We start from the raw sequence: 53,638 nt of genomic DNA on the forward strand, positions 1-53,638 counted from the left end.
GAGTATAGGTGTTCGTTACGTATATCAATGTGAATCTTACTTATTATTTTTATACCATAATAAAAATTGTTTATACTGGTTAAATAAGTTTATGTTATGCGATCATAATAACTATTAATTGGATGTATACTTTTATATCGGGTAGATTTCATTTCGCAATTTCAATTAGACCGACGGTCGATATACTTTTAGAGGATTACCATGTACTACAAAACTTTAGCAAAATTAGCTGAACTAAAAATGAAGTTCGAAGATGATATTCGCGGTGTTACGGCTGTGGAATATGCAATTATCGCAGTTGTAATGTCGGCTTTAGTACTTGCGGCATTTCAAACTGATGCGCTTAAAAATGCTATCACTGGTGCATTAACTAAAGTGACAGGCAACCTAACTAAAGCTACTACAGGCAAATAATTAGCCACTAAGAATAATATATTAAGGGGCTTTTGCCCCTATTTTAGGCTTAATATGAACAGAATTATCATTCTCCTTCTTGTTGCTTTATCTATTTTCTCTACATTGATTTATATCAATTCCAACTATATTTCAGATAATGAAGAACCACAGGAAGTACAGCAGAAAGAAGAACCAAAAGTTAGTGTTTTAGTCACTCAGAAAGCGATTAAACGCTCTCAACCGTTGGCTCCTAAATTTTATGACAAGAAATTTGTTCATATATCTGACTTAGATGGTTACTACTATACGTTAGAAGATGACCTTATTGTTGAACCTGGTGCTCTATTTAAAGAAGACATCTCTGAAGGTACTTACTTAACACAAGATATGATCTCTAACCCTGGAGATAGAGATTATATGTACCTGTCACTGAATGACGGTGAATTACCTTATTTTTATGAAGTAACCGGTATTGGAGTAGTACAGACCGCAACCCTTACTCCGGGTGATAAAGTGAGCTTCGTTTCTACAACTTCTTCAAAATCAAACCTCGTTGAGAATGGCTATGGTGATATAGGGGATCTCGTTAGTCGAGTGATTATCAGTGGAGCGCGAGTTTTACAGGTAATAAAAGGGAGCGCTGAAGATACTGACTCTGAAGATGCCGAAGACAAAAAGTACAGTTTAGTTATTGCATTAAATATGCGCAGCGTTTTGAAGCTAGAAATGGCTCAAAAAATTGGTGACGTGAATATCATTCCATCGGAAATCGAGAATCGCTATTTATCTATCCGCAGTAGTGATCTTTTAGAAACTCAGTTTGGTGTTAGAGAATTACGTGGTAAGGAATAACATGACTTTAAGGAACAAAAATATAGCGTTGCTATTGAGCGGGATTCTTTCATGTCCATTACTCGCATCAGAATTAATGAACTTGGATCAGGGTGCCGCAAAAACCATTAATTTGAAGCGACAAATATCAACGGTATTTGTGGCGAATCAAGAAATAGCAGACTACAAAATCATCGATGACAATAAGGTTGTGGTTTATGGCGTTGGCCAGGGTACTACTTCAGTGATTGTTTATGATCGCGGTGGAAACGAAATCTACAATGCTGAATTGGTCGTTAACCAAAGCTTGCGACTATTGAAGCAAACGTTAATCGCTCGATTCCCTGATGAAAGCGTTGTGGTTTCCAATGTCGGTGATCAAGTGGTCTTAGACGGCATAGTTGGTAGCGAAGAGATTAAGCAAAAGATTCATCGATTGGTCGGTGAAATGTTGAAGAAAGAACGTCGACGTAAGACATATGAACTGAAAGATGTTGGCGGGGAGGTTTTAGACGAACTAGAGTACACGACAAAGTACAACTACGACCAAGTCATTAATAACTTGAAAGTTCTCACCACAGAACAGATCAATGTAAAGCTAACGGTTGCGGAAGTCTCAAGTTCTTTTCTTACTGAGCTAGGTGTTACCTATAGTGATAGTGGTGAGCCGGGCACCTTTGTTAATAAGCTACTTGATTTTACGGCTCAAGATATAGTTTCGGTTATCTCTGCAAGTGGTGATGACAAAATCGGTCGTGTATTGGCAGAGCCAAACCTATCTGTTATATCGGGTGAGCAGGCCAGTTTTCTTGCGGGTGGTGAGATCCCAATTGCGGTGCGAGACGAAGACGGTATTACTATTTCTTATAAAGAGTACGGCGTCAAATTAGCCATGGTTGCTAAGGTTACTGACACGGAAAATATCCGCTTAACCTTAATCCCTGAAGTCAGTTCTATTGATGAATCAAACAAAACCACAACAGGTTTAATTTCCGTACCCTCTTTGCGCACTCGAAGAGCTCAAACAACAGTTCACTTGAAAGACGGACAAAGCTTCGTCTTGGCAGGATTATTGACATCAGAAGAGCGTGAATCGTTAACCAAGATTCCAATTCTGGGGGACATCCCAATCTTAGGTGCGCTATTTAGCCACACTTCTACAAACCGCTCTAAAACAGAATTGATCATAGTTGCGACCGTCAATCTGGTTGATCCGGTCGAGCAAGAGCAGGTCAAATTGCCAAGCTTTAGACGTACAAGTGATCTTGAACGACTTCTGAGGATAGACCTTTCGGATCTTGATGAACCTGAGCTAAAAAACACGATAAACCAAGGAGGGTTCAACTAATGAGATGGATCGTTATTACTTTAATCGTTCTTATTACTACTGCTTGTACCCACGTTGATACTTCAAACTCTAGTGTGATTGAGCAATTAGAGGAGCGTTTTGAATTTGATATGACGAGTGGTGAAGATTCAATGACTCGCTCTGTAGCTTTTATACGAGACCTCAATGCTAGAGAGCCGAAAGCGACGTTTTACATTAAATATAAGCCTGATGCTAGTGAGTTTGTCGCTAAGCTACGAGATAGGTTTAAGTCGGAATCTATCGCGAAAGACAGGTACAAAGTTGAACTTGCCGATAATGACCAAGAGAAAAATATCTTGATCATAGGTCGATATGTCCGAATTAAAGGCAGTGATTGTGGAGTGATGGTGTTCTCGCAAAGAGAAGAATATCAATTTGGTTGTAGTGTTGAACATAACCGAAACATCAGCTTGGTTAACCCTATTAAGAAGGCTAAATAGTTATGGACTTGGATATCTTGTTTCGTAATTCGTCTTCAAAAGTGAAGTCATCAGTTGAGGCTACCGATCTCATTGTTTCAGATGATAGCGCCCTAACTGAATCGATCCATGATTTATACGCAATTGAAGGCTTTCCTAAACCACTTGAAGTGACTGACATTGATTTAGATGGTGTTTGGAATCAGTCAAGCATCAAGCTTAACCATGTCGTGCTTGATCTTCGTAGTGCCACAAATGTTATTGAGCAAGTGTCCGAGATCTCGATTCGTTTAGATGTAAATATATCTTTGCTTGTTCTATGCGACGTCGATTCTATAAAGCTGCGTAATCAAGTACATGCTTTAGGCGCTACTTATGTTTTGTGGGATCTAGAACTTGATGCGTTACTTGCGGCAATTAAAACGACGCAAGACGGCGAAAGTTCAGTAAAGAAAACACGCGTAGCCAAACGTATATTGGTTTTAGGGACTAAAGGCGGTATTGGTGTGTCTTGCATAAGTTCCGTCTTAGCGCACTCCTTAGCGGAGCAAGCGAACCTCAAGACACTGCTAGTAGATCATGATTCTGGAGCACTAAACAGTGACATTTATATAGGTGTAAAAGGTTTGAAAGCTAAGCACAACAGTATTGATTTAAATCAGATCGATATTGATAGTGCGATAGCCAAAACCTATGTACATGGCGTTAAAGAGAAGCTTGATTATTTGGTTCTAGAGAAGAATGTCGCTTGTCTTTCCGATCATGCGTCTACGCTGTACAACCTCTCAAACCAACTGATTGATCAATATAACTTTATTATCGATTCAGCGCCGTTGTCCTGCTACGAAGAGATGCACGACCAGGAGTTGTCAGATAAATATCACCGTATCTTTATTGTTTGCGAACCTTCGGTCTCTTCATTGCGTTCATATAACCTATTGAAGAAGAAGATCGGTAAATCTGAACACCAGATTATTTTTAACCTAAATAGGCCAGCGAAAGATTTCATGGTGACTCTTGCAAGTGCGAAAGAGAGGATCAAAGCCAAAGATAGCATTGATTTCATGTACGAGCCGTCACTCGAAAAAATAGTGGTTCAGCAGGGTATTAATGAGTTGCTTAAATCCAAGTCATCGACTGCCGTTCTGAGTATGGTTGCCACGCTAACAGGCAAAAAAATTAAAACTAAATCACGCTTCAGTTTGTTTAGAAAATGAATCAATTAAAAGAAATCTACATCCAGCTTAGGGATGAAATCTTCGATGCGTTAGACGCCGCGACACTTGTTGAAATCAGCAGTCAAGAGCTAGAGGAACAGCTTAAAGATTCGGTTAACATTCTGATCGATAAGAAGCAGTTACAAGTGAGTTCATTGAAACGCGTCGATTTAGTCAAAGCATTACTCGATGAGTTAAAAGGCTTAGGGCCACTGCAAGCCTTGGTCGATAACGATGATATATCGGATATCATGATCAATGGACCATCGGATATTTTCATTGAAATCAATGGCAAAGTTGAACAATCACCGATTCAATTTGTTAACGAGAAACAATTGAACACGATTGCTAAGCGAATCGCATCGAATGTAGGTCGTCGTATCGATGAGTCGAAGCCACTTTGTGATGCTCGTTTGATGGATGGCAGTCGTGTAAACATTGTGATACCACCACTTGCAATTGATGGTACGTCAATTTCTATTCGTAAGTTCAAAGAGCAAAAAATTAAGCTTGAGAACCTCGCAGAGTTTGGCGCTATGTCTGTTGAGATGGCTAAGCTTTTGTCCATTGCGAGCCACTGTAAATGCAACATATTGATCTCCGGTGGTACAGGTTCAGGTAAAACAACGCTACTCAATGCGCTGTCTGGATTTATTGGTGAAACGGAACGTATTGTTACCATTGAAGATGCCGCTGAGCTACAGCTTCAAAAGCCTCACATAGTTAGGCTTGAAACACGACAAGCTAGCGTTGAAGGGACGGGAGAAATTACCGCTCGAGACCTTGTGATCAACGCGCTTCGTATGCGTCCTGACCGAATCATTGTTGGTGAGTGTCGTGGTGGAGAAGCTTTTGAGATGCTTCAAGCGATGAACACGGGCCACGACGGGTCGATGTCCACATTACACGCCAACACACCGCGAGATGCGATTGCTCGTACTGAAAGTATGGTGATGATGGCTACCGCTAGTTTGCCCATATCTGCAATACGTAGAACCATTGTTAGCGCAGTTGACCTTATCGTTCAAGTAAAGCGTCTCCATGATGGTAGCCGTAAAGTGATGTACATTTCTGAGATCATTGGTATGGAAGGGGATAGCGTGGTGATGGAGGATATTTTTCGTTACGAAGCTACTTCAAATTTCAAAGATGGGAAAATGGAAGGCGAGTTCCGAACTCCGGGCTTATCCACTCGTTCTGTAATCTATGAACGCGCAAAATTCTTTGGATTAGAACAAGCGGTAAGGGAGATCTTTACATGACCTTAATACTGATTGCGTCATGGAGTGCTTTGTTACTCTACTTTCTTATCAATCGCTCTCGCCAAGACAAGAAATTGAGTAGTTTGATTGAAATGGAGGCTGAATTTGAAGGGGTAAAAGGGGTTCGGTCAGTTATCGACTCACAACTGTTTGAAGAAAGCTATAAGGCCAAGCTTAGGAAAAGTTACAAGAAGACAATCAAGGTCTTCCAGCCCAACATGTCTTTGAAACTGATTCTATTTGTTAGTGTATCTGCTTCAGCAGTTTATGCCATTAATGAGTTTTTCTTGCGTCAGGATTACCTAGTTTGCCTGATTATTGTTGAGCCTATTTTGTTCTTCGTTTTTTACAATAAGTTAAAGCAACGGCAGATGGACCGTTTTAAAACTAACTTTCCAGATGCTTTGAATATCTTGAGTGGAGCGATCTCTTCAGGTCAAAGTATCATTCATGCGTTCGAGTATGTAGGTAAGCAACTGGACAATGAAGTGGGCAAGGAGTTTAAGTTCATGGCTGAGCGTTTGCTCATTGGTGAAGACCCTGATGATGTTCTTGAACGTAGTAGCAATACATTCCCTTACTTAGAGTACTTTTTCTTTGCCTCCACGATAAGAATCAACCTAGCTCGAGGTGGTCAGCTCAAAGATGTGATCAACAAAATTAACCGCCTTATGTTCGATTCTAGAGCGGTTGAGAAAAAGAAAAATGCGCTGACCTCAGAAGCTCGTGCATCTGCCAAAATTATCGCTTGTTTACCCGTGATTTTTTTGATCATTTTGAAGTTTACAAGTCCTGAAAACTACAGCTTCGTGATGTTTGAAGAAGCGGGACAACCCATTTTTTATTACGTTCTAGTGAGTGAGTTGTTAGGCTTCTTTTGCATTTGGCTGATTTTGCGAGGTGTCAATTGATGGACTTTGAAACCGCCATTGTTTGGAGTGTCATATTTATTATCTCTATGGTTCTAGCAACGTATTGCTTGCGCTTCTGGGATAACACGAGAGCAAATATAGAAACTCGAAAAATAATTGGTTCAACACGCGAAGAAAAAAAACGAACGGATTTATTTAAGGCTATTTTGTCTCGGCTTAGTTTCAATAAGCATGAAACTAAACGGAAGTTAGTCGCAGCTGGTTTTTACAATGACTTCCTTGCTGATGCTTACTATTTATTGAAAATAATCCCTTTTAGTATCTGCCTAGTATTAATTGGTCTTGACTTCTTTAACGGTAAAACCGAAGTAATATTTTCTTTGCTGTATTTATTGGGGGCCTTATTAGCGTTTGTCATCGCGCCGGATTCCTATGTGTCTGCTCGAGGCAAAGCTAATATAAAGCATATCAGTTCAAGGTTACCTTTTTTACTCGACCTTATGAATGTGTGTGTTCATACCGGTATGACAATCGAGTCTAGTTTGGAGTATCTGGCAAAGGAGCTCCACTCGGTAGACAGTAATCTTTCCCATGTTGTCAGAGTCACGGTTGAACGCTCTCGCTTGGTCGGATTGGAAAAGGCATTAGAAGAATTTTACGAGCTTGTACCAACTAGCGAATCTCAAAGTTTTGTTATGACTATGGTGCAGAGCTTACAGTTTGGCTCATCTGTTGGACCTGTATTAGCAACGTTAGCGACTGATATTCGAGAGCTTAATATGATGGACCTAGAGGAACGGATTGGAAAGATGGGGGCAAAAATGTCTATTCCTTTGATTGCTTTTATCATGGTTCCGATTGTTGTTCTCATCGCAGCCCCAGGTATTTTAAGGATGTTAATGTGATAAGAAAATTTGTATTAGCCATTATTGTTCTGGTTTTACTTTCAGGTTGTACAACCGTTGACAGTCAGCTTGATACCAAAGAGCAATTGCTTATTGGATCGGGCGATTCACAAAAGCTCGTTGAGTTTTATAAGTCAAATATACAATCCGACCCTGTATATAAAGTCAAACTCGTTAATTTGTATTTGGACCTTAAAGATATTAAATCGGCAGAGTTATATAGAAACACATACAGCCCAAGCGATCTTGATGAACCGGATTATATTCTAACCAGTGCACGAATTTACTATCTGAAAAAGAACTTTGAGCGCGCATTAGAAGAGTTAGACAAGTATAGGGATGAAGGTGGAGCAGAATATGAGTACCAACTTTTAACCGGGAAAATATTAGCGCAACAAAAGCGATTTACCGAAGCTATTGAGCATTTTGAGGAAAGTCGCAAGCAAGGAGCCTCAGACAGAGAAGCCGGAAACAATATCGCCGTTGTAAAAATAATGCAGTCTGACTATTTGGGTGCGACGGACATTTTATATGACCTTTACCTGTCAAATCCAAACGACCAGAGAGTGAGTTCTAACTTGATTCTATCTTCGGTTAAATCTCAGCGACCGGATATCGCGTTGGAAGTTCTAAAACATTCGAATAGTGATGAGCAGGCTCACAAGCAGCTATCTGCATTAATGAGATCAATATCTAAAAGCAAAGGGAAGAAGGCCGTGACACAGTCAACGATAGAAATGGAACAACAGCTTATTGGTTCTCAAGTTAATTCAGGTGGCTTTGTCGCACCGACATCGCGAGTCAGTAAATTGGATACGACTGGGGAGTTTCAAGCTTCTAGACACAGTGTCGATGGCTCGGTGCTTGACCCAAGAAAACTTAAACCCGGTGCAAAACCTATTTATCGAGTACAAGTGTTAGCGACGTATACGGCGATTCCTTCGGATTTCTTGAATTACTTAAAAACAAATTATGGCTCTGTTTATTCGTATACACATGGATTGTGGAAGCGCTATTGCATTGGTGATTTTAATGACTTAGATGAAGCGAAAGCGTTCTTAAATAGTATTGATATTAAGGGAGCATTCGTTGTTGATTACACCAAGAAAAGGTATGTCCGACTATGAAATCGTTTAAACGAAAGCAAAAGGGGTCGTTGACGGTTGAAGTTGCCATGGGTATTCCGATCTTTCTGGCTATTGTCTTTGGGTGGGTTGAAATCTGTATTTTGACCTTCTCAATGAGCATGACTGATCACGCATTAACGACAGCGGTGATGCGAACAAAAAAAGCGGGCGACTCGAGCAGTAGTAACTCTATTAACTACGGCCAAATGATCAAAGATGAGTTGGACAAGGCGGGCGGATCTTTGTGGAGCAACGTAGTCAAAGAGGGGAGTGTGATCATCCATGTTAACTATTTTCGAGATTACGAAGGCTTTCTCAAATGCACGGATACTTATGCTTCTGCAGATAAGTGTCCAGATAAGAAAGATGAACCGGAAGATATGGCTTTAGCTGTTTACGCTTTGGAATACACCTACGATCCGATTGTCTCAATATGGTTCCCAGACATGCCTATCAAGCGGGAAATTATCACTATTCAAGAATATGAAAGATGCTCTTTCAAAATTGGTCAGGGAGCGGGTTGTGCAAGCTAAACAAAAAGGTGCATTTGCAGTTGAGTTGGCGATGGTATTGGTCTTTGCATCAGGCATTTTTGTCGTCGTAGTAAACCATATGTTGGCCATCAATAAAAAAGGACAACTCGACAGAGCTTCTTATTCATTGACCACGATCTTTGCTGAACGAAAACAATTGTTTAATGCCAATATGGATATCTGTGCGGGCGATTGTCAGAAAACAGAACACAACGCGTTTGTGATTGCTTCTGCTTCGATGAAACGAATGATTCCAAACTTTGATAAAACCAAATTTGGGATGCGTATCGACGAGATAAGACTAGAAGAAACGGCTTTATCTGGAGGGAAAGTGAATTACCGAAGGGTTCAAAAGACTCTGACTAAAGGGAGCATACACGGATGTGACTTTCCAGACATGAGTGATATCACCAAAGAAAAAGCGATAGAAATACTCCCTATCACATCACGAGGCCGCAGATTACCTATGTATCAGGTGTCTCTTTGTTATGAAATCCCAACTAATTTGATTGGGATCGCCAACGGAGAGGTTTTTCGGCTTGTAAGTACATCTTATTCATTTGCGAGGGTTTAAGGTGAAATCGATAAAGAAAAACCGAGGTGTCGCCGGTATTTTGTTCGTTGGTCTATTGCCTATGATGGTTATTTTCATGGCCTTTTCGATGCAGATGTCTCAACAAATGCTAGCACACACGAGGTTATTGGAAGCCGCAGAAGTCGCTAGCTTGGCTCTCATCGCGAGTCCTAAAGAGGACGAAGAAAAGAACGTAAAGTATGCACGCTATTTAGTCGATAGATACGTTGTTGATAACACAGATGATGTTGATGTTGCGGTGTATACAAGTAAGTGTGAGTACAAAGATGGCTGTGTTCAAGCCAGTGGTGAACTCGCTCCGTTTAGTGACTTTGTGGTGAGTGCGACTGCCAAATATACGTCTTGGATCGCGTACGAAGAGATGAACTTAAAGCCAGAGTTTTCGGTGAGCGGGCGAGCAGTTACGCGCAAGTATCTCCCTCAGCCTGTTGATGTCTACTTTATCGGTGACTTTAGTGGTTCTATGGGTAACCCATGGAAGAACGGAAAAATGAAGCTCGATGTCGTGAAAGAGACCATTAAACGAGTCGTCGATGACATTGAAGAGTTCAACACGGAAGAAAAAAGCAGAGTAGCTTTACTCGGGTACAACCCGCTTCATGTTAAAAAAACAGACAAGATTGTACGAGTTAACGCCTATGGTTATTACGGTTCATGGCGAAAGAAATACGCTTATGATTACGCTCGAAACTCTCCTGCGACAACGGTTAGGCGAATGTTTGACAAGCCCGTTGTGTATAACGAAATTCTCGAACCAAAGTGGGGGATGAGTCGATACGAGATTGAGCGAATCTATACTCAGAACGTTAAGTTTTCTAAGTATTACAAGTTTTATGATATCCCATTGACTGAAGACTATGACGATTTTCGGTCTCAATTAATGAGTACTCAATTACAAGCGGCAGGGGGAACGTCATCTTGGAATGGAATCATTGCTGCAGCGCAAGAGGCGAACAAAGCAACCAATCTAAACCCTGAGCAAGTGTTTATTGTTTTATCGGATGGTCAAGATGGTGATGATAGTTATTTACAAAAATTGGTGGATCAGGGGTTATGTAAAAAGCTGCGCTCAACCATTTCAGCGAAACGAAATCGTTTCCAAAGTAATGCGCCAACTGAAGCTGAGAAAACGAAAGTCACGATGGGCGTCATTGGTATTAATTATAAAGTGGCAGAAACCGATGGCTTTGGATATTGCTTTGGTAAGCAGAACATCTATCACGCTAAAGATGGCGAAGATGTATACAAGTACATTTTGAATTTGATTAATGAAGAAACCGGAAAACTAAAGGATTAACATGAGATACCTAGTGATTTTATCTACGATGCTAATGTCTCCATTGGGCTATACAAACTGCTTGGGTGATGTTGGCGAATACGTCACTTCGAAAATGTTGGTGTCTTCTCATATTGTTACGACACAAGTGACTGGGAAGCTGGTAGAGCTAAATGAGAAACCTCAAAATGAGGTGATCAATAGAGAGAGTGAAGTGATTCAAATCGGATCTCAAGATGATGTGTGTTTCTATGATAAAGCGACGCAATCCCTGGTGCTTAATTACCCAACTAATGTGTATCAATTGGATGAAAGCCACAAGCAAGTATTAGGCCAGTACCTTAGCTTAGTGAGTGATAAGTCCAAGATTTATATAGAGGGTCACGCAGATAGTGTAGGCAGTAAAAGCTACAACAAAGCCCTGTCATCTCGCCGTGCCGGACAAGTGGCGAGCTACTTGAAGAAAGATCTTCACCAAGGAAGTCGCATCGTTGAATATGCGTATGGCGAAAGCGCACCCATTTGTAAGGTTGTGGACAACAAGGCAACAGGTTGCAATCGACGAGTTGTGATAACAGTTAAGTCGTAATGGGTTTTGTTTTCATTGTCTGTATTTTCATTTTTTGGACCGCAATGTTAAGCGGCGTATAAACAAAAGGGAGCCAATTTGGGCTCCCTTTTGTTTATCGTTAGCTTGTAGGCTCTGGCTCTTTATTCATGGTTTCAAGAGAAGGGGCGAGATACTCATATAACTCATCGTAAGGGATAGGGCGAGAGAAGTAATAGCCTTGCATTAAGTCACATCCGCATGCTTTTAGAATAGCGAAGTGCTCGTTGGATTCTACGCCCTCTGCCAACACCACCATGCCGAAGTTCTTACCGATTGCGATGATGTTTTGCACCATTGTGAGTGACTGTTGATCGACAGCAATGTTCTCAATAAAGCTCTTATCGATTTTAAGTTCATCGATAGGCAGTGCTTTCAACATACTTAGTGATGAATAACCTGTCCCGAAATCATCTAAAGAGATCTTTATATTCTTCTCTTTGAGGGCTTCAAAAGTCGGTTTCACCAAAGTCACATCTTCAATGAACAAGCTCTCGGTAATTTCTAGCGTTACACAGCTAGGAGAGAGTTGATACTTTTCTAGTGTCGCGAACAAGTGCTCAGAGAAGGATTGATGAGAAAACTGACGCACTGATATGTTGATCGACAGCCCGATCTTTTGTTCTGTTGTTCGGTGCAAGTGGGCGATCTGCATAATGCTGGACTCAATAATAAAAGTCCCCAGTTTTTGCATTAAACCCGTGTTCTCTGCTATCGGTATAAAGACATCTGGCGGAACAAAACCCAATTCCTCATCAATCCAGCGCACGAGTGCTTCTACACCATGAATACTTTCATTTGCACGAACCAGCGGTTGGAAAACCATGAACAGCGTTTGTTTCTCGATAGCGATGCGTAGCCTTTGTTCTACTTTCATTTTGTAGAGATGAGCATCTTGCATTTCCGTTGTGAAAATACTGTACGAGTTTTGCTGCTGTTTCGCTTTGTACATTGAAATATCGGCAGAACGTAACAGGCTATCCAGATCTTTTCCGTGTTCTGGGAAACGCGCTACGCCGATGCTGCAACCTAACAAAAACTGAGCGCTTTCAACTTCATAAGGTTGAGAAAGCACTTCAATAATGCGCTTGGCGAGTCGTTTAATTTCAGCTTCATTCGACAAGGGCGTCAAGAACAAAAACTCATCACTGGATTCACGTACCAATAGGCTGAGGCGAGATCGGAACCTCATCAAACGCAAAGCGATCTGTTTGAGAACCTTATCTCCAAAGTCATGCCCGTGGGTGTCATTGACGCATTTAAAGTTATCGATATCGATAAACAACAGCGAAAACGGCTCTGACTCATCGTCAATCCATTTACCAATGTTTCTACGCATGTACAAACGGTTTGGCAGAGAGGTTAAAGGGTCATGGTTCGCCTGATAAATGAGTTGGCTACGAGTCCGTTGTTCATTCTTGGCAATCGACTTAACCAAAAAGTAGAAACCAAACTGAAGAAAAATAAAGGCAACGAAAAGAATGCTGAACTCTTGTATGAATATACTATCGACGTGAGTTAGATCCGTACGTCCTACCACCCATAATTTGTAGTTTGGGATGTATTTCGCGCTCATCAAAGAGTGGTACTCTTCATCGTCGACGACAAAAGAATAGGTTTCTTGCCCATTCATCGCTTCTTGTACGCTAATTCCGAAGTGGTCGGTAAAGATACTTGCAATACGCTGCATGACATCTTTGCCGACTGGAGAGGAATAGGCACTCTCAGATTCAATATCACTTGAATAAAACTGGCGATAGCTGTCTTTTCTGATCAGGCTTAGTGTATTGAAACTTCCGGCGTGAGCATTATTTTCAAATACGATCGTTGCGTCTAATCGTAGCCCTGCGGTCATTACTGCATCGGCTTTCTTGCCATCGATTGAAATGGATTTTCTCAGCGGGATGACTAAGCTATTCAACGAATCTTGAAAATAGGTACGGCCAAGCACCATGCTACTGCTTGATAGGGCGTCTAGGAAGGAGCCTCTGGTTGGCGCGTATTGCAGCAAGTTCCTTTGATTCGCAAGTTCGAGATTTGAGCTAATCGAGAGGTAATCACCGTCGGTGTTCAACAAGCCAAACGCTGCTATCGCAGGGTGGGTCTCAAGTAGCTTGTCTAATATTGGCCTAATCTGGATAGATGCAGTACGTGTGAAATCAGACTGTTGAGCCAGTTGATGGCCAACCACTTCTAATAAGGCTTCTTGACTGGTCAGCAGCGAGTTGACGGAGCTAGAAAAAAGCTCAACCTGAATGTGTTGCTGCTCTATGAAGTCGTCTCTGTTTGCTTTCCAGTTTGTTATTCCCAACGCGGCGAAAAGTATCAGGGTCAGTAGTACGACAAACGCGTACAGCGACCAGATATTTTGCTTAAATAGAGCCATGAGATGCCTTTGTTGGTTACTACTTTTAACAGACTGCAAGTGACAAACTATTGGGTTGTCAGCGCGATTCATGCAACGAAAAATACAAACATCAATGATGAAAGTATTAATGATTAAATAGTGTAACGACTACGAGCAGAGATTCTTGAGTGAAAAATTAGTATTCATAACGTCGATAACGATTAGTTTATGATTAATCACGAATTATGGTTAGCAAGTTGATGTGGGTTACAAATCAAACGGCGTGAATCGAGTCTTGGTCTCAAATGAACATAGCTTTGACTGCGACATAGAGGCTTACTTCATGAGACGTGGGGCCATCATTATCAGTAAGCTCTTTATGCATGCGCAGTATATTCTAATAGTTGCATTAAGCGAAGTTGAATTACTTTTTAGTCACGGCGATAGGGAGTTTGTCGTTAGCACCCCATTCCGTCCATGAACCATCGTAAACACCCATTTCACCGTTATAGCCAGCGAGTTTAGCGGCTAATAATATGATACAAGCTGTTACGCCAGAGCCACAGCTAAAGAACATAGGTTGAGAAGGCGTTAATTCTAGCGTTGAAAAGATATCAATAAGCTCTTCTTGGGACTTTAACTTGCCGTTTTTGAGTACTTGGGCAAATGGTAGGCAAATAGAATTCGGTATATGGCCACTACGCAAGCCTTCACGTGGTTCAGGAACTTCTGAATCGAAACGAGCTTGAGAACGAGCATCTACAATGTTTGCGCTCTTGTCAGTTGAGTAACCTTCAATCTGCTGAGCACTGACAAAGTAGTCGTCTTGAATATGGCCTTCAAAATTGCCCGCTTTTACTTCGGTGCGATAGTCAGTCTCGGTCGCGTAACCGGCTTCGATCCAAGCTGGCAAACCGCCATCTAAGATGAATACGTCGTTGTGTCCCATTGCCATAAACATCCACCACGCACGAGGAGAAGCGAAGGTTCCGGAGTTATCGTAAACCACAATCGTACTGTCTTGATTGATGCCAATTTCTTTTGCGCGAGTGTTGAAGTGTTTTTCGCTCGGAAACATGTGAGGAAGCAGAGTGTGCTTGTTACAAAAGTCTTTGTCGTAGTCAAAACGAATAGCACCAGGAATCATTTGTCCTTTGATCTTTTCTGACTCGCTTGGAATTTGAAACTCGATGCTGGCGTCGAGGATGATGATATTGTCTTCTGCTAGCAAACGTTGTTGAAGTTGTTGTGGTGAGATGAGTGGCTGATTCATTATTGTTATATCCATTCTTGTTGTTTTAGCGATTCTTACTGTTTTAGCGAATACAGTGGTAGAGCGATTACTGTTGCTTTTGCTAATACAGTTGCTTTACGAATACCGTTGTTGCATCGATGGCTACTGTGCAGCTCGACAGTGGATGAACTGATAACTGCTTTGTCCGGTTATTTGATTGTTTAATGTATCAAGCGCGACCACAGAATCAATAGGGCAGTCTGTGGTAGGAGCAATAGAGAGCCGAAATACGTCATTATCTTTTGTCTGAACCGTCAGATAACGCCTGTGCCCATCTAAGGATTGAGTCAGCGTGTTCGAAATTACTTTGGCTTGAATACGTTGCCCCGTCTCTGATGTTAGCGGGAAATAGGCAAGGGCAACTAACACGCCTACGCCACACATTAAGATAAATAGACCTATTTTTAACTGTTTCATGAGAGTAAGTCTTTGAAGGTTATGTTGAAAATATAAGTGAGGTTGGTGGTAAAGTGAATGCTACTCGCTAAGAAAGCTGAATTAACTGCTCTTCGACGAAAATAAAAAAGTGAGCATTTCTGCTCACTTCCTACTTACAAACAATCCATTTTGACTCTGTTTCGTCAGAGATCTCGCTAACGACAAGTTACCTGCTGTTAAACAATTTACTGCCAGACAATCTGAGAGTCGCCGCTAGAAACCACTTGTTGTAATGGAGGTTGACCATCGTAAAACCAAATCTCTATCAAGAGTGCGTCATGGTTTACTGGTGCTGCAAAGTTGGAGGCGAACACACCGTTATCTAGTGGGCCCGCAATGACCTTGCTGGAGTAATCCGGCTTCAAGGTTGAGTCATCTCTTGTACTAAAGCGGCTATAAACGGTCACAAAAGAACGGTCTGTCGAAATGCTGCTGATGTCAATGTTGAGATCAAACTGTTCAACAGAGTTGTAGTCAAATCCATCAGGTACCACCAAATCACTCATCGTATAGCTCTGCGCTGCTACCGCACTTGTCGCGGGAGACGGCGAAGGCGTTGCTGTTACCGGAGTCGTTGCTGTTACCGGATTCGACGGAGTTGCAGGTGTCGAGGGTGTAGATGGTGATGCCGTAGATGTACTTCCGCCCCCACCGCCGCCGCCTCCACAGCCGGCTAATACTAATGGCGCTGCAGCTAAAATAACGGCTAGTGACTTCTTGATGTTCCAAGTGCCTTGTACAGACATACGTTTTTCCTCAAAGAGATTGCGACTTGAATCAACGCAATGATTGTCTCGATATTGTTTAGTGTGAATAGTCATAACGTCTCTCCTTATGGTTCGTAACGTTGGTTGTCTGCAGGTGATTGGTACCATGTTTGGTTCGTTTCACCGCCGGATTCTGCGTATTCTTTAAACCCTGGGTAAGCGGTAACAATATCGACGTACTCTAAAGGCCACTCCCATTCGTCATCCGAAGTCACTATTAGTGCCCAAGGGTGGTTTTCTACTGTTTTGAAGTATTTACCTGTTGATGGATTACTGTCATCGACGCCTAAACCAGCTTCAAAGAGGTTAGTGGTATCAAATGCTTCGGTTGGAGCTTGGTCTGGCAAGTGAACCTCCCAGCTGCGTCCTGGATGTAGAGGTAGGTTTTCACCATGATAATACCCAGGCGTTGCGAAGATGAACGGGTCGTAAGGCATATCGGTCCAGCTGCCAGTACTCACACCGTCACCGGCTAAAGTAATACCAATTTGGAACGAGAACTGCTCATCTTCTTTACATCCATTACTGGTGCGGTAGAAGGTACAGCCAGTGCTGATTTTTTCTGTCAGGTCATTGGCGATAACAAAGATTGCTTCGCTACGTCCATCTTCTAGGTCAAGGTCAGTGAATGCGCCGTTGTGTTTCATGTAAGAGCTACCACTACTCACCAAGCTCGGGTCGAGGTTAGGAAGTCGAACAGCAAAACCATTTCTGTACGATGCCCCGACAGCAGCTAGGCGGCCGTCGATAGTTGATTTAACGACTTTTCCATCTTTAAGGATTTCAGTAATACGATACATAAGAACAGCATCGTTCATGTCGTAGTCAGCTTTATAAGGCCAGTTATCTTCGTACGCGAGCGTTGCGTAACCAGAAGCACTTGGGAAGTAACGAGCAGTGGCACCATCGTTAAGGACATCGACTTGAATATCGACCACCTCACCAGAGGTTGAACCGCCAAAGTAACTTAGGTTGGTTTGTTGGCTGAATCTAAATCTAGCCCACGTAGTACCGGTTAGTGCGTTGATGTCGACATTTAGGAATAGATCGTTTTCACCCGCATCTAACAGGTAATCGGTAAATACTTGCTCGTTGGCGCCATCGAAACTGCCATCTTGGTTCCAATCTATCCAAGCTGAAAGGTAACCGGTTGTTGAAGCTTCAATTACTACTTTTGAATCAAGCCCTGCTTCAAGTGCGGTAACAAAACCGATACCACCGTTTGCCCATTCATCATCCACCCCGACAGTTTCATCTGATTGAGGTGTGACATAACCATCTAAATCCGCATCTGGAGGAGTTGTACCTAACCATGTGATGCCATCGAGTTCATGTCGAGGGCCATTGCTCGCCAGTAACGTTAGGTAGCTGTCTGGAGCATCACCGAAGTCGATGTTTGAGTCTTCATCAACAACAGGTGCATTAGCACAACGAGCACCATCGTTTTGACCAGAAGCTGGGCCATTCGAAACAAATTCAACGGCTGGAACAATACCTGCCGCGATATTGGCAGCGTTGTCTGGAGACAGATTGATACGGTAAATTTTACCGTCTTGGTTTCGAGATACGTAGTAGTAGCCGTTGACATCAAAATAGCCAGCACCGAACGTACCTAACTCGCCGGTGTCTCCGATGTAGGTTTCGGCACCAGTTGTAGGGTTGAAGCTGTACAAGCCACCCGAGTTATTGTCGATACCATATAAAGAGCCATCACTTGGATGGAAAGCAAAATCAGTCAGTTTTACAGTTGCAGGGCTGCCTGCGATTTTGTTGACCGTGACGGTCGCATTCGGATCAGAGTCTAAAGGAGAGAGGTCAACAGTAAATAGTCCCTTACCTGTACGATACAAGTAGTAAACATGGTCATAGACGTCGCCGACATAGAAAGTGTGATCGGTTGGTAAGCCACTGGTATTGATAACTTCAGCTTGGAAATCCTGTCCAAGGCGCACCAAGCGTTTGTTGGTGGTGTCATAGCCATAAATATATCTGTCTTGAAAGTCGAAACCAACACCATTGATATTGGCATTCATACCCGTATCGTCTTCTAACAGAGTGGTTGAGCCGGTCACTAGGTTTACACCCCAAACTTCAACGGGTTTCGACTGAAAGAGGTATGCTTGACTAGGGCAGGTATCGAATGGCGCTGCGTTGGCGACCAATGGCGCACTTATTAGCAAACTTAACGTTGTAATTCTCATATCTACATCCTTGTGATGGAAGGTACAAATATAGTTACAAGTTATGTGCCAAATTTAACGCGTTGATTTTTAACGATTATATTTTGTGGTGCTGATTTTTTTATTGTATTCTCAAAATGAGAACTCAAATGAAACTAATCTCTCATAGAGTATTTCAAATTGATAAAGCGAGTTGAGATGCTGACGTTGAGATATAAAAAAGCCCCAACATATAGTCAAGGCTTAAGTTTTCGATAAGAGGGGATATGATTTAGCTTATCCACACACCGAACAATTAGGCATCTTCATTAAATTCATTTCACGCCAGCTGTGAGACATGGCATCGAGAATCAAAAGTTTGCCTTGCTTTGGTTGTCCAAACTTGGCAATAACCTTGATAGCTTCCAAAGCCTGAGCCGCGCCTACCATGCCAACAACAGGTGCCATCACACCGGCTTCAACACAGCTTAGAGCAGCGTTGCCGAATAGAGCGCTCAAGCACTGGTAGCAAGGTGCATTTTCATCTTGATAAGTGAATACGCTAATCTGACCTTCCATGCGAATCGCAGCACCAGAAACTAAAGGCGTTTTAGATGCGTAACATAAGCGGTTCAATTGATTGCGCGTTTCAACGTTGTCGCTGGCATCAAGTACTAACGAATGCGCTTCAATGAGCTTTGCTAGTGCCTCGTCATCAAGTCTGTGGTCGACCGTTTCAACTCTAAGGTGTGGGTTTAACACCTGTAATGATTCAGCGGCTGAAACGACTTTCTTCTTACCAATATCAGTATCGGTGTGAAGTACTTGTCGCTGCAAATTTGAAAGCTCGACAACATCGTCGTCGATCAGCATTAGCTTACCAATGCCCGCAGTCGCAAGGTATTGAGCAGAGGCACAGCCTAAACCACCCGCACCTAACACTAAGATTGAACTCTGTTTCAGCGCTTCTTGACCTTCAAAATCAAACTGTTTGAGAATGATCTGGCGATTGTAACGAAGCATCTCTGCGTCAGACAGTATTTCCATCAGCAAGCCTCGTTAGTAAAGCGTGGAGTTAAACAGTTGAATCTGAACCGTTTCACCGACTTCAACACGGCCACGTTCGCGCTCTAGTACCACAAAGCAGTTTGCTAAGCTCATTGAGCGGAAAGCGCCAGAGCTTTGGTTACCGGTTGTTTCTACTACAAACTTACCGTTTTCAATCGAGTAAATACCACGTTGATAATCAGTACGGCCTGGGCCTTTTTTGAATGCAGATTTAGTGATCGCAGGAATCGATTCTGGTGCTGTCCACGCAGTGTGACCGGCAAGTTTAGCCAGCATAGGTTGAACTAACACGTACATGGTCATCATTGCAGACACTGGGTTACCCGGTAGGCCACAGAACCAAGCGTTGTCTAGCTCACCAAATGCGAATGGTTTACCTGGTTTGATTGCTAGTTTCCAAAAGCCGATTTCGCCAAGCTCTTCAAGAATGTCTTTGGTGTAATCAGCTTCGCCGACACTTACGCCACCAGAAGTGACAACTACGTCTGCCAGTTCTTGCGCTTTTACAAAGGTTTCTTTAAGCGTTGCAGGGCAATCAGGAATAATACCTAGGTCAATTGCTTCGCAACCAAACGCTTCAATCAGTGGTTTGATACCGTAGCGGTTGCTGTCGTAGATCTGACCATCTTCAAGAGGCTGACCTAATGGCTTGAGCTCATCGCCAGTAGAGAAGAAAGCGACTTTAGGTTTGTGTGCCACAGTTACATGACTCACACCGAGCGAAGCAATCATTGGAATGTCACGAGGTGTTAAACGTTCGCCACGGCTAAGAACGATATCGCCTTGCTTGATGTCGTCACCGGTAGGGCGAATGTTATTGTTCAGCTTGATGTCGTCTTGCTGAATCTCAATGCCAGCGTCAGTTTCAGCAGTGTTTTCTTGCATGATTACGACGTCACAACCTTCCGGGATCTTTGCGCCAGTCATAATGCGAATACAGGTGTTTGCTGGCCATTCACCTTCAAAAGGTTGACCTGCAAAGGACTTGCCCGCTAAAGGCAGCACTTTACTGTTCTCTAGGTCTGCTAAGCGCAGTGCATAGCCGTCCATTGCTGAGTTATCAAAAGGAGGTACGAAAATAGGGGATAGAATATCTTCAGCAAGTACGTAACCCAATGCTTCTGCCAATGGCAGTGATAAGGTCGTTCGAATAGGTTGAATTGGCGATAGCAGCTTATCTAGTGCTTCTTCAATTGGCATCAAGCCCGGAGCGTCGCAACAGCCCATAATTGAAATCCTTTGATCGTTATTGTTTTGATTTTGTGGTTGGCAATGGTGGTTAAATAATGATCAGAGCACCTGATTCGCCAACGAAATTCTAGCCACTCTAGCACAGTTTAAGCCCCGTAAATAATGACCTCCCTTAAAATATGGGTGTATTTATTCAAAATTCCGAGTATCCTTGTTTGCCATCCAGAAGGGGTAATAAAAGAGGAAGTTCAATGTCAGGTCTTAGCGAATCAGCGAAGTTGGTTAAAGATGCGCTAGCAAGCCGCGGATTAGAGACACCAATGAGTCCTAACCAGGTTAGCCGAGAAGAGAAAAAGGAACGAATCGAACACCATATGCGTGAGATTCTCACTCTCCTTGAACTTGATCTTACGGACGATAGCCTGGAAGAAACACCGCAACGTATTGCTAAAATGTACGTGGATGAAATTTTCTCTGGTTTGGATTACGCTAATTTCCCTAAAATTACTGTAATCGAAAACAAGATGGGCGTTCGTGAGATGGTACGAGTAAAAGACATTACCGTGACCAGTACGTGTGAGCACCACTTAGTGACGATCGATGGTAAGACTGCGGTCGCTTATATCCCGCGTGGAAAAATTATCGGCCTTTCAAAGATTAACCGTATTGTTCGATTCTTTGCTCAGCGTCCACAAGTTCAAGAGCGTATGACGCAGCAGATCCTTGTTGCATTGCAAACGCTACTAGAAACGGATGATGTTGCTGTAACCATGGACGCCGTTCACTACTGCGTGAAATCTCGTGGTGTAATGGACGCAACCAGCGAAACGACAACAACAGCATTGGGTGGTATCTTCAGATCAAACCCAGCAACGCGCCACGAATTCTTACACGGCCTGCGTTGATTCACTGCATTATTAGATGAATTCAATTTAGCCTTTGTAAATTGAAGTTCGTTGAAAATATTCTAAGCCTCGCTTTATGCGGGGCTTTTTTACGCCTGCAATGAAGTCAACTGTAATGGCTGAGAATGCTGTTATTCCCTAAAGTGAAGAATGAGCGACTTATTCACTTTCGCCATTCCCTAAAGTGAGGAATGAACGTAATAGGGAATCTGTTGCGGCCAAGCAGAAAAAGCACGCTCTATATCTTAACGTTTGTTGAAAGCATATAGAGCGTAACTAGAATCAGTCGCTGGTGGAGTGCTTAAGAAAGGTTAAACAAACGCTTTAAGTGGTGAACAATACCGGATGGCTTGTTCTCGGCTTGATAGATGCTCAAACCATCGTAAAAACTCGCCATGAACTCTACGCGAATCTCATCATCACTGCTTCTCGATATACGAGACAGTAGCGTAGCGGCTACAGCTGCGTGATCATTGGCTAGGCTGTAATCCATTCCTAGTCGTCCTTGAATGAACAACCACAAATGCGTGACTAGTTTTAACTGTTGAGCGTTAGAGTTTTGAAACTTGTCGCTGTGCTCAGTTCCCACTGTATTATCGAATACATTTTGCATCGCCTCATTCGCTTCTTTATTGCTTTCAAAGCGATAGCTTGCATCGATATGTTCCTTGGTTAGCAAGCCAAGCAACGTCTGACGTGCAGAGTTCTCCGGCTTGTTCTCGCAAGCGTGTTTAAACACAGCGTGGTTTTCATCAATAAATGACGACAGCTCTTTCTCGTAGCCTGTCGAGAGCGCTTTGACTGAACCTAAACCTGCTTCTTTTAAACACTGGTGAAGCTTGGTTCTAGCTTGTTGTTTAGCTTTGATTTCTTGCTGCGCGTCGGCTTGTTGCTTGGCTTCTTCTAGCTGGCTAGCTGCTGTTTGCGAATTATTCGGGGTTGGACGCTCAGTCATTACTCTGTAGCTCTTCCCACGTTACTTCTGCCGATTGAGTATCGCTGTTAATGAAAGCAGAGTTACCCGTCAGCATGACTGAAAGATCCATCGTACGTTGTGTCATCGCCGCTAGCTGCTCAATACCATCGTTGTCTAGACGAACGATCTGAGCTTTTAGGTAGCCGAATTTACCTTTGTTCTGCTCCCACCAAACGTTTGATTTAGTGTTGAAGCTGAATACGCGTACTGATTTAGATAGGCGAGTTGCCTTCTTAACACGCTCTGGATCGGGTTCGCCCACATCGACCCATTCTAGGATTTGATCGTCTAACGACTTCTGCCATAAATCGGGTTCTTCAATGCTAGACAACCCTTTAGTGAACTCAAGTTCAGGAGATGCATTGATACAGAAAGCCATGATTCGAGCCATCATTCGCTGTTCTGTTTCAGAAGGGTGTTGTGCAACCGTTAGATTGAAAGAGTCGTAATAGTCGCGATTCATATCGGTTAAAGAGATACGAAACTTGTAGATTGTGGGTTTTAGAGCCATGTGATGTAAGGGTTCCAATCGGATGAGGTGTACTATAGGTGTACCAATGAGTTTGTTGAAATCACAGCCTATAGATAAGTTGCGCTTAGTATAAACGAAGTGGGGCAGTTAGCTAGCAAGATGAGACTTTTGGTACACCCCAATTATTTTAAGCACTTATGGCGAGCTAACAAGAAAGGGATCACATGACAGTAAGGTGTACTTCGTCGATCAAGTCTTGGGCTGAAAGTAGTACTTCTGACTCTTCGGTACTTAGTGGCGCGTTTGCTTGCTGCAGCGCGTACAAGTAATCGAATTTTACGAAGAAGTCGTAGAGTAACGGAGTGATGTTGTTATTGGTTGCGCTTATATATTGCTCTAGTGTTTCGTTTGAATTGTATGCCCTTTCATCGCCTCCGAGTGCTCTAACAATAGATACACGAACGAAATGGAAAAACGGTTCTAATTCTGGTGGGTTAACGACCATGCTAGCTCCTATATTAATTTAGCTTCATTCTTGAACAGGCATTGAAAAATTAGCAAGCACATCTGCTTGGGGAGCCGAGCGACTTAACAAAGAACGAGCCTCTACTAATACAAAACTCTTGGTTAAATGGATGCTATAGCCACTTCAAAAGTTGTCTGTAAATTTTCGGTAAGAGGCATGAACATGGCTAAGTATTTTGTTTAGTGTTGTACTTACAAAAGCTTAGTTGTTTTGGGTTATTATTGTTAGCTTAGCTAGTCCAAGCCAAATTTTTACTTAGACACGGTAGGAGTTGTACATGTTAAAGGTACGTCAGCGCATTTCAGAGAAGCAGGCTAAGAAAATGATTCTCGATTTAGTTAGGAAAAGTGACCACTCAAGTCGTAGCCACACCGACACATTAAATAACAAACAGATAGAGGCGTGGTTTAACCAAAATCAGTATCCATTTAAGCAACTAGTAACATCTAGCCGTGATTTCAAAGTAAGTATACCGTTCGTAGAGAATATCTTACCTACGACAGTTCATGTTAGTGGGGGTGAGACTTCAGTTATTGATGCTAATGGGGATGTTCAGGCATCTATCAACGGGGCTGGAAGTTTAAATATGAGTGACTATCAGGGTAAATTTGAATCAGCAATGAAATACAGAGATCGTGCTATTCAGCATGCTGATATTGAAGAATATTACTCGTGTCTATCTAAGCTGTTTGCATCTTTAGAGTCATATTTCAACTATAAGGCTTTGGTTTATAATCAAACAGCAGCGGATAAGCTGATTGATTCAAAACAGTCTCCAGTACCTCTGGAAGATAAAATTCGAGATTGGATTCCTATTTTAGCTCCGGGTAATAAGGTCGACCGCGGTAATAGATGTGGGCAGTTGTTTAAACTGCAGTTGCTCGAGCGTAATAACCAGGCTATCCATCCTAAATCACCTGCCCAAGCAACTTCATATGCAGATCTTGCTCAGAAGCTGAACGAATTACGTGATGGAGTTATAAAGCTCACGTATGACATTTACTCCGTATTGGAAGTTGAGATGAAATCTCAAGTTATTCGTAGCGTCTATCACCCAGATGTCTACACAGATTAGCTCATTTGCCCTTGCCTTATAGCAAGGGCTTTTCACCTGCATTAAAACCCCCAAGCCATATTCCCCACGTCTAGATTTAAGTCGGTGCCTTTTTCACTTTTCGCTTTCTCGATCGCGACTGGTTTATCTGACTTGATGGTCAGTGACACTTCAGATTTACTTTTGATGGTTTGGTTGCCCAATGGGCTATATGCTGTATTTTGCTTGGTAGATTCGAATCCGCCAGCTTGATAAGCATGGAGCCCTTGTTCGGTTTGATTACCCAACGAACCATACGTTGCGTCCTGCATAACAGGCTCAACGCCACCTGCTTGATAAGCATAATAACCTTGCTCGGTTTGGGTTCGCTCAGTTCGGTTTTGGGTTTCATTGGTCGTAATGCCAAGCGTCGCGCTCTTGTCTTCGATACGGTTGAGTTTGGCGGCTAAGTTATCGACTTCTTGGCCAGCTTCATCAGTTTGAATTTTCCACCCATCGGGGATAAGCGCATCCGGCAGCTTGTTGATTAGGGCTTTGAATTTATCCCATAACCAGCCAATGCCGTCACCAATCGATTTAATGACTTTGTCTAAGCCAATGAACTTATCGATTAAATAAGTAATCGCGATTACCGCAGCAGCAACCGCAGCCACCATGAGCCCGATTGGGTTTGCCAGAACCGCCGCATTTAAAGCAATCAACGCTACCTTTAGAATGGCGACCGTCGCCAGAATCCCCTTGAAGTTTTGCGCTAACCAAATAAGCCCTTTACCTAACAGTTCAAAGCCTTGATAAAGACCGTCTACGGTTTGGATAAGCTTTTCGATAAAATCGGTTCGCCAGGCTGCGTTCTTAAACTTCTCAGAAAACTGGGTGAATGCTTTGGTCGCTTTTTCCATGATGGGGGCAAGTGCTGCAAACTTCATAGAGCGAACGCTTTCTTCGATTTTTTGCAGAGCATCGTTGTAGGCTTCCGCTTTCGCCGCATCTTCTGCAGTCGCACCGCCACCCAATGCATTGAGTTCTTTTCTTGCTGCCGTTAACCCTTCAGTGCCTTCACGCAACATGATCAGCATTTTGCGACCGTCTTGTCCAAAGGCCGCATCGGCAAAGGCCATTTGCTCTTGCGGCGTTTCAAGCTGAGAGAACTCTTCAAGGAGCATCTCATAAGCCTGCTTGGTGTCTTGCGCTCCCTGTAAGTCTTTATGCAGCGCGTTCTCACTTTTCTTTAGGTAAGAGCCTAACGCACCTGAACCCGTTTTTTGCAGCACGCCAAGTCGTTTGGTAAAGCGAAGCATTGAATTCGATAGTGCATCAGAGCTTACCCCCGCATGTTCAGCCTGGGACTGCATTACTTGGAGTTCTTCAATAGGTAATTTTAGGGTCGCCGATGTCTTTGCCAGGTTGTCCATTTCACCTGCAGCACCATTCACTTGCGTCACTAACCCAGCAAAGCTTAAACCACTTAACAGCGCGGCCCCTTTTCCTGCCGCTGCAGTGCCGACTTTTGGAAACTTGATGGAACGGTTCAGCTTTTGAATCGGGCTCATGACTCCTTGTAAGGTGGTATAACGCTTACTGAGTCTTCCTATCTCCTTACTGTGTTTCTTATAACTTCGATTCAGTCGGTCGTACTCATCATCGAGATTCCCTGTATTTACTCCTGTCTTTTTTAACTGGCTATCGAGATTTTCTAAATGAGACTTGTAGCCCTCTTGCTCGGTGTTCAGTTTGCTCAACTTAGCTTGTTGCTTTGTGATTTTCTCCGTTAGCGCCGCACTTGGGGATTCAACGCCTGCCGCTTTTACTTTTAACTCTTCAAGCTTCTCATTGACCGCAGCAACAGCAATGGCATTCTTATTCATCGCTTTCCGGGAGCTTTTGAACGAATCAATCATCCCCATTGCGGCAGAGTCATCAGCCTGTGTCTTCTGTACTTTTTTAATGGACTTGGCGTAATGGTCACTCTCGCCACTCATACCTTTGAGAACGGCCGAAGTTTTATCTTTCATGTCCATGAGAACAGACAGTTTCATTTTCATTCTGGATAGCCTTTTGTTGATATAAAAAAAGAGAGCTTATTCGCTCTCTTGTGGTGTTTGTTCGTGCCTTTGTCTGGCCAGCTCTCGAAACAGTAATAGATCGTCGTAGCTGAGTTTGTCTATTTCGCTTGGCGGCCAATGGAACACAAGGGCGATATCTGCGTAATAGTCTTCAACTCGATCTATAACTATTCCGTCGCGACGAAAAAAGAGGCAAGCGTCGTGAGCAATGGCGCCCAGTTCTCTGGAGGCATGTTGATAATGTCACGCTCGTTCAAGCAAGAGATTCGAGGTAATAGGGTTTGTCCTGCTTCAAACTTCATTCCGCACACATCTATCAAGCTCAACCCTCGCAAATGGCCAGAGTGTGGCTTACTGATATCAATATGCGTAAGCGCTTTGCCGTCTTTTTCAATAGGCGAGGCCAGTTCAGCGACCTTGATTTGTGACTCGTCTTTAATGGGGTTGGTCATAACCAAGCTCCTTTTGTAATGCTTCTAGTTTCTTCTTCACGCCGCCTTTTTGTGGGTCTAGCTTCATTACTAGCTCAAACAGGTTGTGCGCCTTTTCTTTTTCGCCAGCTTCAAGGTGCCAGTCACCGACTAGGCGGAACATCTTCACTTTAAGTGGGGCGTTGGTAGCAAGCTCACCCGCCAGTAAATCATTTACGGCTTTATGCAGGTATTCGCGCTTGTACTCTTTGTTGTCGGTGTGCGCTTTGTGCGTGTACTTAAACACGTAATCACAGAAGCCCGTTTGACCGTTCACTTTAAAATTAGCCGGTGTTTCTAATCCACCATCAATGGCCGCTCGAAAGTCGTCGTGGATCTCTTCAAACTTGCCAAGGTCAAAGTGCCACATATAAAAGCACCACATCACATCAAGGTTGCCGTAGTCGCCTTTGTGAGTAACCAGTAATTTTTTAACCAGTGGGCGGTACTTGTTAATGAGCTCTTGTTTGTACGGGTCTTTCTCTTTCGAACCAGACAAGGTGCGCAAACGGCTTTGGTCTTGCTTAAACACGTTCTGTGTTTCTTCCCAGGGCTTATCAGCAAAAGCAGTGCGAACGGATTGGCTCAATGCAGCCCCGTTCATTGCGCCAACATCGTTGAGAAGGTCGACACTGTCGGTAGCTTCCAAGGTTTCAACCGTTAATGGTTTTTCCTTCAGTGCCTCTCGTTTCATCAGTATGGATATCATGGTATTTCTCCTTACTGCGGGATGATCTCGTCACCGTTGAAGACTACTTCAAGCTGACCATCTTTTACCGCTACGCTAAGTGGGTCGACTGTCCATGCGCCTTTCAAGGTGTATGCGCGGCTCGTGTTCGTTTCTAGGGTGATGTCCTCACCCACAAAATCAGCAATGGCTTTCTCATCGGTGTCTTGAGCGTGAATGATGGTGCACTTGATGAAAGGCGCATCTGAGAACTGTTCAGAGAAACCCAATACGCCATCGTCACCCATGATGGTTTCGCGCTTCATGTTGCCCATACCAAACTCAGCGCCTTCTTTAAGGGGAAGGCGACCCAATGAGCCTGCGTTAAGGACGGCACGGCTAGTAATTTTTGTTCCCATGACTTACTTCCTAAATTGAATTTTACCCGCAACGATAATCAAACCGTTCACGAACTGTGGTGAATCTTGGTAGTTGACGCGCTGCTTGTTGGTTTTATCAAGCTCGACAATGAGCGACTTTTTGTAGCCATCGAAATCTTGCACGATGCCTTGGTATTCCAGATCTCGATACAAGGTCAACAGTTTGGCCTTGAACATGGTCGGCGTAACAATCGGCTGACCTTTGGCGAACTTGGTGCCGTCTTTCGCAACTTTATGGCGAGGGTAGACACTTAAGATCAACGAGCGCTGTTTCTGACGGAAGTACATGGCGGTTGCAGGTGTCATTACATCGAGGTAACTGTTGTCTGTTACGCCAGCTGCGTTTTCGGTGTAAGCCGTCACGGCACGTTCAATTAACACTTCATTCGCTGAGTTCACCGTGTAGGTACTCAAGCCTTCATACAAAAAGAGGTTGCGTTCAGCCCAATCCCACTCTTGCGTTGCCAGTGAGTAAACACCGTTTAACTTGAGTGTTTGTAGCGGCCTGCAAGGGTCGATAGCCAATGACGGGGCGATTTGACCTACCCATGCACCAATGGCTTTGGCATCTGATAATGCTTGGTCTTTAGAGTCACCAAAGTTGTTGATTGGCAGGAAGTTGATTAACGGGCAGTTGCTCTTTGCTGAAAAGGTCACTAGCTCGGCGTGGGTGCTTTTTTTCGGTAGATACGCAATACCTGGCACTTGCTCTAATGCTGTATAACGATTTTCAAGAAAGGTACCCAATTCGCGAATGGTAGTGTCGTCATTCAATGAGCACATGATGTGGTGGTATTGCGTGTCACCTAGCGCGGCCAATGCACTTGCGATATCACCGCTACCCACGCTGATCGCGTAAATTGGCATGGTTTTATCTTGCTTACGGAAGTAGGTGACCATTTCCACGATGTCGCTACTCGCACCAAACGAGTCTGCCGCTTTTGTCTCATCCATACAAAGCGTGATTTTATTGTGAGCGACCTTTGCACCACTGACCGCATTACCGATCGCCAAGACGACTTGCAAGTCTTCTGCGCTGTTTGCCAGGCTATTATCAATTTCAATGTAGACACCGGGAACGCGAGCGGTGCTTGGTACTTCAGCAAAACCAATACTCATTATTTAGTTTCCTTCTTGGCTGTGGGCTTGGCTGTTTTGTCGATATCCACGACACTTTCTTCAGCGAATCGACGTAGCCAGTAAGCGTTGCGAGGCTTTTCTTCACCTGCTGCTTTCAATGGCTCTCGGGTAATCGGGTCTTTCACGATTAAGCCTTTAGTGGCGGGCTTAATCTTGAAGGTGGGTACTTTGGGTTTCTCTACTTGTTTATCCATTACGCTGCATCCTCTAGTGCAAAGTGTTCCGCTGCCATGGCGAGTAGCTCTCGCTCTAGAGCAGGTGTCCAACCAATGAAGGTTCGTTTGGGCATTTGATAATTGCGCTTGGTTCTCACGCCGCCTGTCCATTGACCTGTTTTGTTGTTGTAGTGGCCATTAACGCGAGTCGTGAATGACACTTGAGAGCCTTGGTTGTGCTCTTGGCCGATGCGACCTGCGACGCCTTTTAGGCCAATCTCAAAGCTATCTTCTGTTACGTGAGTTCTTAATGCCTTACCAAAACCGAGCAGCATGTTTTTATTGTTAACGGTGTTCTGCGCTTGAGTGCCATCCCATAGTTGGGTTGTCTTTCGCCGCGTTCGGCCTTGGTACGGGTTATTGTCTATATCTCGCTGAGCGCGAATTTGCTGACGAAAGAACTGCCGTGCTCGGTTGGCCATTCGTTTATTCAGCTCAAACTTATCACTGGCCGTAAGCACTAAACTTTCCACAACTTGAGTCAGTTGTTCAGGCGTCGCGAGTGTTAATTCACTCATGGCAAATCATCTAAGTGGCCGACAAAGTGGACCAATTCACCGAGTTGGTCTTCATCGGCTCGCGCTTCAAAACCACTGACACATTCATAACGGGTATCACCTTGCTTCCAATTTCCTTGTTCGCTTTCTTGAAGGTCGAACTCTTCGCGTACATCAATTTTCAGCTTGAGGTCAAACACACCGTTGTCGAGAGGCTCTAGCGCGAACGTCGGCATGGGTAAGCCTTTTTCTGCTCGCTCTGGGTCGAACTTATTAAGCCAGCTGACTAAATGCATAAACAAAACTTGCGGCTCTAACTTGGCGCTTTGCAAAAAAACGATTGCGGTGTATTCAATTTCAAACCCATCGACAAAAGCACCTTGTCCACAAAATAAAGCGCCATCCTCTGCCCACACATCCATTTTGGCCGCATCTGTCACATGGCTTTTGAATAAATCCGTTAAGCTTTGCAGTGCTTTCATTACACTCTCTCGAAGCAGTAGGTTTCTTCTGCGTGAATTAGTATGTCTACCGCTTGGCGGTACTGGACTTCGCACTCTTCTTTCTTACTGGTGAGCGCTTCTTGTCTGTCTGCCGCATCGGCGGTGGCATCACCACTCATTTGCACGCTAATCAGTTGAGCGGCGGTTAATGCGAACACAGCCTGCTTGTAAAGTGTTTCGGCCGAGTCATTATCACCAAAGCGCTTTTGGGATAACGCCGTCAAACTAGCAAAAGGCACTAAGGTGTCTTTAAGCTCGGAATGCACTTTGATGCGTGACACCTTCGCGTGATGCAGAATGCCTGCCTCTGTCTCATTGCTTTGGAAATGGTACAGAGACTGAAACTCTGAAATGTTCAGTACTGGGTATTTGCTCGTTGCTGGCAACTGAGATTGATACGTTTTGTTTTTGTTGCCGACAAATTCCATGATTTATCCTTGTTGGGTTAGGGAATGCAGGCCGACAATCGCGAATAACAGTTAGCACCAAAGCGCACCTGAAATAACAATAGAGCCTGCATTGAGGGGGTGTTAGTGTTTAGCGCTTGGCTTAATGCCAGGCATTGTTAATCCAAAGCTTCACGTTTTTGAATTCGATCGCGGCGGCTTTACCTAGCTCTTCAATCACGTAAGCCATATTCATCGACTCAAAGTTTTCAATTTGGTCTTTTTCATCGTTCTTCTTACCTGTAGAGCGGCGAATAGACCCTTCTTGAATGTAAATGGACAGGTTGTCGTAACTGGTGACCATGATGCCCGTAGAAGGGAAACCTGGTACTTTCACAGCAGGCAAACCGCCATAAGTACCGATGACTTGCAGCTCTTGGATTTTGCCTTTCTCGCTTGGCGTGTTGCCGTGCGCTTCGTAGAACTTGGCTTTGTCGTAAGCAAGCAGATCAGAACCGATGATGGCTACAAGGTTTGAATCGTTTTCACACGCGTCGTGCAATAGGTTTCTAGTTTCAAGTACCGCTAGGTCAAGGTTGATAAAGTCACCACCTGGGCCAATACGCACTTCACCTGGTGTCTTACCTTGCTTGATAAGTCGCGCCGTGTTGTGGTCACGCATGCCTTGGAGCCAACCTTTGTTTACGTCTTCACCGTTTGGATTCGCGCTTGCATTGGTGTTAGCAGCAACGCTTTCGCCATACCAACCGATAGTAATTTTGTTCGCATCAATCTGTTCACGAGTCGCTTTACTTAGCAAGGTGTTGAAGTTTTTATGATGCGCCCATGCATCTACTTTTGCGTAACGTAGCGCAGTATCAAAGTTCACTTGCTCACACATGTAAGGCATTGCCCCCATGCTTGAATGATCTTTAGGTGTGCGTTTGCCTGCACCAGAAGTATCGGTACGACTGGCAATCATGCCTGTCACACCAAGGCCAATGGATTCACCTTTTTGGTTTTTCACCGAGATGATGTTGATTTTTTTGAGGAACCAGTTGCTTTCTCGGATAGCCTCGATAATGCGCTGAGTACCATTAGGGCTCACGTTGAATTTCTCTGTTGCATCATCAACATCGTTTTGAGCGGCTACCGCTTTCACGTAAGCGCTGAGTTTTGTTTTTGTATGCTGTTGCATGTCTATTACCTAATCTAAAACGTTATGGATTGAGGACGTATCAACACTTATAAATAAGTATTGTCGTCAGCACCTTCGCCGGCTAACTGACGCTGCTCTTCATCGGTTAGCTTGCTGAGCTTTTCGATTTGACCTGTTAGGCTTTCTACCTGTGACGAAAGAGTCTCGACTTGACCTTTCAGCTCAGTCACTTCAGCACCTTCTTCGACTTCAGGTTCTTGCGGCTGACCATTGGTGTTGAGCTTTTCAACTTGCTCACTTAACTGGCTTAGTTGCTGCTGATTCTCTTTGCCTTGCTCAATGCTTTGCTTGAGTAGCTCTTCAAGTTCTTTACTCATGTCGTCTTCTTCCTGTTGTTGTGAGAGCTGCTCAAGTTCACCTTCGCCCTTAAGCCAGCGTTTAAATGTATGGAACATCGAGGCTTCTTCCTCGGTGCTTTTCGATAGTTGTTCTGGAATGATTTGAAAGTTCGTTGGGACGCACGCTTTATCTTTGCTGTTGGCAGACAGTTGAATCTGCGTCGTACCTAATGATGCAGGCTCATCAGTAAGAGCCAATCCGGTCAGATATGCTTTCCCTGTATCAGCAAACTTTTCATAGAACTCACATGAGGTATGTAAAAGCTGTCCTTGTTCAGCCATACGCAAAAGCATTGAATTTGGTTTCAGTACCGCGAATAGCTTGTCTTCTTTCTTTTCGACAGAGAGGACAGAGCCGTACTTGTTACTCCATGGGTAATGGTCTGCATTAATTCGAGCTGTATAGACGTCTGGGCTGTAGGTTTCTGCGATCTCATCAATGATTTTTTGCTCAATGACTCGACCATCAATGGTTGCTCCTGCCTGTAAAATACAAATTAGCTCTGATTGGAACATGCCTAAACTCTCCTAAATTCGATGATTCCAATTTACCCAATGCCTCCGCCTTTTTGTATTTGTCCTAGTTCTAAACGCTTGATATAGAAATCGTTCAAGCTGAGTAATCACAAGCGCTGTAGCACTATGCAAACATGGAAAATAATGTTGTTAGCGAACCGCTATATACCGCCGACCAAACGAAAGCTTTGGGACTGTTTTTACGCCAACGTAAGCCTGCTGAAATTGCAGAAGCGGTTAGCGTAGCCACACGCACGGTTCAAAAATGGATAACTCAGTTTGATTGGAAAACGCTGAGGGATGACGCGCCCGTCGAATTAATGATGAGACAGCGCATTGCTTACTTGATGTGGGTTGACCAAAAGCTTGAGAGCCAAGAGCGTGAGCTCAAGATGTTGCTCGAACAGCAATTCAAACGTGATGAAGCAGAGCAAAGACGCAACCGACCAGCTGGCCGAAGTGATGGTGAGCAAAAGCGTGGGCGTAAGTCGAATAAGGTGAAGAACGATGTTTCCCACATCACCAAAGAGATGTTGGATGAGTATCGCGAGAAAACCTTTTTCGAATACCAAAAGGAAATTCACGGCCATAAACAAAACGATGAGATCAATGAAGTGCGCTTTTATCTTAAATCGCGCCAGATTGGTCTTACGTTCTATTTTGCCTTTGAAGCGTTTGAAGATGCGGTGCTGACTGGCGACAACCAGGTGTTTATCTCTGCGTCGAAAAAGCAGTCTTATATCTTCAAGAACTACATTCGACAGTTCGCGATTGAGATTGGTGGCATTGACCTAAAAGGTAAGGACGACATCGAGTTAAGCAACGGTGCAAAGCTTGGTTTTATGTCGACCAACGTGGCGACCTCTCAAGGCTTTAACGGCCACATGTATTGGGATGAAGTGTTTTGGATCCCTCGCTTTGCTGAATTGGATGATTATGCAGGCGGTATGTCGATTCAGGCGCAGTTCCGCACCACTTACATTTCAACCCCTTCCACCATGGCCCATGAAGCCTACCCGAAATGGCAAGGCAAGAAAGAGCACGGCATTGATATTAGCCACAAGGCACTTAAAGCCGGCGCTTTAGGCGTTGATTTTATCTTCCGTCAAATGATCACGGTTGATGATGCGATTAGGAAGGGCGCGACCTTCTTCAACATGGATAAGCTTAAGCGTAAGTATCCGGTTAAAGAGATTTTCGACAACCTACTACGTTGTAAGTTTTTGGATGACAGCGCTTCGTTCTTCTCATTGAAAGCACTACTGGCCTGTAAGGCCGATACGTCACTGTGGAAAGATGTCGACCACGACAAAGCAAGACCCGTGGGCAACGCAGAAGTTTTGGTTGGTTATGACCCAAGAGGTGGCGGAACGGGTGAAAGTGCCGATGATGCAGGCCTTGTGGTGGCGTTAAAGCCTAAGCGCAAAGGCGGCGTGTTCCGACTGATTGAGCGAGTGCGCCTTAAAGGCTCTAGCTATGAGCAACAGGCTGACACGATTCGCAGCATTACCGATAAATACAATGTGGTGTACATGGCGATGGATACCAGTGGCGTAGGCTCTGCGGTTGCTGAGCTTGTTCGCAAGTTTTATCCCGCTTTGGTTGAGTTGGATTACTCACCCGAAGTAAAACGATTGATGGCGTACAAATCACGAGAAATCATTAACAGTGGCCGCTTACAATTTGAAGCGGAGTGGGATGATCTCGTTCACTCGTTCTTAATGATTCGCCAGCAAACCACCAAAGTAAGTAACCAAATTACCTTTACTTCCAACCGCAGCAAAATAGGCTCTCATGCGGATTTAGCCTGGGCGTCTATGCACGTTCTGCGTTGGGAGCCGATTGATATTAATAACGACACCGACACCACTGTCGAGTTCTTCTAGCCTAATTTTTGGAGAGACCAAGTGATAGAGATTGAATTTTCTAAACCCGTGAGCGTGATGAACAGCGACATTCTCAGTTATTTAGAAGTGGCGTTGGTTGATGGTTTATACGAACCACCGATCGCCTTAGATACGCTAGCCAAAGCACTGCGCACCAACCCGATGCATTCGAGTGCGATTGAGTTTAAGCGCAATACGTTAATGCATGCCATTGCGCTGAGTGGATTGCTCTCACGCCAAGATGCAAAGCGCTTTATTCAAGACTACCTCACTTTTGGTGGGGCTCACCTGCAGGTGATTCGGGATTATAGAGGTTTAGGCGAAGTCGTTAAGCTCAAGCACTTACCGACACTTTACATGCGTAGGCGTGAAGACTTGGGATGGTCGTATAAGCCAAGAGCTTACGATGATGATGGCCGTATTGACTACAAACATAACCAAGTGTTCTATTTGGGTGACTATGACGTTGCTCAAGAACTGTATGGTTTGCCGAGTCACATTAGCTCTTTGACCTCTATTTGGCTGAGCGATGATTCGACCTTGTTTCGTCGCCAGTACTACCGTAACGGTAACCATGCAGGTTACTTGCTGTATATGAACGAGCCTTCGATGACTGAGAAGCAAGAAAAGGCAATCAAGAAGCAGCTACAAGCTCAAGAAGGCATGGCGTTTAAAAACCTGTTTGTGAATTCCAAAGGTAAAGACACCAAAGCCCCAGAGCTCAAGCCAATTGGTCAGGTGGAAGCCAAAGACTCTTACAAAGAAGTGAAGAACCAAACCATGAACGAGGTGCTTTCAGTTCACCGTGTGCCAATCGAGTTGATGAGCATTCGACGCGAGAGTATTACGTCACTGGATTTGAATAAGGTGGATTGGCTGTTCCACAAGAATGAGCTGCTACCGTTGATTGATATGATGCAAGAGCTGAATGATTTTGTGGGGCAGGAGGTGATAATGCCAAATGAATATAAAAAGTTGGATGCGGCATAACCGCAAGAATAACGCGAAGTACAAACAAAAATACCGCCCATTGTGAGGCGGTATTTTTTATGCGGCTTCCTTACCTTGGAGTAAGGTGTGTAGGCGGTCGAACTCTTTCACCATGCTACGTTCTATTCTGTCGCCTAGCTCTTTGACATCATCTTTGGTAGCGTAGGTTTCCGCTACGTGAGTCTTGTGCTCACCAAGCTCTTTCGATAGCCGAAACAGGTAACCAATCAGTAAGCTAAGGATAAGGGTGACAAAGGTACAAAACGCTATCACTGCATTAAGCCAGTTCGGATCTATTGTCATTCCCATTGTTCGACCTCTTTGAGTTTTTTACCTTTCAGTGAATGGATAATGTCATTCACTGTTTCTTGTGTGACATCGTTCGTTGTGAGGGTTTTAAGCTTCTCTAGGCCCCAAATTACAAGACGAGAGGCGAAGCGCTCAAGAATCACTTTCCATGCGACTTGTAAGATTAAGCCTTTCAGCACTTCCCATAGGGTTTTACCTAAAATTCCGGTAATAAAGTTCATAACCATTCCTTACTTTTGTGTTGGTTCAGTTCCATAACGCATCATGTCGCTGAGTGTTTGAGAGCGGTTACCCACCTGTCTTGCCCAGCGACTGTTTAACATTTCATTAGCGGCCGCCTGCCAAGCTTGCTGTTCAATGAGAGCAATGGTCTTTTTGAATTTCTGAAAACGTGGCAAGCCCATATTGAAGATCATGTCGACAATTACAGCCTGGCGAACTTCATTCAGAGCACTGAAGAAAGGTAAGGTTTGAGCCTGTTCAATCACTTCGTCAATATTGTGCTGAAGTAGCTGTTCGGCTTCTTCTAGGGTAATGCCGTTGTCACTAAGGTTGCGGCCATAACCGATGGTGAGTTTTCCTATGCTGCATCGATACGGCTTAAGCCGAAGACCTTCATGCTTCTTAATCAGTGTTGTGGCTAACGTTTCCATACTGGCGACCTAATGTAATGAACTAGGCTTAGTTTACCGTGGTGGTTAAGTGGCGGATATTGGGGCGAATTCTAGATGGAAAATGTAGAAAACCCAGCGTGATAGCTGGGTTTGAATAGGGTTGGGGTTAGTTGGTAGGCGGTGTTGGCCAAGGGTGCTCTGCTTGGATCTTTGCTCTCGCCGCTAAGGCTTGAGCCTCGCTAATGTCGGCCTCTGCTTTGTTGCCGCTTAATCGTTTGATTTGAGCTTCTGCAATTAGTGGGTCACACATACGAGAATAAAGCTGTCGTCTTATCTCGTCAGTGATGTTGTATTCGGCAACGTACTTGTTGCTTTGGTTGGTGACCCAAGCGTTGTTAATCCACTCATCCCATTGAGTTACTGGCTCGTCTTTTGTGTAGTCGCCTGTGATTAAAGACGCATCATCAAAGTCTTTGGTTTTATGAGTCTGCTTATGATAAGCCGTAACCTCAATAAACTTAGGTTCTACCGCCCACGTTTGGCTTTGCTCATCAAACTTGGCTTGTTCGGTTTCTGAATCGAACTCTGGAACTTCAATGAACGTGGCTAGCTGCGGCAATAGATAATCTTCATAACCATCAATTTTATGGACTGGGCGCTGACCGATGTATTCAAATGTATCGCAATCGTAGAAATAGGCTGTTTTCATTACATCCATCCTCTGTGAATTTTGGCAGCGTAGTTGATTGAGTGAGGGCGGTTTTCGTTTGCGGTAGGGACTGATCTACTTGCATCAAAATAAAAGTTGTTATACTTACCTTGACTGGATACATGGCTAGGGCCTCCGAAACTTTTAGTGGAAGGTTCTGTTAACTGGAAAACACCATTCCCCGCGTCAAACGAACCATCACCATACGCCCCTGAAATTAAACCTTGCATGTTACGAATAGCATCACCCTGATACGTACCATGCGCCACACCTGCTGGAGTCGCACGTGTGTAAGCCCCGACTAAGTGGGGGTTAGGTCTGGTGAATGTGGTTGAACCATCACCGGTTCCCCAATACGCTGCGTATTTTTTCTTATCTGAATCTTTCGTAGCTTGGCTTATCAACAAGCCCGTCCGTTGAGCATGAGCCCAAAGCTGTGCATCGGTTGCTCTTGATAGGATACCTCCATCTAAATCCACCCATCCAGCTCGCGGGTTTGGGTCGTCAAAGTGTTCAATCTCACCGCAACGCAGTGCTAACAGCTCCTTTTTTAACTTAGAGAAATGAAGCCCCAACAACTCCGTTTCTGTCACGTACTGATTGTGCTTAAAAATGACCTGCCCAGCTTGCCCCGAAACCGCAGCTTTTAGCGTGACCATGCCGCCGATGCCTCTTGCCAAGGCAATCACTGGGGTTTGGCAATCCACGATTGATTGGTCTGAGGTATCTATAATCTTGATTTGATAGAGGTACTCATTGAAGTGCGTTTCAATCGGTAGGTTGAACACAAACGTCAGTACGCCATTGTCATCGTAATAACTGGCTTCGATTGTGTCTGTATGGAAAACGGACAAGCTCGCAGTTGGCGCGTTGTGGGTTAATGCTCCAATCAGCTGAAACTTTTTCGCGGTCTGTTTTAGGTTACTTTTGAGAATGCTGATCCCGTGCTGAGTTGGGATACCTTGCAGCGTGCTCATACGATGTCTCCTATTTCAAGTTGCCAAGTTATGGCGGTGCAGCACAGAAAAGGGGCTTCAGCATCTAATTCAAGCTGAGAGCTAAACTCTGGCTTCATGGTTAAGGCCGTAGCCAGTTCAAATTGTGTCTTTGCATCAAACGGATAAATCCAATGAAACTCGGTGTGCGGCAGTCGTTTTTCTTCTAGCGCTTTAAAAGCTGCGTCATTGTTGTAACTGAACAGGTTTATCTTGATGAGGTTTGGATTCGCTCTTTCATCAAACACCACACCTTGGGAGCCCATCGTCATCAAGAGCCGTTGATAGTCTGAAATCTTCCAACCAAACTGCTGCTCTTCAAACTCGGTTAATAGCGACAGTTCAATATCGTCATGGGTTTGCTTGAAGTCTTTGGCCATGCCTTTGATGGTGTTGGCCAGCTCGACGTTCTCGGTGTCTTGCCAATATTCGCCTTTAGGTAATAGCCCACGGTAGGCGTTTTCAAAATCACCGGCACTGTAGTTAATAATTAAGTCGGCGGTGTCCACGTTACGCCTCCTAGTACATGTATCTGGTTTTTATCAATGGCGACCTCACCAATAGGGGATCGAACAATGAAGTTGTTGGTCACGGTTGAAGTGGTTAATACAATTTCAGTGTTGGTGATCGATTCCGGCTTTTGGGTTACCGGGTCGATTTTGCCCATTTTCCCTTTCACAAGATTCTCCAGTGCGGTGACTACATCATTACGTATGGCTTGGTCTTGAATGCCTTGTATCTCGATGTTGAGTGGCACTTGGTTCGGTAGATGAGCGATTGGGTGACAACCTGCCAGTCGATTTCGCTCAAAGGTGTCTTGCACTAACTTGACCACTCCTGCGCTTAAGGTCGGGTTGTTTTCTCGCGCACCGATATACACTTCCACCATGCCTCGCTGTGGGGTGTTGTCGAGCGCCCAGGCAAAGTCCACATCGGAGTGAGCAGACACGGCCCAGGCTTGGTAATCTTCTGATTTACCGATGAGCTCGTTCTTCTCAAACGCTACGATCACTCTTGAACGCCAGTGCTTGAGTTCTTCAATGTTCGCGCCACCTGTCACGCCTTGTGAAACCACACGGTTTGGATCAATTCCGCTGAGCCCTTTGCTTAGCGTCAGTATTGCGCCTGCAGGTAAGTTGCTATCAATACCCGATTTAAGCGCGATGACTTCGACCGGAGCATTGCTGTATTGTTCTTTGGTGGTTTCATACTCGTGATTGGCATGCGTTAAGCGGGTGCCTTTTTTGATCACCACCGTTCCGCCAAGCTCTGTGAACTGCACTCGACCCGTTGCGAATGTTGGCAGTAGTCGAGGGGCTTTATGGCGATTGGCGTGTAGGTATAACCACTCTTCAGAGCAAGTCTCTGGATGCAGCTGCCTGAACAGCAAATCTTGATAACCATATTGCCCATAGCTGACACCCGCAATGGCAGCGGCTATCCCTTTGGTTGCTGGGTTGTTTTGCCCTGTCGCAGACACCAGATTGGCTTCTGCGCGAGCTATCAAATCATCTAGGCTTCGTTGTGTACTCATTGGTTAACCTTTGAAAGTGGAACATCGAACTGAGAGCCATCGGTTAGGGTGATCATCACATTGCGACCCATTTGGGTTGGCTTCTCTCGCCATACTGAAACTTCAACTGCTTTGGCGTGGCCGTCGGTAATGAGCCAAGCGAGTGACTCTTCACAAAACCGTTTAGCAAGGCTTAATGTTTCGTCGGTGAGCTTTGCTCGCTTGAGTGTCCAGTCACGAGAGCCGACCACGTTTATCAACTCATTGCTCCAAGTGCCGCCACGCTCATTGCTTGCCATACGGGCGCGATCGTTTTGAGTCGATTCGGCATAGTTGTAAACACTCTGAAGCACAGCATGGGTTAATCCTTCTTTAGAGCTGAGTGGTGCTGTCAGGGCGGTTAAATTGAAATGACTCATCCTTTATTTGGCCCCTTGGTTGTTCTGTTTGTCCCGTCGTCTTTGTAGTCGTGGTCGTGTTTCTCGACTTTCACTCCGCCGAACGTACCGGATGAACCACCCACAGAACCGGTGACATCAACGTTCTTTGTTACTTTCAGATTACCGCCGATTTCTACATCACCAGAAAACTTGGACTTAGGTGCAGTAACGTTCACGGCCGTTGCGTTCACTGTGGTCTCTTGTGCCGATATGACTTCTAACTTTGCGCAGGCGTTTATCTTGATGCCTTGTTGCGTGAAATGAACAAGGTTGCCTTTGTCATCAAGTATCGCGACTTCACCAGGCTGCAACTCTATTTGGTGACGTTCGTCTTCAACGTTCACGGTGATGCCGCGAGATGTGGTTCCACCAATGAACAGGTTGTAAGTTTTCGCCCCTGGTAATGGATGGCTCATAAACCCGTAGTTGTGCACCCGTTTTATCTTGTCGTTAGTTCGTCCTGTCGCGGTTTTGATTTGTAATCGGCCAGTGGTTGCACCTGTGACAGTGCCGGTGCCAATCACGTTTTTGATTCTGGCCATTAATCGCTGTTGCTGCTGCAGAGCACTAGACATAGCTTTGCTCCTTAAACGGCCTAAAAAGTTCAACCGATGTTTCTGTAGAGCTTTCAGACACTGATAGGCCAAGCGACTTGATCACCAACATCTCACTGAAGCTTTGCTCTTGGTCAGCGACTCGAATTACTCGGTTTAAGCCATCAATGGCTAACTCAGGGAATATGTCGGCAATCGAGGTTGATGCTGTCAGGCTTTGTGCAATGGCGAGGTTGCGCTCATATTTAGCACGAGACAGGCAAGCTTCACGGTTTTGTAATTGGTCACAGGTGATCACCATGGTGCGTGAGCTCTCGATGTTTGGATTGATGACCTGTGCGCTTGCGTCATCCCACTGGCCTTGCACATCAATGGTGTGAAATTGCTGATTGAAGGTGCGCTTGATGTTCAGGCTGTCGATGTTGTTGCCCGTTTCTAGACCGATGTTACTGATAGTTGCATGCGCGGTGTTTTCAATGATCAACACGCCATTGCGCTCAACCAACATAAAGCCTTGCTCTCGAATCAATTGCGCCACGTTCTCTACGGGTGATTCTGCATTTATCTGAAACTCAGGGATGACCGGCATACTCTTCACCAGGCTTTTCACTTTCAAACCAAATGGCTTGGCGATATGACGAAGTAACTCTTCCACGTTCAAGTTATAAAGTGCATCCATCGTGATGCGTGAATCAATCATGTTGGCACTCTTCGAGCGGCCAGAAATGGAAACAGCGTGAGCGCTTGAATCGGTATTGGAATCCACACCATCAACCTGACCAATCAGAATCGACTTGTCGTTAAGGAAGAACTCGACCGATAACGGGCTTTCAATACTCATAGGCTCAATTGAGCAACTGAACGTGTGGGCCAGCTGTTCAATGGAGTAGTTGAGATTCGCTTGATAGAAGGCTCTCGGCTTGCCATCAATGTGCATCGTTAGCGTGTTCATGACACATCCCTCACTGCAATGTCACCACGAATGAATAGCGGGTGCTGCAGTGCATTCATTTTCGTGATGACTTTTTCTTGAGTGAACTCATCGTGCGCAATCGTCAGCGCAGATTGAAAGCGTGGTGACTGCACCGTTCTATGGGGCGCAGTACCGCTGACCACCTTATCTTGCTGAACCTTCACATTGCTTTTCAATGTCGAGACTGCGTCGAACAGCTCAATGCTTTCAAGCGTCGACACCTGGGTGGTGTCTTTGATGCGCTCTTCGATACCGACAATCAAAGTAGACAGATCATTCTTGATGGTTTCAGGCTGCTTAGCCGATTGCGTAATATCAAAGCGGTCGCCTTTCTCTAGGTGCGTGATGTCTTTGTTCATCTTCACCGCGCCCGTCACCATTTGTACATTGTGGTGCTGAGTTGGCGTGTCCGGTCTGACTTCATTTAACAGCAAAGCTTGAGCACTGCGCGAGTTGTCTACCGATTCATTACTTGAATTAGGCTCAGCTTGAACACCATCGGCGACCGCATTCACTGACGTAGAAAATAGATCAGCAAACTCAGTTGGGTTGGTGCTGAGGCTACTCACTGCCGAAAATGCTTTATTGATGGCGTAGTTAATGTCTTGAAGGTTTTCATCTTCGAGGTTCAAACGGTTGGTGATGTCGACCAACACGTTCAATGCGCTGGTGACATCACTCTGAACCCTGTGAATGTCCGATACATCCAAGCCGTTTACTTCTGTTACGAAAGAACGTTTCGACAAGCTCTCGACTATGTTGGCCTGCGTTTTTGTACGAACTGAAGTAGGAGCAATGATTGATGGGGAAGAGCCAGCGCGAGCAAACTTCAGACTCAGCGTGACCATGCCTTTCTTGGTACTGATGCTTTGAGATACGTCTTCAAAGACAAGCGGCAGCTCACCCAACCAAGGATGCTCTAGCTCGCCAGTTGGTGTTGCTTCTAGGTTTTCAATGAGGGCATTAGCATCGGCCAGAGAACTGGAACCCACAAACACCGCTTCAATCGTGTAAGTTCGGGCTTTTGTTCCCATGACTTTGATGTGTGGTAGGTCAGAGTAGGGGATTTCGCTGACTTGCAAGCGCTTACCACCATCAAAGGCGGTCGATAGGATGTTGAGCTTAAGCCCATTCCATCTAGCGTGCTCGTACTGTCGTTCCCACATCAAAAAGCCACCAACTACAGAAGAAAATCAGAATTAGGCAGCGAGAATAAAATTAGTGATGGAGTAGGGCGCTCAGGCCCTGTTCGGACTCACCCACCCCTCCACACCAAAATTCCACACTGCAATTATGCGATCTTAGAACCGCATTTCATTTCGGTAGTTGTATTGGAACACAGCCCCCGATGTATCTACATCGAGGGCTGTTTTAGATGGGGGATTTAGAGATCGTCGGAGATCGTTTTTGTGCGTTTTTGGGAATTAATCAGTTGGGTAACTTTTCTTCCTTAATACCACCTCTTTTTAAGACGGTTTTCTTTATACCTCGGTTTATATACTCAATTACGCCATCTAGTTCTTTAGAGAAATCGATGAGCATTTCTATGGCGTGCGATTTAGGGACGCTGTAATTTATTCGATACGCCTTTAGCTTCAATGCCTCTTTCTTATGTAGAAGCCACCCGTCAAACATAACCGTATCTTCATAATCACCATATTCTCGGCTATCTAATGGCTTCAATGTACTTGCCAGTTCCAACAAGCTCATATTTGAATGCTCATTCTGCAAAAACATTTCATTATTCAGGCCAATCAGTTGTGAGTTCTCTGGGAAGCCATCGGGGAATTCACACTCAGCCCATTCTTTATCTATCATGGGCATAAACGAAGTAATAATTGGAGGACTTATAACGTGCACTTGAATGCCAACTTGTTTAATTAGCGGTATACCATCATGTGCTACCCAGTCTGCATCCGACTGCTCTCTTACAACTAACAGTTCAATGTTATGTTGTTTTGCTTTTATTTCGGCACCAGATTGGTAGCCCATTGTTGTTGCGTATACTGGAATTAGTTGGGGTAAATCTGATAACTTTCCCACAAAAGCATCTATTAGTCCGACCTGAATCGTACTACTGTAGTGCTTACATTCGATAACGGTTTCATATGTAATACCAGCCAGTTCATATTTCCAATAGAGGTCGAACTCTCGTTCTATTCCGGCGTTATCAATGATCTTTTTGTTCTTTTCAACGGTAATGTTTTTTTGTTGTAAGTAAGGTTCTGAGTGAATCATTGCTTGTTGAAGCCTTTGAACAAAGCTTTCGTATTCTTTCCAGTTCATAATTACTGCCTTAAGATATTACTCATATACATTACTTGGCGTGTATCGAGGAGATGTTTAGTACGTTGCGACGGTAGAGTTAGATTTAAGTATGTCTACATTTTTACGTGTTACAGTCACTATGGCCATAGAGCACATAACCAACCTGCATAGTTCATCTTTATAAGGCCAGTCTCGATAGCTTTCTAAGCTACTAGGATCGCCGTCTATAATTAGGTGATGGATTGTATTTAATGCGTTTTCGTACTTGATGAAAAGTTCGGGATTAACATCCAATGGGAATGATGTATGAGCTAATTTTGCTCTTTCTCTGTTTAGGGAATCAAGGGCGTTCTCAAGAATAGGTTTAATCCGTAAATATTCCTTCTTGTATCGAGCTAACCAACCATTTTCGAGCCACGAGTTCTCCCATATATTAACCCAATCTTCGGTCTCTACGCGTTTTAACAACTGATAGCATGCAAAGCGAAAGGCAGGTGCAGAAGATATCTTATTGGAAACAGAGGGGGTACCAAATGTAGCACCAAAATCTTGATATTCGCCATCTGCAGCCTTTAATAGTGACTTGTATTCGGTGTCGTTCATTTCTCCAATACTATGTCTAATGACAGAGAGTATTGCGTTGCTCGTAATAGGCCCCCAGTTCTTCGATAACATGCCGTAAGTTGCTAACATTTCACTAGAGTCAGATAGTACATGACGTAAAGGTCTAGGGTTTACACCACCTAGGTTTCTATTGTCTTTGTGTCCAATTTCTTGAGACCAGTCATTCCACAGCCTATAGCTCAACTCTTTAAGAGGTTTAGTTTCTTTAGATAGTTCACTCACAACGTCAAAGTATGTTGAGGCTGCAGAGTTGTGATGAGTTGCAATTGCTGTCATTTCAGCAATTGAATTCGACTGCTTGCTAACACGCATAGAAACAATGGCTGCATATGCTGCCGCTATTGCAGCAAAAGCCGACATAGTAGTTGGTACGACGTCAAACCAATTTATATTTTCTAGGAACTGTTTCATAAGGATGCTTTCTAATTGATGCTATGTAACATTATGTTATAAAACAGAAGGCTCATGCAATTCAGTCGCTGAAAATCTCCATCTGGTTCACATCACCTTTGCACAACTCGGGCTGTAGTTCTGAGCTTGGCTTTTGGCCTGTCGGTTCAATGAAATGAGAGAACGAGGTATGCGCTACAAACACTTTCCCGCAATTTAGGTTTAAACATTGGCAGTACAGCTCTCGCGTTTCTGAACTGATGGAACGCGAGGTCGCTATACGAGTTTTGCTTTCACATTTGGGGCATGTCACTAGCATTATTGTAATCTCCCTTCTAAATAATCCGCTTTGGCACTTTGCCAATAACTCACTTCATCCTCATCGGGTTCTTCGGGTATGTAAGGTTCGCCAAGAACCGATCGCCAATAAGCCCGCCGTTCTAAAAAGTGGTGATATTGCGCTTGATAAGTTTCATCTGCTGCTTGTTTTAAATCGCTACAATCGATATCACGACAAGTCATCGACCAACCTCTAGCACCAGCTGCCCACATCAAGAAGTTATCCATCCGTTCTTTGGCTTCGTCGCCGTCAAAAGTTATCGAGAACCGGTTACCACTAGAAGCATGCATTTGGCGAGACTTCATTTCTTGCGTGGTTTTCTTGGCCGCATGTTCTAAGCGAATAATTCGCGATTGCAGTTTTTTCAGGAGATCTTCAGGCTTGCCTTGTTGCTTGGCGATACTCGATGCTTTCACGGTTTGAGCTTTTTGCTTATTGATACGTGAGATTGTTCGCAGCAAAGGTTTTTTCCACTGCTCAAGCTTGTAACCCAACTCTCGAATCACAGCCGTAATATTGTCGGCTTCAAACGAGGCGAGTGTTTCCCAACTTGGTGCGCGTGAGACTCTTGCTATGCTGTAACGATTCCCCTTAATTAAACCTTGGTCAGCGTTATTACCTTTGGCCGCGTAGCCCACCGCTTTGATGAGATAAGTGCTGGCTGCTTTCGGCTGTCTAATTCTTTCGATGTGAGCCATGCCATGACCCCATAGCGACTCCAAACGTTTGGCCCAGTCTTTGAAATACTTTTTATCGACCGTCCACTTCAACAACAGGTGAACGTGTGGGTTGGGTTCGCCATCTTCATTCATTGGGCTTTCGGCTACCCACATATAATGAAAATCAGCTTTCTCTCTATCAGGGCCAAACGGTGAAGGTTTCGCTTTGAACTGCCCAGGAACGTAGTCACCATCCTCCGTGTACCAACCTCGGTGAAACATCTTTTTGCTGCCATCGAGAAAGCGGGAAGTTTCGCGCCCAATACTGGTGTCGAGTGGTTTAATGATTTTGAATGGTTGTTTGGGTAACTGTGTATACAGGCCGTCTTTGCCAGGAATAAGATCACCGGTATCTCTTTCAAACTCTACTGGAGTAAATGGGCCGTCAGCATCGATGCCTTCGTCCATTGCGCCAAAAATGGCGTGACGTTGTGCCGGTGTAAAAGTCAAAGTTAGAAATGTAGTAAACCCTTCATGACATTGGGCGACATATGCACCACTTTCAAACATGTTAGAAACGCTCTTTGGTGTTAGCTTTTCCGTATAACGAGTACCCGAATTGGCTTCGGGTGCATTTCCTGCAGGCGTTTGGGTAACAATTTGAGCGCGCATTTGCCCAGACCATTCTCGTTTTTGCAGTTGAAGAGAGATAGGGGAGAGCTTCCTCTCGAAAGGGGGCCTTTTCTCATGCTTCAGTGGCAAAACTCGCGCGGTATTTCGCTCTGTACTTGCGTATAACGCATCAAAGCTTTCATGGCCCATTCGGCTATCAAGTTCTGTCTTGGTGCCAATGGGCTGCCCAATAACCTTCACACGCTTGTTGATTCGAGCCAACTTTAAACGCTTTTTCTCGTGTCGGACTTTTGCGCCCTTGGACAAGCCTAGTGTCTCCGGCCTTTCGGCCGCCGCTTCGCGGTCGGGTTTGGAGTTTGAATTTAGCCTTTTGAAATGTTCAGTTGCCAACTTAACATCTGTAACGTGTTTTGATTTTTGGTTAAAAACACGGTCGTAAACAGGAAGAGATTTAACTACGCCAGAATCGAGCAATTGTTGCTCGTATTCTGTGTAGTGAGGAATTTTGGAACCTAAAAAACCAGCTTCATAGCTGGCATTAGCAGTTTTAACTTCATCAATAGGCCGGACGGCTCCGGCCACATGGTACAGAGTTTCAATCTTCATCGCTTATTGCTTCACATCCCCTGGATTCGCATTACTTACCGAGCCCCAAGGTTCAGCGCACCCGTTTTCACTACACACATAATTCATTGGCTGAGAGTTGCCCTTAACACGCTTTTTAATGCCGTGTTTTTCGCGCAACTTCGACACTAAAAAGCGCGCTCGCTCTCGTTTCTTTGGATCTGGGTTCTCCATGCCCGCCATATCAGGGCAGGGCTTGTGTATTGGAGAAGTGATAGGCAAGTCAGCCGTCGATTTAGCTGGTCTAAAAGTCACATCACTCATGCTGCCACCTCGACAAATATCACTTCTGGTTTCTTCTTCTTTTCTTCTAACGTAGCGAGAATCTCTTTTACCTTCTCGTCATAAACACTCAAATACAGGCTTGCTCCTGCAAGGCTCCAAGCTGTTTGAACTCGCTGCTTCTTCCCAAAACCACAGAAGAAGCGGTCACCAATTTTTATCGCTACTGCTTGTTTTTGCGCTTGCTTGTAAAAACTCATAATTCGCTAAACTCCTGTGTGTCCATAATCATGTGACCGCCAGTGTGATTACCTCTGATGATCACGCCATTCATAACGTGTTCGCAGTTCAACGCCTCACATGCTGACTCAATTGCAAGTTTTGGCGTATCAAACTCGCCTAAGTGAAGGTTCATTACCTCATTTGTTTCAGCGTGACGAACCACGCCGCCACCGCTGTTCAAAGTTACCGCTATATAACTCAGCATCAGTTCGCTCCCACAGCTGACAAACAAAACTGTTCGAATTGATATAACGCTTCATCATCAAAGTGGCCTAGGTCACGTAGACCAAGCATTTCAAGAAACAGGTGGCGGTTACCCATATCTAAGCTCGTCCAGTGGTGAAGCTGTGAAACTTGTTCGATCGAACCGTTGCGATACCAACTAGGGAACGAATAGCCAAAGAACACACGAGCACGTTCTTCTTTCATTGCTTCTTTGATATCGGCCAAGACATCTTCTTGAGCTCGGTGGGTTGCGATAAGATCTTGCTTCTTTGCGATAGCATCGAGCTGAATCAGAATATCTTGCTGCTGTTCTTGGTTAGCGCTTTTAAAGCGTTCAACGATTTGTTCACACGACTGGTTAAACATGTGGTTGTGGGCATTTTGGTAACTCATTCTGTCACCTCAGCTTCTAACGCAGCTTGTGTATCAGCGGCATAGCTCGCCACCATATAAAACGTGCCCCAAATTTCAGAAACATACTTAGCCTGAAACTTCGCATCATCTAAGGCAGAATGATGAACACCCTCACGAACTAACGTTTCTTTGGGGTTGATACCTAAAAGGTCACGGCCCATTCTCACAATGGTTCGCACATCAAGGTCATTCCAATGAATGAAATTAGGACGAATGCGAGTCGCTTTGAAAGAGTTCATTAGGATCACATTGTCAAAGCCTGCGCCATTGCCCCATAAACAGATATCTTTTGATTCACCCAAATCAGCTAACCATTGGTTAAACTCAAGCAAGGCATCTTTAAGTGAAGACTTTGGCGTTTCTTTTAGGAAGATTGCACGAGCTTTATCACCTTGTGATAACCACCAAGTTACAGTCGGTGCATCAATATCACTGTAATAGGCAGCGCTATTTAGGTTAATCACTTCTTCAAACTCAGCACCTAGCTGACCATTGATAGGGTTAAAAATGACGGCACCAATAGAGACAATCGCAGCGCAGCTGCCGTTTCCCATAGTTTCCAAGTCAAGCATGATGTGTTTAGTTTTGTTCGTTTTCATAACTACACCCCTGTAGAAAGTTAAGTAAGACCAGGTAAAGGCGCACCGTTGGCTATCAAGTCCACACCCATACATAAGAAAGGGTGTGCACCACTTGTGCGGTCTTCTAGGTCGTTGATGAGTAGCACCAAGTTGCTAATGCCAGCTTGTGCCGTTTTGATAATTGAGTTTCGAGTTGAGCGAGGTAGGGCTCTTTGGCCTGCCGTGTCTAACGCAAGCTGAGAGATTTCTCCTGCAACCACTGAGTTGTCTAGAGCACGTTTGATAAACGTTTCTCTTTCACCTTCAGGAATATGAGCGGTCACTAGCCCTAACTGGCGAAGTACAACTTCTAAAATTACGTAGTCATCCGTAGCTTTAGATATTGCCACCATTTCAGGTAAAGAAAGTACGTGCGGTTGCTCGATATTCAGCTTGTTACGCAACATGTTTGAACGAAGGCCACAAGCTTTGGCTATGTCTGTTAGCTCGTTACGGTGTCGTGCTCGAAACAAACTGCATGCTTCGTTGTACTGTTCTTGTACATCCGCTAAAAAGACGCACATTGTCTGGTTCACTTCCATGTCTGATACTCACTATGAAACATAAGAAAAGTGGTTAGCTTCGAAGGTGGATATTAATGACGATGAAACTTTCCGTAGATGGATTCCATCCTTGCTCGCTCTTCCTCGTGTTTTCTTACAACGTAATCAGCAAGGTCGTTAACTCGAATCAACAACGGAACTTTCGTACCTTTGTTAGCTTCACTTTCTTCATGGAGACGAAAGGCAGGAATAGGGAATTCATGGCTGCTAACTTTGGCTTTAGCCGTCGCATACTTCATTCCGAAAAATGATTCTGAAACTTCGCTTAATTGAACAATCGGCTTACCAAACATTGCTTGAAGCCCGTAGTGAATATCCATGCTCATATAGTTATCCTCATTCTCACTACAGCACTGACGTGTTATAGTTCTTAGTTAATTGGTGTTTATCTTTGTTCTTGGCGAATGTGTTAGATAAACATCTTGTTTGTTCGTGTTTATGTGAATGGTGCACCCAGATAGTGACTATGTCAAGTGATTATCGGTGTTTATTGGTGTTTATGTGAAAGAGTGGTTTCTAAGTTCGGATTTAGTGGGTTTGGATGGAATGCCTAAATCAGTGACTGGCGTCTCCCAAAAAGGTAGACGTAACAATTGGTTATCAAGACAAAGTGCTACTTCTAGCAAAGTATTTGAATACCATATTTCTAATTTCCACCCAGATGTAAAAAAACAGCTGATTGAGAAATACGTCACGGATCTTGATGAAGCGGAATATCTATTAACTGCATCAACACCTAGCGAAACTTCGACGTCAGTAGGGCACGTTGATATTGGTAGCAGCCAAACTAGCCAGCAAGTTGCTAGTCGAGCTTCTCGCAATACCGATGGCAATGTCACAGAGATTTCGAATGTTAAGTCTGTGAAAGCCACTTCTCAAATAGGCGATATGTGCGCTGTACCTGTGTACAACGTTTATGCGTCTTGTGGGTTTGGTGCTCAAAACGATACCGAATACCAACTTAGAACCGAATTCCTGCCTTGCTTATGGTTAAGACGTTTCGGCCTGACAGAAGAAGATGCTCGTATCATCATTTGCCACGGTGACTCAATGGAAGATACTTTGAGTGACGGCGATGAAGTATTAGTCGATACGCGAGAACTCGATCACCCAGTAAAGCATGGTGTCTATGTTGTTCGCATTGGTAAGCACGTTTATATAAAGCGCCTGAAGTACGACATCATGGCCGAGGGCTATAACGTCATCTCAGACAACAAAGAAGAATATGATTCGTTTATCGTGAATGAGGAGAAACTCGACGAGTTCGCGGTAATCGGGAAAGTTATTACCACTGTCATGAAGGCGGTGATTTAGAAAAGCAAAGGCGACCTCAGGGTCGCCTTTTTTATTGTTGAAATTGACAATAGTGATTATCACAACGCTGGCTTGTTTTGATAAGTGCTTAGTCTCACTTTGTCGATAAAGGTTTTAGTCAGTCATTGTTTATCAAGGGTTTGTGATGATCATATCTTAGATAACACGCTGGCGCGTTTTTATGTGATGATAGAATACATGGATTGATTTATTTGCTTTATTTTTCAGTGGCTTATGGGGTGATTGTTGAGGTTCAGGTTGGCGGGAAAATGAGACTGCCTGTTATTAAGAATGTTATGCCTCTGAGTTTTAGGATAATTATGGATACTTTGACTTCAATTTTACTTGGTACGTTTTCTGGTGCAGCAATAGTTACATATTTGGCAAAAAAGTTATTAAATCATCAATTCGACAAACTGAAGAGTCAAGTGACTCATGAATTTGAACTTCAAAAGCAACAAGCAAAAAGTGATTTGGACAAAGAAGTCTATCAACATAACCTAAAGTTCGAGAGATATGAGCAGGATAGAGTTGAGGCTATAAAGTCACTACATTCCCAAATTGTGGATCTTGGTGATGGTATCGGGGAAGTTCGGGAGTTTGTCGATATTCCTGAGTATCAACTTTGTAAGGAAAGATATACTTCTGGTCTTCGCTCAATATTTGGAGCGTTTAGTACGTCTTTCTCCAAAATTCACACCACAAAGAAGAGTGTTGAAACACTTTCAATTTATTTTGATGCAGAACTAGAAGAGGAATTGGTTCAGGCGCTTTCTTCAATTGAGCAGTACTACGTAAAAGCACTTCACCGAGCGGAAGAACTTTTCGATAGTGTCAATAAATTGGACGGAGAACTGACTAAACAAAACCAACCTAAAGATTTATTAAAATTTTGGTTTGAGTTGGTTCGAAATTGGACTGATTTGGTTAAACCAGTAAATGACAACCTGAAAGGAATCCTAAGAGCTGAGCTCAGAAAAAAGGCTTAGTATCAAGTCGGATTCGTAAACGCATGCCGAACCCGCTTCGCTTAAACATGGCACACGTTCACTTACCCCTTAAACGGGCGTTATATTTTCAATCAGTATTTAAGCTTAAGGAACAAGGGATATGGCAACCTGGGATAAAACAAAGTATCAAGTTACATGTGATGGATGTGGTAAAAAATATAGTGTTATCAAGTATGAGCAGCCAGTTCGCGAAAGAGGGCGATTTAACTGCTATGGCTGTGGTAAGGAGCTAGAACGATGGAATGGTGGTGTGGATTATACTTTCACTGAAATTAAAGAAGGGAGTAACTAATGAACCCTAACCATAAATGTTCCTACTGCGAATCATATGAAAAGCAATGTCATAACTTTTGTCGTATGTGCGGAGTCGAATTTAAACCTAATCATATAAAGCATGTCCGAATTGCTTCAGGGTATAACACAAGTGAGAAGTTTTGTGGTTACTGTGGTGGACCCAAGAATAAGTGCTCGTGTTACTAAAAATGTAACAAGAACCTTAAGAGTGATTCATAACGCTTGTTGCCGTCCCTTAAAGTCAGTTTAGTGGTTATAGCACAATGATTTAGGTGGTGTTAAATGGAACTGGAGTATCAATGAAAACAAGAATTACGATTGATGTCGAAGGCTGTAAAAAAACAGTAGTGTCGATTACTGAGAATCAAAATAATTTTGATTTGAACATTCATATCGCTTCGAATGGTCGTATCTACCGTTCAGAGGATTTACGCGACTTGGTTAGTACGCGACCAGAAGAGGAATATGTTGCTGCAGATAAATATATTTCTGTTCACAATAGCAATAAAAGCTCAGAAAATAACATGATTAAGCGAACTACCAACTACAAAGATGGTACGAAAGAAACTCAAGCACACATAACTGGAGCGATAAAAACTTCGAATACGTATGGACCTGCGTTATTTAGAGTTTGTGGTGACCTGTCCAATGAGCGATATACCGCAGACATTGATGAAGCTGATAGTGTGCTGAGTCTTGGCTCGTACACTCCTGATAATGATCAATTACGCTTTATGCTAGTTGTGAGTGACAAAGATAAACCTTTCACGCCTCATGATGAGCATCCGTCAAACAATCGTACGATTCAGTTTGAAAACTTTTCGGTAACTATTATTTGGTCGTATCTCAATTCCCCTTCTCATCCACATGCTATTGATTTTTTCTTAACAACGACAGTCGAATCTGGTCCTTCACGAGGATGGGAGTGGAGCGATATCTATAACCTTTATACAGAGCTTAATATGGGTATCGCAAAGGAATATTTTGAAGTATACGAAAGTTCCATTTAACAAACGTTTAAGACAGATTCCCAACACTTGGCATTTTAGTGTTAATCGTTGGGTTTTGTGTTTAGGGTAGTATGGTTAGTTCTAGTGGTGGCGTTGCTCACTA

Annotated in this window: 65 protein-coding genes; 21 read left to right on the forward strand and 44 right to left on the reverse strand. The window is 44.0% G+C overall.

Features of this window, described 5'->3' with window-relative positions:
* The first annotated feature begins 201 nt into the window (after positions 1–201).
* From AB4623_RS16900 to AB4623_RS16960, 13 genes are read left to right on the forward strand one after another with little or no spacing between them, the layout of a single operon-like run.
* On the forward strand, positions 202–414 hold the full coding sequence (locus tag AB4623_RS16900; protein ID WP_017077511.1) for a Flp family type IVb pilin: 213 nt from the start codon (positions 202–204) through the stop codon (positions 412–414).
* Positions 415–468: 54 nt separating this feature from the next.
* Entirely contained in the window at positions 469–1,248 is a 780-nt protein-coding gene (locus AB4623_RS16905; RefSeq protein ID WP_372146915.1) for a pilus assembly protein CpaB, read from the forward strand.
* 1 nt (position 1,249) lies between these two features.
* On the forward strand, positions 1,250–2,575 hold the full coding sequence (locus AB4623_RS16910; protein WP_372146917.1) for a type II and III secretion system protein family protein: 1,326 nt from the start codon (positions 1,250–1,252) through the stop codon (positions 2,573–2,575).
* Positions 2,575–3,036 carry an ATPase gene (locus tag AB4623_RS16915; protein WP_372146919.1) on the forward strand — a complete coding sequence of 154 codons (462 nt, stop codon included), beginning with the start codon at positions 2,575–2,577 and terminating at the stop codon, positions 3,034–3,036. Before AB4623_RS16910 ends, AB4623_RS16915 begins: the two co-directional genes overlap by 1 nt.
* Before the next feature lie 2 nt (positions 3,037–3,038).
* The gene (locus tag AB4623_RS16920; RefSeq protein ID WP_372146920.1) at positions 3,039–4,232 is read left to right on the forward strand and encodes a CpaE family protein; all 1,194 of its coding nucleotides are present in this window, start codon (positions 3,039–3,041) and stop codon (positions 4,230–4,232) included.
* Positions 4,229–5,494, forward strand: coding sequence for a CpaF family protein (locus AB4623_RS16925; RefSeq protein WP_048615461.1), 1,266 nt, complete (start codon positions 4,229–4,231; stop codon positions 5,492–5,494). Before AB4623_RS16920 ends, AB4623_RS16925 begins: the two co-directional genes overlap by 4 nt.
* Entirely contained in the window at positions 5,491–6,405 is a 915-nt protein-coding gene (locus AB4623_RS16930; RefSeq protein ID WP_372146922.1) for a type II secretion system F family protein, read from the forward strand. Before AB4623_RS16925 ends, AB4623_RS16930 begins: the two co-directional genes overlap by 4 nt.
* Positions 6,405–7,271, forward strand: coding sequence for a type II secretion system F family protein (locus AB4623_RS16935; protein WP_372146924.1), 867 nt, complete (start codon positions 6,405–6,407; stop codon positions 7,269–7,271). Before AB4623_RS16930 ends, AB4623_RS16935 begins: the two co-directional genes overlap by 1 nt.
* On the forward strand, positions 7,268–8,398 hold the full coding sequence (locus AB4623_RS16940; protein WP_372146926.1) for a tetratricopeptide repeat protein: 1,131 nt from the start codon (positions 7,268–7,270) through the stop codon (positions 8,396–8,398). Before AB4623_RS16935 ends, AB4623_RS16940 begins: the two co-directional genes overlap by 4 nt.
* Positions 8,395–8,931: a TadE/TadG family type IV pilus assembly protein gene (locus tag AB4623_RS16945; protein WP_372146928.1), complete on the forward strand. Its 537-nt coding sequence runs from the start codon at positions 8,395–8,397 to the stop codon at positions 8,929–8,931. The genes AB4623_RS16940 and AB4623_RS16945 overlap by 4 nt, the downstream gene beginning before the upstream one ends.
* The gene (gene tadF / locus AB4623_RS16950) at positions 8,921–9,505 is read left to right on the forward strand and encodes a tight adherence pilus pseudopilin TadF (RefSeq protein WP_372146930.1); all 585 of its coding nucleotides are present in this window, start codon (positions 8,921–8,923) and stop codon (positions 9,503–9,505) included. Before AB4623_RS16945 ends, tadF begins: the two co-directional genes overlap by 11 nt.
* 1 nt (position 9,506) lies before the next feature.
* On the forward strand, positions 9,507–10,823 hold the full coding sequence (locus AB4623_RS16955; protein WP_372146932.1) for a TadE/TadG family type IV pilus assembly protein: 1,317 nt from the start codon (positions 9,507–9,509) through the stop codon (positions 10,821–10,823).
* A gap of 1 nt (position 10,824) precedes the next feature.
* A complete protein-coding gene (locus AB4623_RS16960; protein ID WP_372146934.1) occupies positions 10,825–11,391 on the forward strand; it encodes an OmpA family protein in 567 nt (188 codons plus the stop codon).
* A gap of 100 nt (positions 11,392–11,491) precedes the next feature.
* Here the strand turns inward: AB4623_RS16960 and AB4623_RS16965 are convergent, their stop codons facing one another.
* From AB4623_RS16965 to moeA, 7 genes are all read right to left on the reverse strand, one after another.
* Positions 11,492–13,795: a putative bifunctional diguanylate cyclase/phosphodiesterase gene (locus tag AB4623_RS16965; RefSeq protein ID WP_372146936.1), complete on the reverse strand. Its 2,304-nt coding sequence runs from the start codon at positions 13,793–13,795 to the stop codon at positions 11,492–11,494.
* Positions 13,796–14,180: 385 nt separating this feature from the next.
* On the reverse strand, positions 14,181–15,029 hold the full coding sequence (locus tag AB4623_RS16970) for a sulfurtransferase (protein WP_372146938.1): 849 nt from the start codon (positions 15,027–15,029) through the stop codon (positions 14,181–14,183).
* A gap of 123 nt (positions 15,030–15,152) precedes the next feature.
* Complete coding sequence (locus AB4623_RS16975; RefSeq protein ID WP_017061706.1) at positions 15,153–15,467, reverse strand: hypothetical protein; 315 nt, start codon at positions 15,465–15,467, stop codon at positions 15,153–15,155.
* A gap of 206 nt (positions 15,468–15,673) precedes the next feature.
* A complete protein-coding gene (locus AB4623_RS16980) occupies positions 15,674–16,309 on the reverse strand; it encodes a hypothetical protein (RefSeq protein WP_372146940.1) in 636 nt (211 codons plus the stop codon).
* Between the two features lie 11 nt (positions 16,310–16,320).
* On the reverse strand, positions 16,321–18,456 hold the full coding sequence (locus AB4623_RS16985) for an LruC domain-containing protein (RefSeq protein ID WP_372146942.1): 2,136 nt from the start codon (positions 18,454–18,456) through the stop codon (positions 16,321–16,323).
* A gap of 255 nt (positions 18,457–18,711) precedes the next feature.
* A complete protein-coding gene (gene moeB / locus AB4623_RS16990; RefSeq protein ID WP_372146944.1) occupies positions 18,712–19,461 on the reverse strand; it encodes a molybdopterin-synthase adenylyltransferase MoeB in 750 nt (249 codons plus the stop codon).
* 12 nt (positions 19,462–19,473) lie between these two features.
* Positions 19,474–20,709: a molybdopterin molybdotransferase MoeA gene (gene moeA, locus AB4623_RS16995; RefSeq protein WP_017061724.1), complete on the reverse strand. Its 1,236-nt coding sequence runs from the start codon at positions 20,707–20,709 to the stop codon at positions 19,474–19,476.
* 215 nt (positions 20,710–20,924) lie between these two features.
* Between moeA and folE the strand changes: the two genes are divergently transcribed.
* Positions 20,925–21,578 (forward strand): GTP cyclohydrolase I FolE, encoded by a 654-nt coding sequence (folE, locus tag AB4623_RS17000; RefSeq protein ID WP_017061725.1) that lies wholly within the window; start codon positions 20,925–20,927, stop codon positions 21,576–21,578.
* Between the two features lie 301 nt (positions 21,579–21,879).
* On the opposite strand, the gene AB4623_RS17005 is transcribed toward folE, so the two are convergent.
* From AB4623_RS17005 to AB4623_RS17015, 3 genes are all read right to left on the reverse strand, one after another.
* Entirely contained in the window at positions 21,880–22,533 is a 654-nt protein-coding gene (locus tag AB4623_RS17005) for a hypothetical protein (protein ID WP_372146945.1), read from the reverse strand.
* Positions 22,526–23,065, reverse strand: a complete 540-nt coding sequence (locus AB4623_RS17010) for a YaeQ family protein (protein WP_017061727.1) — start codon at positions 23,063–23,065, stop codon at positions 22,526–22,528. Before AB4623_RS17010 ends, AB4623_RS17005 begins: the two co-directional genes overlap by 8 nt.
* Before the next feature lie 181 nt (positions 23,066–23,246).
* Positions 23,247–23,531, reverse strand: coding sequence for a hypothetical protein (locus AB4623_RS17015; RefSeq protein ID WP_372146947.1), 285 nt, complete (start codon positions 23,529–23,531; stop codon positions 23,247–23,249).
* A gap of 298 nt (positions 23,532–23,829) precedes the next feature.
* Between AB4623_RS17015 and AB4623_RS17020 the strand changes: the two genes are divergently transcribed.
* Complete coding sequence (locus AB4623_RS17020; RefSeq protein ID WP_372146949.1) at positions 23,830–24,627, forward strand: hypothetical protein; 798 nt, start codon at positions 23,830–23,832, stop codon at positions 24,625–24,627.
* A 41-nt stretch (positions 24,628–24,668) separates the two neighbouring features.
* On the opposite strand, the gene AB4623_RS17025 is transcribed toward AB4623_RS17020, so the two are convergent.
* The 12 genes from AB4623_RS17025 to AB4623_RS17080 all read right to left on the reverse strand — a co-directional run bounded on the left by AB4623_RS17025 (position 24,669) and on the right by AB4623_RS17080 (position 33,060).
* Positions 24,669–26,648, reverse strand: a complete 1,980-nt coding sequence (locus AB4623_RS17025) for a hypothetical protein (RefSeq protein ID WP_372146950.1) — start codon at positions 26,646–26,648, stop codon at positions 24,669–24,671.
* Positions 26,649–26,684: 36 nt separating this feature from the next.
* The gene (locus AB4623_RS17030) at positions 26,685–26,888 is read right to left on the reverse strand and encodes a GpE family phage tail protein (RefSeq protein ID WP_338064077.1); all 204 of its coding nucleotides are present in this window, start codon (positions 26,886–26,888) and stop codon (positions 26,685–26,687) included.
* Complete coding sequence (locus AB4623_RS17035; RefSeq protein WP_102258091.1) at positions 26,837–27,121, reverse strand: phage tail assembly protein; 285 nt, start codon at positions 27,119–27,121, stop codon at positions 26,837–26,839. Before AB4623_RS17035 ends, AB4623_RS17030 begins: the two co-directional genes overlap by 52 nt.
* A complete protein-coding gene (gene gpM, locus AB4623_RS17040) occupies positions 27,105–27,848 on the reverse strand; it encodes a phage terminase small subunit (protein ID WP_372146952.1) in 744 nt (247 codons plus the stop codon). Before gpM ends, AB4623_RS17035 begins: the two co-directional genes overlap by 17 nt.
* Positions 27,849–27,859: 11 nt before the next feature.
* Positions 27,860–28,225 carry a phage tail tube protein gene (locus AB4623_RS17045; protein WP_372146953.1) on the reverse strand — a complete coding sequence of 122 codons (366 nt, stop codon included), beginning with the start codon at positions 28,223–28,225 and terminating at the stop codon, positions 27,860–27,862.
* A gap of 3 nt (positions 28,226–28,228) precedes the next feature.
* Positions 28,229–29,365 (reverse strand): phage tail sheath subtilisin-like domain-containing protein, encoded by a 1,137-nt coding sequence (locus tag AB4623_RS17050; RefSeq protein ID WP_372146955.1) that lies wholly within the window; start codon positions 29,363–29,365, stop codon positions 28,229–28,231.
* Entirely contained in the window at positions 29,365–29,580 is a 216-nt protein-coding gene (locus AB4623_RS17055) for a DUF2635 domain-containing protein (RefSeq protein WP_372146957.1), read from the reverse strand. The genes AB4623_RS17050 and AB4623_RS17055 overlap by 1 nt, the downstream gene beginning before the upstream one ends.
* Complete coding sequence (locus AB4623_RS17060; protein WP_372146958.1) at positions 29,580–30,119, reverse strand: phage virion morphogenesis protein; 540 nt, start codon at positions 30,117–30,119, stop codon at positions 29,580–29,582. Before AB4623_RS17060 ends, AB4623_RS17055 begins: the two co-directional genes overlap by 1 nt.
* Entirely contained in the window at positions 30,116–30,580 is a 465-nt protein-coding gene (locus AB4623_RS17065; protein WP_372086907.1) for a phage tail protein, read from the reverse strand. The genes AB4623_RS17060 and AB4623_RS17065 overlap by 4 nt, the downstream gene beginning before the upstream one ends.
* Positions 30,580–31,029 carry a head completion/stabilization protein gene (locus AB4623_RS17070; RefSeq protein ID WP_372086906.1) on the reverse strand — a complete coding sequence of 150 codons (450 nt, stop codon included), beginning with the start codon at positions 31,027–31,029 and terminating at the stop codon, positions 30,580–30,582. Before AB4623_RS17070 ends, AB4623_RS17065 begins: the two co-directional genes overlap by 1 nt.
* 121 nt (positions 31,030–31,150) lie before the next feature.
* A complete protein-coding gene (locus tag AB4623_RS17075) occupies positions 31,151–32,185 on the reverse strand; it encodes a phage major capsid protein, P2 family (protein WP_372146960.1) in 1,035 nt (344 codons plus the stop codon).
* Between the two features lie 47 nt (positions 32,186–32,232).
* Positions 32,233–33,060, reverse strand: coding sequence for a GPO family capsid scaffolding protein (locus tag AB4623_RS17080; protein WP_372146962.1), 828 nt, complete (start codon positions 33,058–33,060; stop codon positions 32,233–32,235).
* 134 nt (positions 33,061–33,194) lie between these two features.
* Between AB4623_RS17080 and AB4623_RS17085 the strand changes: the two genes are divergently transcribed.
* A complete protein-coding gene (locus AB4623_RS17085) occupies positions 33,195–34,946 on the forward strand; it encodes a terminase large subunit domain-containing protein (RefSeq protein ID WP_372146963.1) in 1,752 nt (583 codons plus the stop codon).
* A 21-nt stretch (positions 34,947–34,967) separates the two neighbouring features.
* Positions 34,968–35,936 carry a phage portal protein gene (locus AB4623_RS17090; RefSeq protein WP_372146965.1) on the forward strand — a complete coding sequence of 323 codons (969 nt, stop codon included), beginning with the start codon at positions 34,968–34,970 and terminating at the stop codon, positions 35,934–35,936.
* A 57-nt stretch (positions 35,937–35,993) separates the two neighbouring features.
* On the opposite strand, the gene AB4623_RS17095 is transcribed toward AB4623_RS17090, so the two are convergent.
* From AB4623_RS17095 to AB4623_RS17200, 22 genes are all read right to left on the reverse strand, one after another.
* Complete coding sequence (locus AB4623_RS17095) at positions 35,994–36,245, reverse strand: hypothetical protein (RefSeq protein ID WP_016785374.1); 252 nt, start codon at positions 36,243–36,245, stop codon at positions 35,994–35,996.
* Positions 36,236–36,466, reverse strand: a complete 231-nt coding sequence (locus AB4623_RS17100) for a hypothetical protein (protein WP_102561736.1) — start codon at positions 36,464–36,466, stop codon at positions 36,236–36,238. The genes AB4623_RS17095 and AB4623_RS17100 overlap by 10 nt, the downstream gene beginning before the upstream one ends.
* Positions 36,467–36,475: 9 nt before the next feature.
* Positions 36,476–36,898, reverse strand: coding sequence for a glycoside hydrolase family protein (locus AB4623_RS17105; protein WP_372146967.1), 423 nt, complete (start codon positions 36,896–36,898; stop codon positions 36,476–36,478).
* Between the two features lie 127 nt (positions 36,899–37,025).
* Entirely contained in the window at positions 37,026–37,568 is a 543-nt protein-coding gene (locus tag AB4623_RS17110; RefSeq protein ID WP_372146969.1) for a hypothetical protein, read from the reverse strand.
* Positions 37,568–38,545, reverse strand: coding sequence for a hypothetical protein (locus AB4623_RS17115; protein ID WP_372146971.1), 978 nt, complete (start codon positions 38,543–38,545; stop codon positions 37,568–37,570). The genes AB4623_RS17110 and AB4623_RS17115 overlap by 1 nt, the downstream gene beginning before the upstream one ends.
* Positions 38,542–39,072, reverse strand: a complete 531-nt coding sequence (locus AB4623_RS17120) for a hypothetical protein (protein WP_372086899.1) — start codon at positions 39,070–39,072, stop codon at positions 38,542–38,544. Before AB4623_RS17120 ends, AB4623_RS17115 begins: the two co-directional genes overlap by 4 nt.
* Positions 39,054–40,097, reverse strand: coding sequence for a baseplate J/gp47 family protein (locus AB4623_RS17125; protein WP_372146973.1), 1,044 nt, complete (start codon positions 40,095–40,097; stop codon positions 39,054–39,056). The genes AB4623_RS17120 and AB4623_RS17125 overlap by 19 nt, the downstream gene beginning before the upstream one ends.
* A complete protein-coding gene (locus tag AB4623_RS17130) occupies positions 40,094–40,495 on the reverse strand; it encodes a phage GP46 family protein (RefSeq protein ID WP_102561718.1) in 402 nt (133 codons plus the stop codon). The genes AB4623_RS17125 and AB4623_RS17130 overlap by 4 nt, the downstream gene beginning before the upstream one ends.
* Positions 40,492–41,091 carry a phage baseplate assembly protein V gene (locus tag AB4623_RS17135; RefSeq protein WP_372065511.1) on the reverse strand — a complete coding sequence of 200 codons (600 nt, stop codon included), beginning with the start codon at positions 41,089–41,091 and terminating at the stop codon, positions 40,492–40,494. Before AB4623_RS17135 ends, AB4623_RS17130 begins: the two co-directional genes overlap by 4 nt.
* Complete coding sequence (locus AB4623_RS17140) at positions 41,084–42,022, reverse strand: phage tail protein (RefSeq protein WP_372146975.1); 939 nt, start codon at positions 42,020–42,022, stop codon at positions 41,084–41,086. The genes AB4623_RS17135 and AB4623_RS17140 overlap by 8 nt, the downstream gene beginning before the upstream one ends.
* Positions 42,019–43,209, reverse strand: coding sequence for a DNA circularization N-terminal domain-containing protein (locus AB4623_RS17145; RefSeq protein ID WP_372146977.1), 1,191 nt, complete (start codon positions 43,207–43,209; stop codon positions 42,019–42,021). Before AB4623_RS17145 ends, AB4623_RS17140 begins: the two co-directional genes overlap by 4 nt.
* A gap of 262 nt (positions 43,210–43,471) precedes the next feature.
* Positions 43,472–44,329, reverse strand: a complete 858-nt coding sequence (locus AB4623_RS17150) for a restriction endonuclease (protein WP_372146979.1) — start codon at positions 44,327–44,329, stop codon at positions 43,472–43,474.
* Between the two features lie 57 nt (positions 44,330–44,386).
* Positions 44,387–45,346: a hypothetical protein gene (locus AB4623_RS17155; protein ID WP_372146981.1), complete on the reverse strand. Its 960-nt coding sequence runs from the start codon at positions 45,344–45,346 to the stop codon at positions 44,387–44,389.
* A gap of 61 nt (positions 45,347–45,407) precedes the next feature.
* Positions 45,408–45,644, reverse strand: coding sequence for an ogr/Delta-like zinc finger family protein (locus AB4623_RS17160; protein WP_372146983.1), 237 nt, complete (start codon positions 45,642–45,644; stop codon positions 45,408–45,410).
* Complete coding sequence (locus AB4623_RS17165) at positions 45,644–47,563, reverse strand: hypothetical protein (protein ID WP_372146984.1); 1,920 nt, start codon at positions 47,561–47,563, stop codon at positions 45,644–45,646. Before AB4623_RS17165 ends, AB4623_RS17160 begins: the two co-directional genes overlap by 1 nt.
* A gap of 3 nt (positions 47,564–47,566) precedes the next feature.
* Positions 47,567–47,845 (reverse strand): hypothetical protein, encoded by a 279-nt coding sequence (locus AB4623_RS17170; RefSeq protein WP_016785360.1) that lies wholly within the window; start codon positions 47,843–47,845, stop codon positions 47,567–47,569.
* A complete protein-coding gene (locus AB4623_RS17175) occupies positions 47,842–48,063 on the reverse strand; it encodes a hypothetical protein (RefSeq protein ID WP_372146986.1) in 222 nt (73 codons plus the stop codon). The genes AB4623_RS17170 and AB4623_RS17175 overlap by 4 nt, the downstream gene beginning before the upstream one ends.
* Positions 48,060–48,290 (reverse strand): hypothetical protein, encoded by a 231-nt coding sequence (locus AB4623_RS17180; protein ID WP_372146988.1) that lies wholly within the window; start codon positions 48,288–48,290, stop codon positions 48,060–48,062. The genes AB4623_RS17175 and AB4623_RS17180 overlap by 4 nt, the downstream gene beginning before the upstream one ends.
* Positions 48,290–48,703, reverse strand: coding sequence for a hypothetical protein (locus AB4623_RS17185; protein ID WP_372146990.1), 414 nt, complete (start codon positions 48,701–48,703; stop codon positions 48,290–48,292). Before AB4623_RS17185 ends, AB4623_RS17180 begins: the two co-directional genes overlap by 1 nt.
* The gene (locus AB4623_RS17190; protein ID WP_372146992.1) at positions 48,700–49,323 is read right to left on the reverse strand and encodes a 3'-5' exonuclease; all 624 of its coding nucleotides are present in this window, start codon (positions 49,321–49,323) and stop codon (positions 48,700–48,702) included. Before AB4623_RS17190 ends, AB4623_RS17185 begins: the two co-directional genes overlap by 4 nt.
* 20 nt (positions 49,324–49,343) lie before the next feature.
* A complete protein-coding gene (locus AB4623_RS17195; RefSeq protein WP_372146994.1) occupies positions 49,344–49,886 on the reverse strand; it encodes a phage regulatory CII family protein in 543 nt (180 codons plus the stop codon).
* Positions 49,887–49,939: 53 nt separating this feature from the next.
* Positions 49,940–50,233, reverse strand: a complete 294-nt coding sequence (locus AB4623_RS17200) for a pyocin activator PrtN family protein (protein ID WP_099165635.1) — start codon at positions 50,231–50,233, stop codon at positions 49,940–49,942.
* Positions 50,234–50,408: 175 nt separating this feature from the next.
* Between AB4623_RS17200 and AB4623_RS17205 the strand changes: the two genes are divergently transcribed.
* From AB4623_RS17205 to AB4623_RS17220, 4 genes are all read left to right on the forward strand, one after another.
* Positions 50,409–51,221: a S24 family peptidase gene (locus tag AB4623_RS17205; RefSeq protein WP_108086287.1), complete on the forward strand. Its 813-nt coding sequence runs from the start codon at positions 50,409–50,411 to the stop codon at positions 51,219–51,221.
* 203 nt (positions 51,222–51,424) lie between these two features.
* Positions 51,425–52,210, forward strand: a complete 786-nt coding sequence (locus tag AB4623_RS17210; protein ID WP_372146996.1) for a hypothetical protein — start codon at positions 51,425–51,427, stop codon at positions 52,208–52,210.
* A gap of 121 nt (positions 52,211–52,331) precedes the next feature.
* Complete coding sequence (locus tag AB4623_RS17215) at positions 52,332–52,523, forward strand: hypothetical protein (RefSeq protein WP_372146998.1); 192 nt, start codon at positions 52,332–52,334, stop codon at positions 52,521–52,523.
* Positions 52,524–52,824: 301 nt separating this feature from the next.
* The gene (locus tag AB4623_RS17220) at positions 52,825–53,535 is read left to right on the forward strand and encodes a hypothetical protein (RefSeq protein WP_372147000.1); all 711 of its coding nucleotides are present in this window, start codon (positions 52,825–52,827) and stop codon (positions 53,533–53,535) included.
* The last annotated feature ends 103 nt before the right edge of the window (positions 53,536–53,638 follow it).

Source organism: Vibrio sp. 10N.222.52.C12, assembly GCF_041474215.1.
In the GTDB taxonomy this organism is placed as follows: Bacteria; Pseudomonadota; Gammaproteobacteria; order Enterobacterales; family Vibrionaceae; genus Vibrio; species Vibrio crassostreae_C.

What these genes read in the sequence shown, in the direction of transcription:
- AB4623_RS16900 (WP_017077511.1), top strand. Translation starts at nt 202, where the DNA reads ATGTACTACAAAACTTTAGCAAAATTAGCTGAACTAAAAATGAAGTTC.
- AB4623_RS16905 (WP_372146915.1), top strand. Translation starts at nt 469, where the DNA reads ATGAACAGAATTATCATTCTCCTTCTTGTTGCTTTATCTATTTTCTCT.
- AB4623_RS16910 (WP_372146917.1), top strand. Translation starts at nt 1,250, where the DNA reads ATGACTTTAAGGAACAAAAATATAGCGTTGCTATTGAGCGGGATTCTT.
- AB4623_RS16915 (WP_372146919.1), top strand. Translation starts at nt 2,575, where the DNA reads ATGAGATGGATCGTTATTACTTTAATCGTTCTTATTACTACTGCTTGT.
- AB4623_RS16920 (WP_372146920.1), top strand. Translation starts at nt 3,039, where the DNA reads ATGGACTTGGATATCTTGTTTCGTAATTCGTCTTCAAAAGTGAAGTCA.
- AB4623_RS16925 (WP_048615461.1), top strand. Translation starts at nt 4,229, where the DNA reads ATGAATCAATTAAAAGAAATCTACATCCAGCTTAGGGATGAAATCTTC.
- AB4623_RS16930 (WP_372146922.1), top strand. Translation starts at nt 5,491, where the DNA reads ATGACCTTAATACTGATTGCGTCATGGAGTGCTTTGTTACTCTACTTT.
- AB4623_RS16935 (WP_372146924.1), top strand. Translation starts at nt 6,405, where the DNA reads ATGGACTTTGAAACCGCCATTGTTTGGAGTGTCATATTTATTATCTCT.
- AB4623_RS16945 (WP_372146928.1), top strand. Translation starts at nt 8,395, where the DNA reads ATGAAATCGTTTAAACGAAAGCAAAAGGGGTCGTTGACGGTTGAAGTT.
- AB4623_RS16960 (WP_372146934.1), top strand. Translation starts at nt 10,825, where the DNA reads ATGAGATACCTAGTGATTTTATCTACGATGCTAATGTCTCCATTGGGC.
- AB4623_RS16965 (WP_372146936.1), bottom strand. Translation starts at nt 13,795, where the DNA reads ATGGCTCTATTTAAGCAAAATATCTGGTCGCTGTACGCGTTTGTCGTA.
- AB4623_RS16970 (WP_372146938.1), bottom strand. Translation starts at nt 15,029, where the DNA reads ATGAATCAGCCACTCATCTCACCACAACAACTTCAACAACGTTTGCTA.
- AB4623_RS16975 (WP_017061706.1), bottom strand. Translation starts at nt 15,467, where the DNA reads ATGAAACAGTTAAAAATAGGTCTATTTATCTTAATGTGTGGCGTAGGC.
- AB4623_RS16980 (WP_372146940.1), bottom strand. Translation starts at nt 16,309, where the DNA reads ATGACTATTCACACTAAACAATATCGAGACAATCATTGCGTTGATTCA.
- AB4623_RS16985 (WP_372146942.1), bottom strand. Translation starts at nt 18,456, where the DNA reads ATGAGAATTACAACGTTAAGTTTGCTAATAAGTGCGCCATTGGTCGCC.
- moeB (WP_372146944.1), bottom strand. Translation starts at nt 19,461, where the DNA reads ATGGAAATACTGTCTGACGCAGAGATGCTTCGTTACAATCGCCAGATC.
- moeA (WP_017061724.1), bottom strand. Translation starts at nt 20,709, where the DNA reads ATGGGCTGTTGCGACGCTCCGGGCTTGATGCCAATTGAAGAAGCACTA.
- folE (WP_017061725.1), top strand. Translation starts at nt 20,925, where the DNA reads ATGTCAGGTCTTAGCGAATCAGCGAAGTTGGTTAAAGATGCGCTAGCA.
- AB4623_RS17005 (WP_372146945.1), bottom strand. Translation starts at nt 22,533, where the DNA reads ATGACTGAGCGTCCAACCCCGAATAATTCGCAAACAGCAGCTAGCCAG.
- AB4623_RS17010 (WP_017061727.1), bottom strand. Translation starts at nt 23,065, where the DNA reads ATGGCTCTAAAACCCACAATCTACAAGTTTCGTATCTCTTTAACCGAT.
- AB4623_RS17015 (WP_372146947.1), bottom strand. Translation starts at nt 23,531, where the DNA reads ATGGTCGTTAACCCACCAGAATTAGAACCGTTTTTCCATTTCGTTCGT.
- AB4623_RS17020 (WP_372146949.1), top strand. Translation starts at nt 23,830, where the DNA reads ATGTTAAAGGTACGTCAGCGCATTTCAGAGAAGCAGGCTAAGAAAATG.
- AB4623_RS17025 (WP_372146950.1), bottom strand. Translation starts at nt 26,648, where the DNA reads ATGAAAATGAAACTGTCTGTTCTCATGGACATGAAAGATAAAACTTCG.
- AB4623_RS17035 (WP_102258091.1), bottom strand. Translation starts at nt 27,121, where the DNA reads ATGACCAACCCCATTAAAGACGAGTCACAAATCAAGGTCGCTGAACTG.
- gpM (WP_372146952.1), bottom strand. Translation starts at nt 27,848, where the DNA reads ATGATATCCATACTGATGAAACGAGAGGCACTGAAGGAAAAACCATTA.
- AB4623_RS17045 (WP_372146953.1), bottom strand. Translation starts at nt 28,225, where the DNA reads ATGGGAACAAAAATTACTAGCCGTGCCGTCCTTAACGCAGGCTCATTG.
- AB4623_RS17050 (WP_372146955.1), bottom strand. Translation starts at nt 29,365, where the DNA reads ATGAGTATTGGTTTTGCTGAAGTACCAAGCACCGCTCGCGTTCCCGGT.
- AB4623_RS17055 (WP_372146957.1), bottom strand. Translation starts at nt 29,580, where the DNA reads ATGGATAAACAAGTAGAGAAACCCAAAGTACCCACCTTCAAGATTAAG.
- AB4623_RS17060 (WP_372146958.1), bottom strand. Translation starts at nt 30,119, where the DNA reads ATGAGTGAATTAACACTCGCGACGCCTGAACAACTGACTCAAGTTGTG.
- AB4623_RS17065 (WP_372086907.1), bottom strand. Translation starts at nt 30,580, where the DNA reads ATGAAAGCACTGCAAAGCTTAACGGATTTATTCAAAAGCCATGTGACA.
- AB4623_RS17070 (WP_372086906.1), bottom strand. Translation starts at nt 31,029, where the DNA reads ATGGAATTTGTCGGCAACAAAAACAAAACGTATCAATCTCAGTTGCCA.
- AB4623_RS17075 (WP_372146960.1), bottom strand. Translation starts at nt 32,185, where the DNA reads ATGCAACAGCATACAAAAACAAAACTCAGCGCTTACGTGAAAGCGGTA.
- AB4623_RS17080 (WP_372146962.1), bottom strand. Translation starts at nt 33,060, where the DNA reads ATGTTCCAATCAGAGCTAATTTGTATTTTACAGGCAGGAGCAACCATT.
- AB4623_RS17085 (WP_372146963.1), top strand. Translation starts at nt 33,195, where the DNA reads ATGGAAAATAATGTTGTTAGCGAACCGCTATATACCGCCGACCAAACG.
- AB4623_RS17095 (WP_016785374.1), bottom strand. Translation starts at nt 36,245, where the DNA reads ATGGGAATGACAATAGATCCGAACTGGCTTAATGCAGTGATAGCGTTT.
- AB4623_RS17100 (WP_102561736.1), bottom strand. Translation starts at nt 36,466, where the DNA reads ATGAACTTTATTACCGGAATTTTAGGTAAAACCCTATGGGAAGTGCTG.
- AB4623_RS17105 (WP_372146967.1), bottom strand. Translation starts at nt 36,898, where the DNA reads ATGGAAACGTTAGCCACAACACTGATTAAGAAGCATGAAGGTCTTCGG.
- AB4623_RS17110 (WP_372146969.1), bottom strand. Translation starts at nt 37,568, where the DNA reads ATGAAAACAGCCTATTTCTACGATTGCGATACATTTGAATACATCGGT.
- AB4623_RS17115 (WP_372146971.1), bottom strand. Translation starts at nt 38,545, where the DNA reads ATGAGCACGCTGCAAGGTATCCCAACTCAGCACGGGATCAGCATTCTC.
- AB4623_RS17125 (WP_372146973.1), bottom strand. Translation starts at nt 40,097, where the DNA reads ATGAGTACACAACGAAGCCTAGATGATTTGATAGCTCGCGCAGAAGCC.
- AB4623_RS17130 (WP_102561718.1), bottom strand. Translation starts at nt 40,495, where the DNA reads ATGAGTCATTTCAATTTAACCGCCCTGACAGCACCACTCAGCTCTAAA.
- AB4623_RS17135 (WP_372065511.1), bottom strand. Translation starts at nt 41,091, where the DNA reads ATGTCTAGTGCTCTGCAGCAGCAACAGCGATTAATGGCCAGAATCAAA.
- AB4623_RS17140 (WP_372146975.1), bottom strand. Translation starts at nt 42,022, where the DNA reads ATGAACACGCTAACGATGCACATTGATGGCAAGCCGAGAGCCTTCTAT.
- AB4623_RS17145 (WP_372146977.1), bottom strand. Translation starts at nt 43,209, where the DNA reads ATGTGGGAACGACAGTACGAGCACGCTAGATGGAATGGGCTTAAGCTC.
- AB4623_RS17150 (WP_372146979.1), bottom strand. Translation starts at nt 44,329, where the DNA reads ATGAACTGGAAAGAATACGAAAGCTTTGTTCAAAGGCTTCAACAAGCA.
- AB4623_RS17155 (WP_372146981.1), bottom strand. Translation starts at nt 45,346, where the DNA reads ATGAAACAGTTCCTAGAAAATATAAATTGGTTTGACGTCGTACCAACT.
- AB4623_RS17160 (WP_372146983.1), bottom strand. Translation starts at nt 45,644, where the DNA reads ATGCTAGTGACATGCCCCAAATGTGAAAGCAAAACTCGTATAGCGACC.
- AB4623_RS17165 (WP_372146984.1), bottom strand. Translation starts at nt 47,563, where the DNA reads ATGAAGATTGAAACTCTGTACCATGTGGCCGGAGCCGTCCGGCCTATT.
- AB4623_RS17170 (WP_016785360.1), bottom strand. Translation starts at nt 47,845, where the DNA reads ATGAGTGATGTGACTTTTAGACCAGCTAAATCGACGGCTGACTTGCCT.
- AB4623_RS17175 (WP_372146986.1), bottom strand. Translation starts at nt 48,063, where the DNA reads ATGAGTTTTTACAAGCAAGCGCAAAAACAAGCAGTAGCGATAAAAATT.
- AB4623_RS17180 (WP_372146988.1), bottom strand. Translation starts at nt 48,290, where the DNA reads ATGCTGAGTTATATAGCGGTAACTTTGAACAGCGGTGGCGGCGTGGTT.
- AB4623_RS17185 (WP_372146990.1), bottom strand. Translation starts at nt 48,703, where the DNA reads ATGAGTTACCAAAATGCCCACAACCACATGTTTAACCAGTCGTGTGAA.
- AB4623_RS17190 (WP_372146992.1), bottom strand. Translation starts at nt 49,323, where the DNA reads ATGAAAACGAACAAAACTAAACACATCATGCTTGACTTGGAAACTATG.
- AB4623_RS17195 (WP_372146994.1), bottom strand. Translation starts at nt 49,886, where the DNA reads ATGGAAGTGAACCAGACAATGTGCGTCTTTTTAGCGGATGTACAAGAA.
- AB4623_RS17200 (WP_099165635.1), bottom strand. Translation starts at nt 50,233, where the DNA reads ATGAGCATGGATATTCACTACGGGCTTCAAGCAATGTTTGGTAAGCCG.
- AB4623_RS17215 (WP_372146998.1), top strand. Translation starts at nt 52,332, where the DNA reads ATGGCAACCTGGGATAAAACAAAGTATCAAGTTACATGTGATGGATGT.
- AB4623_RS17220 (WP_372147000.1), top strand. Translation starts at nt 52,825, where the DNA reads ATGAAAACAAGAATTACGATTGATGTCGAAGGCTGTAAAAAAACAGTA.